The sequence below is a fragment of the Anaerolineales bacterium genome (assembly GCA_025808555.1).
Classification (GTDB): Bacteria; Chloroflexota; Anaerolineae; order Anaerolineales; family UBA11579; genus JAMCZK01.
The window spans coordinates 2040685-2096092 of the sequence record CP075526.1 but is presented as its reverse complement, the minus strand read 5'-3'; the positions used below and the strand labels follow the sequence as shown (position 1 = coordinate 2096092).

Below are 55408 nucleotides of genomic sequence, written 5' to 3'. Positions count from 1 at the left end.
GGCATTGATCACATCACGCGCGGTTACGAAGACCTGGAAGCCAGCCTGCGCAGTCTGGGCGCCCGCATTCAGGCTGTACAATAAGGTTAGGAGAGCTATGGTAAGCACTGAATTGATCGAGATCCTGCGCTGCCCTCATTGCGTGCAAAACGGCAAAGGCGAGCTTGAGTTTTACAAAGAGGCCTGGTTCGTGTGCGGCGAATGCGGGCGCAAGTACCCAGTGATCGACGACATTCCGGTCATGCTGATCGAAGTCGGCGACAAATGGGTCAGCACCTCCAAGGACAAGCTGGAAGTGCCCGCCCCCAAGACCGCGGCCGACTAGGCTTCGGCGACTGAGCGGACTGCGGGCGTGAGCACACTGGCGGCATTGCTGGCCGACCTGCAAAGTGGCAATGCGGCCCGCACCGAGCCCGCTGCAGCGGCGCTGCCCGCCCATGGCGAGGCCGGACTGGCGGCTCTCACTGCCCTGCTCCGACACTCTGACCCCGAAACCCGCTGGTGGGCCGTACGCTCGCTGGCGGGTTTTTTGCATCCCGAAGCTGGCGAACTGCTGACCGCGGCGCTCGCTGACAGCGACGGCGGCGTGCAGCAATGCGCCGCGCTTGCATTGAGCCAGCGCCCACATGCGGGCGCAGTGCCCGCGCTGGTAAGCATGCTGGCCAGCCAGGACAGCTTGCTGGCGCGCCTGGCTGGCGACGCGCTGGTGGCACACGGCGCCGCGGCGGTGGAACCGCTGGCCGCAGCGCTGCAAGACAGCCAGGCGCAGAGCGCGCGAGTGGAAGCGGCACGGGCGCTGGCGCTGATCGGCGACACGCGCGCCATCCCGGCCCTGTTCGCACTGCTGGACAGCGACTCAGCCCTGCTGGAGCACTGGGCCAGCGAAGGGCTGCAGAAGATGGGCGTTGGCATGAGCTTCTTCAAGCCCGGATAGAGCAGCTCGGCTCCCTGCGAATACCCAGCACCCACACCCGCTACAATAGTCGCATGAACACAATGCTCCCCTTAGTGGATGGCATCCAGATCCCGCAAATGGGCTTTGGCACCTGGGCGCTGAAAGATGCGCACAAGTCGACCTTGCATGCGCTACAAACCGGTTACCGTCATGTGGACACAGCCGACTACTATCACAATCACGTGGAAGTGGGCCAGGCAATGAAGGACAGCGGCCTGGCACGCGAAGACATTTTCCTGGTGACCAAGCTGTACGGCGGCACACTGGCAGAAGCCAAGGTTGGCCCGGCGGTGGACCGCTTCCTGAAGGAGCTCGGTACAGACTACATTGACCTGCTACTCATTCATTGGCTGTCCGGCATCCCTGCGGAGGAAAGCCTGGCGGCGATGGAGAAGACGCGGGCCGCCGGCAAAGTGCGTACGCTGGGCGTCTCCAACGTTGAGGTCGAGGACATGCAAGCCGCCCTGGCAACCGGGCTGCCGGTGTGCAACAACCAGATCGAATACAACCTTGAAGTGCGCCCCGACGATGTAGCCGAGTTCTGCCTGGCGAACGGCGTCACGGTGACGGCGTACAGCCCGGTCAAAGTGGGCGGCGGGGCAAAGACGCGCAAGCTTGTCGCAAGCCTGGCTGAGGCGTACGACAGCACGCCGGAGCAAGTAACCCTGGCCTGGTTGATGGCCAAGGGCTTTATCGTAATTCCGCGCTCGAACAACCCCAAGCATATCGAGAGCAATTTCGCCTCGTTGCAGCTGACACTGAAGAAGGAGGATGTGGCCGCGCTGGATGCCAGCGCATGACCCAAATCAGCATGAACAAAACTATCACCCTGACGAAAGACATTCAAATCCCGCAATTGGGGTTCGGCACCTCTGGCTTGAAGGAATTAGCGCAAGCCAGCGTACTGCACGCCTTGCGCACCGGCTACCGCCATATTGATACAGCGGATATTTACGAAACCCACACCGCGGTCGGCGCGGGACTGCGCGAGAGCGGCATCCCGCGGGATGAGGTGTTCATCACCACCAAACTGTGGCGTCATTCGGTGACGGCAGACCAGGTGGCGCCGGCCGTTGAGCGCTTCCTGAACGAGCTCGGCACCGACTACATTGACCTGCTGCTGATCCACTGGCCGCGCGAAGAAGCCGAACCGGAGGAGACTTTACCGGCGATGGAAGCTGTGCGCCAAAGCGGCAAAGTGCGCGCACTGGGCGTCTCCAACTTTGATGTAGCCCTGCTGGAACGCTCGCTCAAGACCGGGGTGCAGGTCACCAATAACCAGATCAAGTACAACCTGGAAGTGCGTCCTGATGACGTGGTCGCTTTCTGCAAAGCCAACGGCGTCACGGTCACAGCCTACAGCCCCATCCGCAGCCTCGGCAGCCCCGCGGCTCAAGCGTTACTGAGTGATCTTGGGCCTAGATACGGCGCCAGCCCGCAGCAGGTGGCGCTGGCCTGGCTGCTGGGCAAAGGTCTGATCCCGATCCCGCGCTCCACAAAGCCGGAGAACATCGAGGCGAACTACCGCGCCCAGGCCATCGAACTGAGTGCGGAGGATGCCAAGGCGCTGGAGCAGGCGGTCTAGTATGGGCCAGTCGTGGGTCTTCTGGGCCTTTCTTTCGGCGCTGTTCGCTGCGGCCACCACCCTGCTGGGCAAGCTGGGCATCAGCGGCATCAGCTCGGATGTGGGCGCGTTCGTGCGCACGCTCATCGTAGTGCCGGCCATGGCGCTGGTGCTGTGGGCTACCGGTCAGTTCGCACAAGCGCAGGAGTGGACGCCGCGCAACGTTGTGCTGCTGGCACTCTCCGGCCTGGCTACCGCGGCCTCGTGGCTGGCTTTCTACCGTGCTCTGAGCACGGGGCAAGCCGCGCAGGTGGTTTCGATTGACAAGCTCAGCGTGGTCTTCGTCGCTCTGTTCGGCGTTACGCTGCTGGGCGAAACCCTCACCCCGCTGAACTGGCTTGGCATCCTGCTGGTGGCTGGCGGCACGCTGCTAGCGGTGGTGCGCTGATGGCGAACCGCCTGGCGAATTCCAATTCCCCTTATCTGCTCCAGCACCAGGACAACCCGGTGGATTGGCACCCCTGGGGGTCGGAAGCCCTGGCGCGCGCCAAGACCGAGGACAAGCCTATCTTCCTGAGCATTGGCTACGCGGCCTGTCATTGGTGCCATGTGATGGCGCATGAGTCATTCGAAGACGAAGCCACCGCTGCGTACATGAACGAGCACTTCATAAACATCAAGGTAGACCGCGAAGAGCGGCCGGATATTGACGGCATCTATATGACCGCGGTGGTGGCTATGACTGGTTCAGGCGGATGGCCGATGAGCGTGTTCATGACGCCGGACGGCCAGCCGTTCCTTGGAGGCACCTACTTCCCGCCGGTGGCGCGCTACAACATGCCCTCGTTCATGGATGCGCTGCAGCATGTGCAGCGTTTGTGGAGCGAAGAGCGCGACAAAGTGCTGGAGAACGGCCGCATAATCACCCAACATCTGCAAGCACAGGGTACTGCGCCCGCCGGCGGCGACAGCCTGCAGCCCGAGGCGCTGAGCCAGGCGGTGATGGCGCTGGCCCAGGCGTATGACTGGCGACACGGCGGCTGGGGCCAGGCACCCAAGTTCCCGCAGCCGATGACGATCGACTTCCTGCTGGCGCGTGCCACCCAGGGCGATCAGCTGGCATTGGACATGGCGCGCCACGCCATGCAAAGCATGGCGCTCGGCGGCATGTACGATGTGGTGGGCGGCGGCTTTGCTCGCTACAGCGTGGACGACTATTGGCGCGTGCCCCACTTCGAGAAGATGCTGTATGACAATGCCCTGCTGGCGCGCGCCTACTTGCATGGCTATCTGGTCACCGAGGATGAAGCGCTACGTCAGGTGTGCGAGCGCACGCTGGATTTTGTAGCCCGCGAACTGCGCCATGCCGATGGCGGCTTCTACAGCAGCCTGGACGCCGACTCGGAAGGGGAAGAGGGCAAGTTTTATGTGTGGAGCCTGGCAGAGATCCAAGCCAGCTTGGACAAACACCTGGCCGAGCTGGTCATCGCTGCCTACGGCGTAACGGAAGCAGGCAACTTTGACGGCCACAACGTGCTGCAACGCGTCAAGGATGACGCCGCGCTGGCCACGCAGTTTGGGATCGACGCGGCCGCCGTGCGCCAGCAGCTGGAAGCGGCGCACGCCACTCTGCTGACGGTGCGGGCGGACCGTGTGCGCCCGGGTACGGACGACAAAGTGCTTACTGCTTGGAACGGGCTGATGCTGATCGCCTTCGCCGAGGCGGCCCGCTATCTTAACCGCCCGGATTATTTGCAGGTTGCTCAAACCAATGCAGACTTCTTACTGCGTGAACTGCACGATGGCAGCCGCCTGCTGCGCTCGTGGCGAGCCGGGCAGGCCGCTCACAACGGCTACCTGGAAGACTATGCCGCGCTGACGCTGGGCCTGCTGGCGCTATACCAAAGCGACGGCGATGTGCGCTGGTACGCCGCCGCCGAAAAGCTGGCGGGCGAGCTGACCCAGCATTTTGCTGACCCCGCCGGCGGATTCTTTGACACGCGCGATGACCACGAAACGCTGCTGACCCGGCCCAAGGACATGCAAGACAATGCCACCCCCAGCGGCGGCGCCTTGGCGGCGCTGGCGCTGCTGCAACTGCACGCCTATACAGGTAAAGCCGCCTGGCATGAAACGGCCTCGACCATGCTGGCTGGGATCAGTACGGCCGCGCTACGCTACCCCACTGCTTTCGCCCAGTGGCTATGCGCAGGTAGCTGGCTTTTGGCTGGCGGCCGCGAAATAGCCGTGGTTGGTGAGGCAGCGGATGCGCTGCTACATACGCTGTGGAGCAGCTGGCGGCCGTTCGACGTAGCCGCGGTCTCGCCCTACCCGCCGCCAGCGGGCAGCCCACCCTTGCTCGCCGAGCGGCCGCTCAAGGATGGCAAGGCTACCGCGTATGTGTGCCGCAACTTCGCCTGCCAGCTTCCGGTGAATAGCGCCGATGAGCTGGCCCAGCAGTTACAGACCTAACAATTACTTATTGTTTGAGCTCATTGACCAGGTTCGTAACATGGGTGAGTTCATCCAACACCTCGGCCTGCTCTTGCGTCGTGAGTTCAAGCTCATCCACCGACGCTAACGAAGCCTCCGCCAGCAGAGCGTTGTTCGTACGCACAGCCAGTTCGGCGCGATAGAGGTATGCACGCACAAGCTCCAGCGCAGGCGCATCTGGGAAGCGCGCCAGGGCGTTATCGAGGGTTCGCAGCGCATCTGCCTCACTGCCACGCGCATCACCCAGGCGCGCCGCCACCGAAACAAAATGCTCCAGACCTTCAAGCGTCTCTTCGTCTTCCTGTGTGGCATTCAGCCGGTAAATGCGCAACCAATTTCCGCCAGGGTCCACCACAGTAAATCCTGTAACGGTACCAAACTTCTTGCGCGGGCGCAGAATGCGCGGGAAACCGGCGACGGGCAGCTTGCCGTAGGCCACCCGCAACGCTGCGGCAAACTCCGCATACAGGGCATCTGGGTCAGGCACAACAATGATGACGCTGCCATACGAATCGGCAGGATTGAAGCCATCTATGCCAAATAGGTGAAAGTGAATATCCTCGTATTGCACCACCGCAGCTGGGTTCGGCCGCAACTGACGGTATGTTCTTTTGAAGCCCAGCACTTCATAGAATGCAATCGATTCATCAAGCTCTCTGCAAGGAAGTAAAGGATATGTGCGTTCGTTAGCCATGCTTGCTGCCTCCAGCGGGCGCAAAGCATACCTGATGTCTGCTATTTATAGCTAACAATCTTTGTGGATTGCCGTGCTTTGTGGTTTACTCTGGCCAATAATGGAGATCAAATTTCACCTCGCAGCATATGAGCCAGCCTACCAGGCCGCCTTGCAAACTGCAGCCAACAGCCAGTTGGTGGAGCGCGTATGGAGCAAAGACCACACCGTGTGGAACCCGCAACCCACCGAGATCAGTAACCGGCTCGGCTGGCTAGACATTGCCGAGCGCATACAACCGGAAGCGGCGGCTCTGACCCTGTACGCGCGCCAGCTGCAGGCAGAAGGCTATACGCACGCACTACTATTGGGCATGGGCGGCAGCAGCCTGGCCCCTGAGGTGTACAGCCGGCTGCTGGCGGCGGCTGGCGGGATGCAGTTGGGCGTGGTGGACAGCACCGACCCGGACTACATCCGCCAGTACGCCGAGCAGTACGACCCGGCGCGAACGCTGTACATCGTCTCGACCAAGTCCGGCGGGACGGTGGAAACGCTTTCGTTGTTCAAGTATTTTTACAACCAAGTCACCGCGTCATTGCGAGGAATGCGCTACGCAAATAGCGCAGACGAAGCAATCCCCGAGTCGGAGTTGCAAGCAGGCTTGGAGACTGCTTCACCCGCCCAAGGCGGGCTCGCAGAGACAGTCGGCCGACACTTCATTGCTATCACAGACCCCGGTAGCAGCCTGGCCGCATTGGCCGAACAGCACCAGTTCCGCAGCATCTTCCTGGCTGACCCCAACATCGGCGGGCGTTACTCGGCCCTCTCGCACTTCGGGCTGGTGCCCACCGCCCTGCTGGGCATAGATCTGGGCCAATTGCTGGCGGCCGCCGTGGCTGCGGCAACCAGTTGCCATCAACCCGCGGAGCACAACCCCGGAGTCCAGTTGGGCGTGGCGCTGGGCGTGCTGGCGCAAGCGGGCCGCGACAAGATGACCTATATTACGCCCGAACACTTGCAAGGCTTTGGAGATTGGGCCGAGCAGCTGATCGCCGAGAGCACCGGCAAACACGGCCAAGGTATTTTGCCGGTGGTAGCTGAGCCACTGGGTAATCTGGGCGATTATGGTGAAGACCGAGTGTTCATTGCGCTAGGCCCGCAAGATGGCGCTGCAGCCAGCGTGCTTGAGACTGCTCGCGCCGCAGGCCATCCGGTGATTGAAGTCAGCTGGGATGGTGAGTATGCGCTGGGCGCGCAGTACTTCGTGTGGGAGTTCGCCACTGCGGTAACGGGGCATGTGCTCGATATCCAACCATTCGACCAACCCGACGTGGAATCTGCGAAAGTGCAGGGCCGCGCCTTTGTGGACGAGTACACGCGCACGGGCTCGCTGCCCGCCGGTGAACAACGCCAACTCACCCCCGACGCACTACGGAGCACGCTAGGCCAGGCCGCGGCGGGCGATTATGTGGCCCTGCAAGCTTATGCTGCGCCCAGCCCGCAGCTAACGGCGGCGCTGCAAGAATTGCGCAGCTATATACTGCACACGCAGCATGTGGCCAGCACGCTGGGCTATGGGCCGCGCTTCCTGCACTCCACCGGGCAATTGCACAAAGGCGACGCAGGGCGCGGCATCTTCATTCAATTTGTCACCCAACCCCCGGCGGACGACCTGCTCATCCCCGACGCGGCAGGCGACTCCGCCAGCGCACTGAGCTTCGGCGTACTGAAGGCGGCCCAAGCCCTGGGCGATGCAGCCGCCTTGCGCGCCGCCGGCCGCCGTGTGACCAGCTTCGCCGTCAACGGCGACCTGGCGGCCGAGCTGCAAGCCGTATTGCGAGAGCTGCTGGCATGAACACCGAACAATTCAAGCAGGCGGCCGCCGAGGCCGCGGTGCAGCTGGTGCAAAACGGCATGGTGGTGGGGCTAGGGCACGGCAGCACCGTCAAATACGCGCTGGATGCGCTGGCCGCTCGCTTACATGCCGGCGAGCTCACCGATATCACCGGCATCCCCTGCTCCAAGCACACCCAGGCTGAAGCGACCCGTTTGGGTATCCCTCTGGAAGACATCAACCAGCATCGTCAGATCGATTTGACCTTGGACGGGGCTGACGAAGTAGACCCGCAGCTCAATCTGATCAAAGGCGGCGGCGGTGCGCTGCTGCGCGAAAAGATCGTGGCGCAGGCCAGCCAGCGCGAAGTCATCATGGTGGATGAGGGCAAGCTCTCCGCCGCGCTCGGCACGCGCTTTGACCTGCCGGTGGAAGTGCTGCCATTTGCATGGCAGCACTCGTTCGATTTCATCGCCAGCCTGGGCAGCACGCCACGCGTGCGCGAGCACAACGGCATGCCCGTGCTGAGCGACCAGGGCAATTATTTGCTGGATTGTGCTTTTGGTCCGATCGCTGACCCTGACGCGCTGGCGCGCCAACTGGAAGCACGCGCTGGCATTGTGGAACACGGCCTGTTTATCGGTCTGGCGACGGATATGTTTGTGGCTGGCCCCGAAGGGGTACGCCAGCTGACCAGGGGGTAATTGTGCAACGCAAGGTATATGCAAACGGGGGCGAATTGGCCGCGGCGGCCGCGGCGCTGATCGCCAAGCAGGCGGCTGCCGCCATCGCGGCACGCGGCCACTTCGACATTGCGCTTTCCGGCGGCACTACGCCGCTCAGTGTGTACGCGGCGCTGGCCGCACCGCCCCACCGCGAAGGGATCGATTGGGCCAAGGTACATATATTTTGGGGTGATGAGCGCTGTGTGCCCCCCGAGCATGCCGACAGCAACTACGGCGCGGCCAAGGCGGCGCTGTTGGACCAAATCAGCATTCCGGCAGCCAACGTTCATCGCTTGCATGGCGAACTTACGCCAAGTGATGCCGCCGAGGAGTATCGCGAGCAGCTGCGGGCGCATTTCGCCACGCCGGGCTTTCCGGCGTTCGATCTGATCCTGCTTGGCCTGGGCAACGATGGCCACACGGCCTCGCTCTTCCCGGGCAGCGCGGCGCTGCGCACCGGTGAAGTGCCGGTGACCGAGAACTACGTTGCGAGCCTGGAAAGCTGGCGGCTCACCTTCACTCTGCCGCTCATCAACGCCGCCCGCCAAGTGGTCTTCATCGTATCTGGCGCGGGCAAAGCTTCGATCGTGCAGGAAATCTTTGAAACCAACGGGCGCCCCCTGCCCGCAAAAGCAGTCAACCCGCACTCGGGCGGGTTGACTTGGTTGCTGGATGCTGAGGCAGCCAGTTTGCTGCCGTAGGTCGGCTACTGGTTTGGCCGGCGGCCGACAAGCGCAACCACCAAGGCGATAATCGCCAGCAGCAACGCAACGATCACGGCGATCATGATGGCGTTGTCGGTGCCCAGACCGCCGGCGCCGGATTGGCCACCATCCCCCTCACCTGTGCCAATGACGTCGATTGTGCCTTGACCGGTTTCCGGGTCCACGTTGACGTCAATGCTTGCGCCGCCGGCACACGCCGTCAGCAATGCGCCACCCAGAATCACGAAAACTAGTGTGAGCGCGATTAGTTTCTTACTCAACATGATGAACCTCCTTAAGATGAGTTCTACTCTGGCGAACGGGCGCAAAAAAGGGTCGTTATGGCGTTGGCTCTGTGAGAAGTAGGGTTAATGTGTCTCTAAGGGAGAGACAAACCGCAAGATGAACACAGATTGCGGAAGCCAATAAACACGGGATTAAATTTATTCATCCGCGTTCATCGCCTTTGTATCTGATCTGCGGATTACTTTAGCTGTGCAGCAATTAGCGAAACGGGATGCAGCGCCTCGCGGCCGGTGCCGCTGGCGATCTGCGAACGGCACGACACGCCCGCGGCGACCACATGCTGACCTTGGGCAGCCTTACGCACGGCGGGGAACACGGCCAGCTCGCCAATTTGCATTGAGAGTTCATAGTGCTCAGCCTCGTAACCGAACGAGCCGGCCATGCCGCAGCAGCCGGAGTTAACCTGCTCCACCTCGAAGCCAAGCTGGGTCAGTAAGGCAGCGGTAGCGGCAGCGCCGGCCGGCACGCCATCGTCGGCGGGCGCCTGGGCCTTCTGGTAGCAGTGCCCGTGCATCAGCACCGAGCGCGAGGCCGGCGCGGACAGCGCGGCCCGCAAGCCATCCAACCCCTGGCGCAGCAGGAACTCGTCCAACATGAAGCTGCGCCGGGCCAGCGCGCTCACTCCATCCTCGCCGGGCAATAAGTCCAGATATTCGTCCTTGAAAGTGTAGATCTCGGAAGGCTCGATGCCCACGACAGGGATGCGGCGCTCCGGGTCCCACGTTTCGATGGTTTGCACGACCCGGCGGGCATGCTCTTTGGCCTGCGACAGCAGGCCTTTGGAGATCAGCGTGCGGCCTGCGCCGTTGAAAGGCAGCACGGCGGCCTTCAACCCGGCCGCGGCCAGCACGCGGATGGCGTCTTGGGCGATCTCAGGGTAGAAGAATTCGATGAACGGGTCGGGCAGGAGGAATACATCCGCCTCGTGCGGAGCAACAGCTTGCGTTGCACGTGCCGGCACAAACTTAGGCAGGCCACGCTTGGCCGACAGGCCGAACAGCTTCTCGCCCAGTGCTTTGCCGATGCCGCTTTGCAACATCAGGTTGCTGATCGGCGCCACGGCGCGGCCCAGCTTACCCAGCACGCCGATGTAGCCAAATAAATAATCGCGCAGCGGGCGGCGGTGGGTCTTGTAATAGTCGTTCAGGAAGTCGTACTTGATCTTGGCCATGTCCACGCCTGAGGGGCATTCGGCTTTGCAGCCCTTGCACTCCAGGCACAGGTCGAGCGCGGCGTGGGCCGCCTTCTGCGCATTGGCGGCCGGTGCGCCCTGCCCCGGCATGCCGGTGGAGATCATGGCGCGCAGTAGGTTGCCGCGGCCGCGAGTGCTGTGCTCTTCTTCACGCGTGGCCTGGAACGAGGGGCACATCACGCCGCCGTCTTTGCGGCATACGCCAGCGCCGTTGCACATCTCAATGGCGCCGCCCAGGCCGCCCTGGCTCGAGAAATCGAGGATGGGTAGCCAAGGGTCAGACTTGTATTCCGCACCATAGCGCAAGTTCAGGTGCATGGGCTGCGGCTCGAGGATCTTGCCCGGGTTCAGGCGCGCCTGCGGGTCGGCAGCGCGCTTGAGCTCGCGGAAGGCATTGTTGATCTCCGGACCGAAGGTTTCTTCGAGCCATTCGCCATGCGAGAGGCCATCGCCATGCTCGCCGCTCATCGAGCCGTTGTACTGTTTGGCGGCAGCCATCACGTCCTGCGTGATGCCGCGCATCTGCTCGATACCCTTGAGCGTCTTGAGGTTGATCAGGGGGCGCACATGCAGGCAGCCGGCCGAGGCATGGGCGTAAAAATCGCCGCCGGTACCGTAGCCTTCGAGGATGCGCATGAAGGCGCGCACGAACTGGCCCAGATTCTCGACCGGCACGGCCACATCTTCGATAAAGGGCAGCGGCTTGGCATCGCCCGGGCGCGACATCAGCAGGCCGAGGCCTACCTTGCGCACGCCCCACACGTTGTCCTGCTCAGCCTGAGTGATGGCATGCACCGCGCCGGGGCCGAGGGTGGCCAGCCGCTTTTGCAGTTCGTCTTCGCTGTCACCGGCAAATTCGATGATGAGGATAGCGGCCGGGTCGCCTTTGACGAAGCCGAGGCGGTTGGCATAGGCCGGCACGCTGCGCGCCAGGTTGATCATGGCCCGCGGAATAAGCTCAATTGCAGAGGGCTCCAGTTTGAGCAAGTCCGGCGCAGCATCACAGGCTTCGGCGATGCTGGGGTATGAGAGCACGCCCAGCACCGTACGCCTGGGCTTGGGCACCAGGCGCACCAGCATGCGTTTGAGCACTACCAGCGTGCCCTCGGAGCCGACGATGGCGGGCGCCAGGTTGATGTGCCCCTGGGCGATGGGAGGATAGGCGTCGCCGGCGCCAGCCCGCGCCCACATGGGCGGGCGGCTGGGCGACCAGGGAAGCAGGTAGTTGAGGCTGTACCCCGAAGCGCGGCGCCAGGTGCGCGGCCAGCTCTGCTGGATACGCTCGCCATGCTGCTCACGGATGCTGAGCGCCTGGCGGTACAGGCTGCCTTCCAGTGTGTCGTTCTCGGCATGCTGCATCGCTTCATGCAGCGCCATTTCTTCGAGGCGTGCTCGTGAGCCGTCCGCCAGCAGCACGTCGGCGGCGATGATATTGTCGGAGGTCATGCCGTAGCTGATGGAGTGCGCGCCGGTGGAGTTGTTGCCTGCCATGCCGCCCAATGTGGCACGGTCAGACGAGGCCGGGTCAGGCCCGAACATCAGGCCATGCGCGGCGGCCACTTTGTTGAAAGCGTTGAGCACCATGCCGGGTTGTACCCAGGCGGTGCGCTGTTGCGGGTCGATCTCTAGTACCTGGTTGAGATAGCGCGTGAAATCCAGGATGATGGCAGGGCCAATGGTCTGGCCAGCCAAACTGGTGCCTGAGCCGCGCGGCAGGATCGGCAGGTTATATTGCGCGGCCAGTTCTACGATGGCTTCCAGGTCTTCTTCGTGGCGCGGCAGCGCCACGCCAAGCGGCTCGATCTGGTAGATCGAGGCGTCGGTGCTATATAGACGGCGATTGGTCGCGTCCAAGCGCAACTCGCTGACGGTGCGCTTGCTCACTTCGGCTGCAAAATCCTTCAACATTTCGTGGGCCATTACTCCGCCCCCTTCTGTGAAGCAGTGGCCGAAGCTTTGCGGCCCTTGGCAAATTCGCTGTAGCGCGCCAGCAGGCGCCCAGGCAGACGCCCGCTGAGCTTTACGCCTGTGCGGGTATGTTCGACCACGTCCACCTGGCCCTGCTCGTGGAAAAGAGCGATCAGCGCGCCTTGCTCATACGGCAATAGCACCTCGATGGGAGCCAGTGTCTCGTACAACTTGCTACTGACCGCAGCCAGCAGCTCATCAAGGCCTTGCTTGGTGAGCGCGGAGACAGCGACAGCATCATCGAACTCGGCCAGTGCCCCTTGCGCCGCGGCCGGGTCTTCGAGCCGATCAATCTTGTTGAGCACCGTCAGCATGGGGACGTGGCGCGCCTCGATCTCGTCCAGCGTTTGCATCACGGCCTCGGCATGTTCATGCACGTTGGGATGGGTGACATCCATGACGTGCAGCAGAAGGTCCGCCTCTTTGACTTCTTCCAGCGTGGCCTGAAATGCCTTGACCAGGCCATGCGGCAATTTTTGAATAAAGCCCACCGTATCGGTGAAGAGCGCTTCGCGGCCGCCTGGCAGACGCACTTTGCGCGTCGTGGGATCCAGCGTTGCGAAGAGCTTATCGGCCACGTAGACCTGCGCATCCGTCAGCGCATTCAGCAGGGTGGATTTGCCGGCGTTGGTGTAGCCGACCAGGGCAATAATGGGAATACGCGCTCGCTTGCGCTGGGCGCGGTAACGGCCGCGGTGGGCGCGCACCTTCTCCAAGTCACTGCGCAAGCGCGAGATGCGCTTGCCGATCTCACGGCGGTCAGATTCCAGCTGGGTTTCGCCGGGGCCGCGCAGACCTACGCCGCCCACCCCGCCACTGCGGCCACCGCCGCCGCCGGATTGGCGCGCAAGGTGGGTCCAGGCGCGGGTCAGGCGCGGCAGGCGGTACTCGTACTGCGCGAGTTCCACTTGCAACGCGCCTTCATGCGTGCTGGCGTGCTGGGCAAAGATATCGAGGATGAGGGCAGTGCGGTCGATCACGCGGCGCTTATCGCCGAATTCTTCTTCGAGCTCGCGCTGGTGGCGCGGCTGCAACTCGTCGTCGAAGAGGATGACCTGCGCGTCGAGCTCTTCGGCCAGCGCCTTGATCTCCTGCACCTTGCCTTTTCCGATGAAGGTCTTGGCATTGGGTCTATCGATACGCTGGTAGGTCTGGGTCACCACTTCCAGGCCGGCGGTATCCGCCAGCAGGGCCAGCTCGTCGAGCGAATCCTCCAGCGGCAGCAAGCCAGGCTCAGTGGCTAGCTGCACGCCCACCAAAACGGCGCGTTCAGGCATGCGCTCGGTGTTGTGCAGTTTGCCTTTTGCCATCTATCTCCGTGCCTGCAGCCAGTCGGCGATGCGCTGGGCGCCCTCGCGCAGGCGGGCCACATCGGTCACCAGCGAGACGCGGAAGTAGCCTTCGCCGTGCTGGCCGAAGACCACGCCGGGCGTGGTGCTGACGCCGCACTCGTTGAGCATGGCGGCGCAAAACTCCATGCTGCCCTCGCCATTGGGCACCGGCGCCCACACGTACAGCGCCGCCTGCGGCGGCGCCACGCGCACACCGGCGCGGTGCAACCCGTCCACCACGGCGTCACGCCGCTCCTGATAGATGCGGTTGCGCTCGTTGAGCCAGGTCTGGTCGCCCAGCATGGCCAGCTCGCCGGCCGCCATCAGTGGGGCAAAGATGGCCGAATCCTGCTGGCTCTTGTAGGTCTCGATGTATTTGAGGGCCTGCGGATGGCCGACGGCCATGCCCACACGCCAGCCAGCCATGTTATAGGTCTTGGACAGCGAGTTGAACTCGACCGCGACCTCTTTGGCGCCCGGCACCTGCAGAATGCTGGGGGCGTGGTAGCCGTTGAAACCCACATCGCAATACGGGTTGTCGTGCGCAACGAGAATATTGTGCTTGCGCGCGAAGGCGATCACTTTTTCAAAGAAGGCCAGGTCGGCAATCGCCCCGGTGGGATTATTGGGATAGTTGAGCCACAGGATCTTGGCGCGGCGAAGTACATCGGCGGGCACGGCGTCCAAGTCTGGCAGGAAGGCGTTCTCCTCGAGCAGTGGCATCAGGTGCACCTGGCCGCCGGCGATCTCGGTGCTCTTGGCGTACACGGCGTAGCTGGGATCTGGCACCAGGGCCACATCGCCCGGGTTGAGCACGGCCTGGCTGAGGATGAACAGACCCTCTTTGGAACCGAGCAGATCGATCGCTTCGGTGGCCGGGTCGAGCTCCACGCCGAAGCGGGCCTTGTAGTATTCGGCCACGGCCTTGCGGAACTTCTGGGTCATGCCCAGGGTGTAGCCGTGGGTGTCGGCGCGCTGGGCCGCCTCGAACATACCTTCGAGGATGAAGCCGGGCGGCGGCAAATCAGGGCTGCCAATATCCAGACGCACCACGTCAGTGCCTTTAGCACGCAGGGCGGCAATGCGCTTAGCCAAGTCTGCAAAAAAGTATGGTTTAAGTGCTGCAATGCGATGTGCGGGCTGTAGTTCCATAAGGGGGAAGTTTACCTGAAAGCAAGAGCCAGTTAGATAGCTGCAGATACAGCACTGGACAAGGCAAGAGTTTAAACACTCTTTGCCTTATCAGCGTACGTTAGACCAGCGCAACTTAGCTTTTGGCAGAAACAAGATATTCTGCATAGCTTGCGCGGTAGCCAAGCGCGTGGCCAATGCGACCGAGCAGGCCAAACAGCACCGTCTGCACGAGCGGTGGCAGCCCAGCCAGGTAACCGCCATGCTTGAGCAAGGTCTGCATGGACACGGCTAACTGCAATGGAGTAGGTTGGCCATCTGAACCAACCTTGCCATCGCGCACCAACCCATACTGTGTGGCGATAGTGTTAAGCGTGTCAATGACTGCTTCTGGGCTGGAATGTTCAAATGTATCGGTCTGGATCATATGCAATTCTTCATCCCCTGTGTTCCAGGGATGGATATGCGATTTCCTGGCAGGTAAAGTAACCGTATCGCCGGCCTTGGCAGAATACTCTTTGCCCTCAAGCACATACGTACAGGAGCCGGCCAGGATCTCGAACTTCTCTTCCCACCATGTATGAAAATGGGCAGGCAAATCCTGCCCCGAATGAGGGCGGTAGAAATATTCGATTTGAAACCCATTTCCCTGAGTTTCTTTGTGTGCTTTAAGCACCACGGCACGAACACCCGCCTGGGGGTTTTCAGCGACAAAGCCTGCCTCGATCATGTTTCGTCATTCCTTCCTGGTGTGCATTTTGTGAAGCGTGTCTGGATGGCTCATGCTACTCGTTTTTTGAGTGTCGAGCTGTGCAGACACATTTCGGCTACTTCCCCAGCACCCAGGCCAACACAACCTCCCCCACGATCCCCAAACTGTGTGCGGAGATCTTGTCCAGCGTATCTTCGCTGGTGTGCCAGTACGGGTAATCGAAGTCGATGACGTCCACGGCTGGAATCTCACGCGCCAGGAAGGGTGTATGGTCGTCCATAATGGTGAACTTGGGCTCGTTGATGAACACGTCCGCGTAACCTAGCTCGGCGGCGGTGGCCCAGATCTCGGCGGCCAGCCGCGGGTCTGAGCTGCGCTCCAGGTAAATTTGTAAATCGGCATCGCCGATCATATCGAGAATGACCACCGCATCCGGCAGCTCGGTGAGCGCGTCGGCCGCCAGGCGGCTGCCCATGATCCAATCCCAGCCGTCAATGCCGCCATTGTCCTCGGCGTCGAAGAACGCCAGGGTCACCGTGGCCGCCGGGTCGTGCTGCGGCAGCACGCGGGCCAGCTCCAGCAGCACGGCCACGCCCGAGGCCCCGTCGTTGGCGCCGGGCACCGGCTGCAGCTGCAACTCGGGATCCGGGTCATGGTCGGCGAAGAAGCGGCTGTCGTAATGGGCGCCGAGAATGATCCACGGCCCACCGTCAGCTCCCGGCCGCGTGGCCAACAGGTTGAACACCTTTTGGCCCAGCAGCTCACCCTCAGGCTGCTCTACCTGCCAGCCGTATTCGGCTAAAGTGTCAGCGATGTAGGCGCGGGTCTGCTCGTGCGCTTCGCTGCCCGGCGTGCGCGGGCCGAAGGCCATCTGCGCCGCAGCATGCGCGAACGCACGCTGGCCGTCAAAGGCGGCCGGCGTATTACGCCCAGGGAACGCCAGACTGAGAGCTACGCCAACCAGTACTAGCCCAATCCCCAGCAGCACCAACGTGCGCCGGCCACTTGCGCTCAGGTTCCACTTGCGCGCTTGCATCAGGCCGCCTGCAGTTGCCCGGCCAGGTACGCATCCAGGTCTTGTAATGCGCGCTCAGAATAGGCCTTGGCGCGGTCGCGGCGGCCCATGCGGCCGGTTATTTCCAGTGGCGGCATGATCCCGTAATTCGCCTTCATCGGCTGAAAGTCTCTCTCATCGGCATGGGTCACATAGTGGCACAGCGCGCCCAGCATCGTGGTAGGCGGTAGCTGCAGCAGCGGCTGGCCGGCGTGCAGGCGGACTGCGTTCAGCCCGGCCAGCAGGCCGGTGGCGATGTTGCCGACGTAGCCTTCCACGCCGGTGATCTGGCCGGCGAAGAACAGATCGGCCCGCGTGCGGAACTGCAGCGTGGGCTCCAGCAGCCGCGGCGACGAGATGAATGTGTTGCGGTGCATCTGGCCGTAGCGCTCGAAGACCGCATTTTGCAAACCAGGGATCATGCGGAAGACGCGCTTCTGGTCAGGAAATTTCAAGTTGGTCTGGAAGCCGACCAGGTTGTACAGCGTGCCGGCCAGATTATCCTGGCGCAACTGCAGCACCGCGTAGGGCCGCTTGCCGGTGCGTGGGTCGCGCAAGCCGACCGGGCGCATCGGGCCGAAGGCCAGCGCCCGCTCGCCACGCTCGGCGATGATCTCGACCGGCAGACAGCCCTCGAAGAATTCGTGGGCGCCCGTGCGCACGCCACCGCCGTCAGTTTGCAAGTGGCTCTCGAATTCGCGCAGCTCAATCCGCTCGGCGGCCAGCAGCGCCGCTAGGAACGCATCGTATTCTTCACGCGTCATCGGGCAGTTGATGTAATCGCCCTGCTCCTCCTCGCCGCGGTCATAACGCGAGGCACGGAAGGCGATGGTCATGTCAATCGAATCCAGGCTGACGATGGGCGAGATGGCATCGTAGAAGAACAGGTGCTGCTCACCGCTCAGCTTGGCGATGGATTGCGACAGGCTCGACGAGGTCAGCGGGCCGGAGGCGATGATGGCCAGCCCATCAGGCACAGCGGGCATCTCCTCACGCACCAGGGTGATGTTGGGGTGCGCTTCGATACGGCGGGTCACCTCGGCGGCGAAGCCCTCCCGGTCCACCGCCAGCGCGCCGCCGGCGGGCAGCGCGGTATCCTCGGCCACCTGCATCAGAAGGCTGTCCATGCGGCGGATCTCGTTCTTCAGCAGGCCGCCGGCGCGGTCAGGCAAGTCAGAGCCCAGCGAATTGGAGCACACCAGCTCGGCCAGGTGCTCGCTCACATGGGCGCCGGTGGGCATGCTGGGGCGCATCTCGTACAGCGCCACGCGCAGGCCAGCTTCGGCGGCCTGCCAGGCCGCTTCGCTGCCGGCCAGTCCGCCACCCACGACGATGAGGTCAGGTTTCAGGGACATAGAGCGCTGATTCTATCAGGGCAGAGCGGCCTAGCTAGCTAGCTTAATAATCCCGCTCTCCAGGGCTGTCGTCACGGCCGCGGTGCGGTCATCCACGCCCAGCTTGCCGTAGATATGAATTAAGTGCGTTTTAACTGTTGCTGTACTGATGTGTAGGCTCTTGCCGATTTCTTTGTTGCTGTTTCCTTTGGCCACCAACTGCAACACTTCAATCTCGCGGGCGCTCAAGCTCACTTCCGCCGGGCCACGCATGCGTGTCATGAGACGCGCCGCTACGGCCGGGGCCAGAACGGAATCTCCCCTGGCGGCGCGTATGGCGCGGAACAGTTCCTCGCGCGGCGCATCCTTCAACAAATAGCTGGTGGCCCCGGCCTCGATAGCGCGCAGGATATCAGCGTCAGTGTCGTAGGTGGTCAGGACGATGATGCGGGATGACGGCTGTTGGGCTTTGATCGCTCTAATGGCCCCCACGCCATCCAAGCCGGGCATTCGTAGATCCATCAGGGTGACATCTGGGGTAAGGGAAGCGTGCATCTTAACCGCCATGTCACCATCCGCCGCCATACCTATGACCTCAAAATCGGGCTGGCCAGCCAGCATCCCGAACAGACCCTCTCGGACAACCGGGTGGTCATCTGCAATCAAAATGCGGATCTTGTCCATAGCAATCATCAATCTGCCTCGGAGTAGCCTATGGTCTCCTTAACTATAAATCGGGATGGAAACGACAACCGTCGTGCCTTCGCCAGGTTCGCTTTCCAGGGTCACTGAGCCTCCACAACCCTCGGCCCTTTCGCGCATCGCCTGCAAGCCGAAACCGCCGGAGAACGGCGACGCGGCTGCCCCGGCAAAAGATACGCCGTTGTCCTTAACGTCCAGCACAACCGCATCATCGAAGTACGAAAGAGTGAGCTGCGCGGCTGTGGCCCGGGCATGCTTATGAATGTTAGCCAGCGCTTCCTGAGCAGCTCGCAGCAGCGTCACTTCAATGTCAGGATGCAAGGGGACAGCCTCGCCGGTGGTGGTCGTGGTCAGAGGGATGCCGGTTTCCTCGCGCCATCGGGCGGCCGTCCGTTCGATGGCATCCGGTAGTGAGCTCTGAACCAGTAGCTGTGGCCGCAAAGCATGCACCACCCGGCGCGCCTGTTCCAGACTCGCCCGCGCTGTCTCACGCGCCCGGTCGAGATGCTTTTGCAGGGAGTCCAACCCATCCGGCAGCGACTGGTCAGCCGCCTCCAGGTTCATAACGATACTGGTGAAGCCCTGGGCCAGCGTATCGTGAATATCCCGCGCCAGCCGCTGGCGTTCCTCCAGAATCCCGGCGCGACGTTCCGCCGCAGCGAGCTCGGCCCGGGTTGCTTCCAGCTGCTCAATCAGCTGCCGGCGCCGCGTACTCTGCCCAATAATGGCAGTAATCCACACACCAAGGACGATGGCGCCCAGAGCCGTAAAGACGAACACCCAGACGGTGCGATTTGTCAACGAGAAATTCGTGCCGGCATTCGCCAGCTGCTCGTAAACAATAAATCCCGTCAGAACCAGTACGGCAACCACACCATAGCGGAGCGGTAGATGGCGAAAAACCTCACCAAACAGACCGAAGAGCATGAAGTAGTAGGCAGGTGATGTTCTGAGCAACGCGAACCAGAGAACGATGACGCCAATGATAACGATGAAGCGGGGATTGCCCAAAAAGCCCGGCTTCCTGTGGGCCAGCTTCAAGCCGCCCCAATGCCAGAGCAACAAGAGCCCCGTCAGCAAGAGCGCCGCCCAGGCCGGGGCCATGCGGTCATCGTCCAGCAGCATCAGCCAGGTGGAAACGATGACCGCGGCGTAGAAAAGTGCTTTCCACAGCCAGCCCCACTTCACCCAGACGTCATTCTGTCCTTCGTGCATAATGTTCATGGTCCATGCCAGTGAAAGTCATTGCCAATGTACCATCACTCCCAGCGGAATGTAAAACGAGATACCACCAGGCCCAGCATGAGGACTACTGCGAGCACCGCCGCGGATACAAAATTCCAGGCGCCCTTCAACCAGAGATCTTCGACCAGGATGACGACATGCGTCAGCGGCAGGAATCCGGCGACCTGCTGCACCAGCTCAGGCATGATGTAGCGTGGCATCGCCGCACCGGAGAGGAACAGCATGGGGTAGAAGACAGCCATGCCCACGGCCTGTGCCGTCCTGGCGGATGGCATGACGCCGGCCAGCACGAAGCCCACAGCGAAGAAGCTAAAGGCGCCCAGCAGGATGGCTGGAACGATGGCCAGATTGCCGCTAGGGATGCGCAGGTCGAAGATCGCCAGGCCGGCGATGAAGAGGAAGAGGATGCCTGCGGCTGTCATCAAGACTTGCGCCGCCACTTGCGACCACAACACCGGGCCGGAGCCTAGGGGCGTTGCACGCAGCCTCCGCAGAATGCCGAGGTCGCGATAATTGGCCAGCTTGGTAGGAATGCTCAGCAGGCCCATGGTGCCAACAACCATGCCGATGTACCCAGGCACGGAGCGGTCTACCTGGCCGTAGCCTCCAAGCAGCTCCTCGGCTTCGTTGCCGAAGATGAAGCCGAACAGAACCATTACCATCACAGGGAAGGCAAGGGTAAAGAAGACGGCTACCGGCTCGCGGAGCTGCAGTTTCAACTCTATGTAGGTGAGCTTGAGAAATGACTTCATGATCTAACTCCTTGAATATGCGTGCTATCACCGTCACTCAGTTTCTGATCATTCGCCCGGTCAATGCGAGGAACACATCCTCCAGATTGGCTTGCTGCACGCGCAGGTCTGCCGGGGCGATGTTGTCTTGGGCCAGCGCGGCGGCCACCTTGGCCAGCAATGGCCCACTGCCGCTGACGGTGATCTGCCGGTCATGCTGGTTCACCGCGTTGACGCCGCTCAGGCTTTCCAGCCGCGCCGCTTGAAAACCGTTGGGAACTGAGAAGATAACCTTCGTCTCCTTGTCCAGGCTGGCAATCAGACTACCGGGGGTGTCCAGGGCGATGATGCGACCGTGGTCAATTACGGCCACCCGGTCTGCCAGCGCTTCAACCTCATCCATAAAATGGGTGATCAACACAACGGTCTTGCCCTGCTCGCGGATGGAGCGGATCAGGTCCCAGGTTGCCCGGCGAGCCTGAGGGTCCAGCCCTGTTGTCAACTCGTCCAGGAAGACGATTTCCGGGTCGTTGAGCAAGGCCAGCGAAATGAACAGGCGCTGCTTCTGCCCACCGGAAAGGCCGCCGAACTGAGTGTTCCGCTTCTCGGCCAGGCCCCATTGCCGTAGCAACGGTTCCCAGGCGACCGTCTTTTCGTAGAAGGAGGCGTACAAGTCCAGCGCCTCCCATACCTTCATCCGGTCGGGCAGCGCTGCTTGTTGCAGCTGAGTGCCAATGCGGTTGCCCAGCTGGTGTACTGCGGTTTGCGGGTCCAGACCGAGCACCGAGATGCTTCCTCCATCTGGTTTGCGCAGCCCGATGACTGCCTCGATCGTCGTTGTCTTGCCGGCCCCATTTGGTCCGATGATGCCAAAGATCTCGCCTTCATTCACGTCGAAGGAAACATCATCCGCCGCCGCAACTCCGTCGTAAATCTTGTGTAGATTTCGTACTTCGATAACTTTTGTCACCATATTTTCCTTTCAAGCTCCATCTCTATTTGCTTTTTACGGCAAGTTGAGGGGCAAGCTCAGTCCAGCTCATTGCGCAGGCCGGCCACACCCAGGCTGTTCGTTGTGGGCGTGTTGAAGTCCCCACCCAGGCGAACGGCCGTGCTGCGAAACCTCTCCAGCAGATCCCTGCCCCGGCCAGTCAGAGTAGAGCTCTGCAAAGCGAAGTCGGCGTTGTAGCGGCCGCTTTTCAGCTTGGCTTCCTCCAGTTGCATTTGTATGCAACTGTGCTTCTGTTTGTTCATTAACCACTCCTTCTAGAGGGCTTACCGCCCAACAAGAGGAATGAAATGCCAACGACGATGATGCCCAGAGGCCACAGGCGTGAGACGCTGTATCCCAGCGCCAGCGCGGCGATGTAGGCGAAGGGTATCAGGGCGTAAACGGCAATGCTGAGGACACGGCGGGTGAGACGACCTTCTTCCTTGTAGCTCCTGTATGCCGAGACGCCGATCCAGTAAATGGGGATCACGCCCACCAGCATCCAGGGACTGCGCCCTGCGATGGTGATGCCGGACGTCCCCAAGAGGAAGATAGCGCCCATGAGCACCATAACCACCCCCGTTAATCTTCGTTCGTGCTCCCAAATTGTTTCCTTCTTCATAACAACCTCCTGTTGTTTCTGACTTTTAGGCTGTCAACAGGATAGCGTCCGGGCCGGGAAAAGTAACCGGCAGGAAGATTGAATTTGGGTTATCGAGCGATGGACTCTTCGGTCAACCGATGGGTTGATGCGCCGTTTGGCTTTTTTGGCGGCCAACTGATAAAGACCTAGCCGAGTAGCAACGCCCACGCGTGTGGATCTCGACCGCAATTCGCCTGGCATAGAACTTGCATCTTTCAGGGCGTATCCCTATAATCCACGCCTCAGGAGCACAAAATGGCCTTCACTCCTATTCTGCGCCAGGGCCCTTCCCAGCGCCCGCAAGCCACCGCCCACCTGGCTCAAACCATGAGCCTGCTTGGGCTTAACTTGCAAGAATTGAACCAGAAGATCGAATCGGCCCTCGCCGCCAACCCGGCCCTCGAGTTGCTCGAAGGCCGCCACTGCCCAAGCTGCGGCCGCTTGCTGCGCCCCGGCGCCCGCTGCGGCGCGTGCGTCTCCATTGACAGCGCCAAGGGCGACGAGCCGGTGGTCTTCATCGCCCCGCCCGAAGATGGCTTTGGCCGCAGCGCCCGCAGCGGCGAAGAGCTGCCCGAAGATTTCAACGCCGCCCAGCCGGAAGATCTGGCTGGCTTTGTGCTACGCCAGATCGCCGGCGAGCTGACCGCCAAAGAACAAGAGATTGCCGCTCACCTGCTGACCAGCCTCGACGATGACGGCCTGCTGACTGTGCCGCTGCTAGAAGTCGCCCGTTACCACCACGTACCGGTCACGGACGTGGAAGAAGTTGCGCGCATAATCATGATGGCGGAGCCTATCGGCGTCGGCGCAAGCTCCACCAGCGAAGCCATGCTGACCCAACTGCGCGTCCTGGGCGAGCAGGTCCCCAACTTCGACCTGTGCGCCCGCGCCATCACCGAAGGCTTGGGCGCTCTGAGCAAGAAGCAATACGCCGAACTCGGCAGTCTGCTCGGTGTGAGCAAGGCCAAGGCCCAGCAAGTGGCTGAGTTCATCGCCGCCAACCTGAACCCGTTCCCCGCCCGCGCTCACTGGGGCAGCCTGCGCACGCCGACCACCGGCGCCCCGGCCGTATACCAGCGCCCCGATCTCATCATCAAGCAGCAGGAAGACGGCCGCCTGGTAGTGGAAGTCACCTGGCCGCTGCGCGGCGTGCTGCGCGTGAACCCGCTCTTTCAGCAGGCGCTGCAAGAGGCACCCGAAGACAAGTCTGACCAATGGAAGATCGATCTCGAGCAGGCCAATTTGCTCATCAAGTGCCTGGCCCAGCGCAACCAAGCCATCGTGCGCCTGATGCAGGTGCTGGCCGTGGTGCAGCGCCAGTTCATCCTGGGCGGCGACGCACACTTGCGCCCGTTCACCCGCGCCACGATCGCTGATGAGCTGGGCGTGCACGAGTCGACCGTCTCGCGGGCCGTGTCCGGCAAGTCGGTCGAGCTACCCTCGGGCAAGATCGTGCCGCTGGCGCAGTTCTTCGACCGCAGCCTGCACATCCGCACCGCCTTGAAGAAGATCGTGAAAGACGAGCGCAAGCCGCTGAGCGACACCACGCTGGCCAAGCTACTGGCAAAAGAAGGCTACGAAGTTGCGCGGCGCACCGTCGCAAAATATCGCACAATGGAGGGCATCCTGCCGGCGCATTTGCGCAAACCGCAGGCGGTTGGCTAAATGACACTCACCATTGGCGATCTCTCACCCTTCAAACGCCGCAGCGCGGGCAACGAAGAAATTCATGCCCTGCTTGATCTACTGCCGCACCCCACCCTGATCGCCAGCGCCCGCTCGGGGCGCATTTTGTTTTCTAACGGGGCCGCTACCGAGCTGACCGCCTTCACGCGCAAGGAGCTGAGCGAGCTCAACGTCAGCACCCTGCTGCCGGAGCTCAAACTGAACGAGCGCGGCAAGCAAGCCACCGCGCTCATCAAACGTAACAGCCAGAACACGCCGGTGCTGGTCACCATCAGCCCGCTTAACGGCACAGACCAGTGGCTGGCGCTCAGCTTCGAGATCGGCGCCAGCGCCCCGGCCGGCGAGGACAATCGCCAGCGCTGGGAAGCGCTGCACCTGCTCAGCCTGGCCGCCCAGCAGCCCGAACTGGCCTCGGCGTACCGCCAAATTTTGCAGGCCGGCGCGCTGCTGACTGGCGCCCGCCACCTGGTGCTCTACACGCCCGGCCCTGACGGCGCAATGCAAGTGCAGGCCGTGCACGGCAGCGGCGTTGATTTCCCCACCCAACTTGACTCCGCTGAGCAAGGCGCACTGCGCGTGCCCAAGGTCTGGCAGCCCGGCCGCAGCATTGAATCCACACTGCAACGCTCCGCCCATGCCAGCAAACTAAGCTACCTGGCCAGCACGCCGCTGGACCTGACCCAGCCGGAGGCCGGCCTGTTGGCCGCCGCCGGCGAAGACGCCCGCCCCAGCGAAGAACTGCTGACCCTGCTGCAGATCCTGGCCGCCAGCGCCGCCACTGCGGCGCTGAACGCCCAGATGAGCAGCACCTGGCGGCGGGATGCCAGCCGTCTGGCTGAGAGCGACCGGGTCAATACCGCCTTGCGCGAGCACATGCAAGACGGCGTGCTCTTCACCGATACGGCGCTGCGCCTGACCGAGCTCAATATGGCCGCCGAGGCGATGTTGGGCTATTCACAGGCCGAGGTGCTACAGCGCCCGGTGCACGAGGTGCTCATCAGCACCCGTGCCCTGCTGCCCGAACTGGAGTTGGCCCTGCAGGCCAACGAAGTGATGGAGCTGGGCAAGCGCAAGCTGCTGCGCCGCGACGGGCAGGAATTTTTGGCGCTGGTGCGCCTGGCGCCCATTGCGCCTGACGGCAAGATCACCCGCCTGGCGATCCTCATCAGCGACCTCAGCGAGCACGAGGCCTTCCACCTGCAAACCCTGCAAATGAGCGACCGCGCCTGGTTGGGCGATGTGGCCGCCATCTTTGCGCACGAAATGCAAAACCCGCTCAACAACATCAGCACTTCGCTTCAATTGATGCAGATGAGCCTGCCCGAGAACGACCCGGGGCACGAGCAGCTGCGTACCATGCTGGAGGATTGCGAGCGCCTGGCGCGCTATATGCACTCCATGCTGGGCGTGGCCCGCGGCCGCGCCCACCAGCCCGAGCCAATGGACATCGCCGAGTTCTGCCGTCAGCAGGTGGCCCGCTGGCGCGTGCGCCTGCAGCGCAAGAACATCAAAGACCATTTGCAGATCAGCGAAGACATACCGCTTATCATGGGCGATGCCCACGCGCTGGAACAGGTCTTCACCAACTTGTTCACCAACGCCATGCAGGCCATGGGTAACCAGGAAAACGGGCTGCTGGCCCTCAACGTCAGCCGCGCCGGCGATGACATGGTGGAAGTGGTGATCTCGGACAATGGCCCCGGTGTGCCGGAGGAGCTGCGCGCCCGTATCTTTGATGCCTTCTTCACCACCAAGGGCGGCGAGGGCACAGGCCTGGGCCTCTCGATCACACGCCGCATCATCATGGCCCACAAGGGCGACATCTCGCTGGAGAGCTTCCCCGGCGGCACGATGTTCAAGCTGCTCTTGCCCATCGCCCAGAACTAGAAGGAGCCCGACACTATGACCCTGACCGTGTTGGTGATCGAAGACGAGAAAACTGCCCGCGACAACGTATCCGCCTTCCTAAAGAAGAAGGACTACGAAGTGCTGGAAGCCGCCGATCTCAAGACTGGCCGCCAGCTGCTGGAGCAAAACAGCCCAGACATCGTGCTGATGGATGTCCAGTTGCCGGACGGCCTGGGCACTTCTCTGCTTGAGGAGACCGTCTCCATGCCCCTGCGCCCGTTGATGCTTGTCATCACCGGCAACGGCGACATCAACATGGCCGTTGACGCCATGAAGAACGGCGCACACGATTTTTTGCAAAAGCCGGTCGATTTCAAACGGCTGGAGAAATCTGTGCAGCGCGCTGGCGAGATCGTCGCCATGCGCCGCGAGCTGCTGCACCTGCGCGAGACCCAGTACGGCGATTTTGTGCTCGGCAACAGCCCGGAGATGAAGACGCTCCTGCAGCAGGCCGAGCGCGGCGCTCAGGCGGGCGTCTCGATCCTGATCCAGGGTGAAACGGGGGTGGGCAAAGAAGTGGTGGCCAAGCACATCCACAAGATCGGCCCGCGTCGAGACAAGCCCTTCATGGCGATCAACTGCGCCGCCTTCCAAAGCACCATGATCGAGTCCGAACTCTTCGGGCACGAAGCTGGCGCCTACACCGGCGCCGACAAGAAGAAGATCGGCCTGATGGAGCAGGCCAATGATGGCGTGCTCTTCCTCGACGAGATCTCGTCCATGGCGCCCGATATGCAAGCCAAGTTGTTGCGCGCCCTGGAAGAACGCTCCTTTCGCCGCATGGGTGGCAACGTGCTCATCAAGGTAGATGTGCAGCTTGTCTCAGCTTCCAACCGCAATCTGCCGGAGATGATCGCCAAAGGCGAGTTCCGCGAAGACTTGCTGTATCGCCTCAATACCCTCCAACTCAAGGTGCCGGCCCTGCGTGAGCGCAAGCAGGACATTCCGGAACTTGTGGGCTTCTTCGTCAACCATTTCAACTCCAGCATGGGCCTGAACGTGCAAGACGTGACCGACAAGGCAATGCAGGTGCTGATGAACTACAGCTGGCCGGGTAACATCCGCGAGTTGCGCAACGTTTTAGAGCGTGCTATGCTCTTTTGCGATGAGGCCGCCATTGATATGCCTCACCTGCCCGCTGAGCTGACAAGTCCAGTCCCCACCAGTAAGAAGAAATAGCAACACACTAAACTTCGCGGGTACATTCATGGATCAAGCTCTAGGCCCAAGTCAGGGGGGACCTGCCTCTTCACGCGTCCAGTGGCCCAAGTTCGTGCTGCCGCCCCGCTTCGAAGATCCAAACATCAACCGCCAGGCCGGCATGCTCAACTTCCTGCTCTGGGTGGGGCTGAGCATTATTGTGGTCCACATCGGCATTACTCTGGTGATGCCGAAGACGCCTTTTCTTAACATCGGTTTTGAGTTCATGGTCGTGGCTTTGCAAGCCGCCTGCCTGGCGCTGCTGCATTTACGCAAGCCGCGCCTGGCTGCCTTTCTCTACATTCTGGGCCTATGGCTGGTGGTCTCCATCTGGGCCACCGCCCTGGGCGAGGTGACCAGCACCGGCATCAGCACGCTCTACACTGTCATCCTAGTGGCTGGCGTGCTGCTGGGGCCGGCCGGCGGCCTGGGCCTGGCTGCACTCAGCACGCTTGCGGTCCTGTATATTGCCGTGGCCAACCCCGCCATCGGCGGGCAGCCTGATTGGGGCCCAACGGTCATCGTCATCCTGAACTTTGTGCTCGTGGCCGTGATGGCCATCATCGGCGAGCACGCCCTGCGCACCTCGCTGCTCAGCGCCGAGCGCAGCCACTCCCTGATGAGCCAGCGCAGCGCACAGCTGCAGGCCGCTGCCGACATTGGCATGGCGGCCACCACCAGCGGAGATGTGGACGACTTCCTGAAAGCTGTCACGCACGTCATCGCTGAGCGCTTCAATCTGCACCATGTATCCATTCTCACGCTGACCCAGGGCACCAGCGAGCTTTCGCTCAATGCCCTCAGCCAGGGTGGGCAGATCAGCGCACCCATGCCCAGCTTCAGCCTGGATAGTGTTTCACCCGGCAAGAGCATCATTGCCCACGTAGCGCGCACGCGCAAACCGTACCTGGCTGCGGATGTACGCAAAGACCCGCTGTACCTGCATCACGAAAGCCTTGGCGAGCCGCGCTCAGAGATCGCCGTACCCATCATGGAGGGTAACCGCCTGTACGGCGTGCTGGATGTGATCAGCAACAAAGACACGCTGCTGGGCACCGATGACCTGAATGCCCTGCAGATCCTTTGCAACCAGCTGGGCACCGTCATCTACAACAAGCGCTTGTTGCAGCTCTCGCGCCGTCATTTGGAAGAAACCCGCGCCCTGCATGCGATCGCCACTGCCGGCATGGGCGCCTCGAGCGAAGATGAGTTCCTGCAACAGGCCGCCCGCGTGGTGGGCCGTTCGCTCTTCTCCGAGAATTTTGGCATCCTGCTGATCGATCATGAGCGCAAGGTGCTGGAGCACAAGGCCTATCACCAGATTGGCAACCACCCCACCCCCGCCATCCCGCTCGGCCGCGGCATTTCAGGCGGCGTGGCGGTGAGCGGCAAGCCGGTCATGGTGGGTGATGTGACCCGCGATTCAGATTACTTGATGGTGGACGAGCGCGTGCGCTCTGAGATGTGCGTGCCCTTGCGCATCAACGGCGAGATCATCGGCGTGCTGGACACGGAGAACCACAAGCCGCACGCCTTCACCCAAACGGATCTGCAGCTGTTGGAAGCGTTGGCCGGTCAAGTGTCGCTGTCGCTGGAGCGCATCCGCCTGTTGGCGGATACCGAGCGTCGCGCCGACGAGCTGGCCGAAACGCTGAAGCAGCAGGAGGAACTGGCCCGCCTGCGTGATGAGTTCGTGCAGAACGTATCGCACGAGTTTCGCACGCCGCTGGCGATCGTGAGCGGCTACATCGAGATCCTCAGCAGCGGCGATCTTGGCCCGCTGCCGGAGAGCTACCACGAGCCGGTGGAGATCATTGCCCGCCGCACCCAGATGCTGACACGCATGGTGGAAGATCTCACCTCGCTGCTGAACCTCAAAGACCAACGCAACGACTTCACCACGCTGCATCTCAACGATGTGCTCAACACCACCTATCCGGGCCTGCGCGCCAAAGCATTGGCCCAGCAGCTGGAGCTTGTCTGGGACGTCGAGCCCGCGCTGCCGCCTCTGCACGGCGAAGAGACGCTGCTGCGCACGCTGGTCAGCAGCCTGGTGGACAATGCCATCAAGTTCACACCCGCCGGCCAGGTGAAGCTGCACGCCTCGCAAGAGGGCGAGCACATTTGCATTCGCATCACGGATACGGGCATTGGCATCCCGCTCGAACAGCAGGAACGCGTGTTTGACCGCTTCTACCAGATCGATGGCAGCAGCTCGCGCAGCTTTGGGGGTACAGGGCTGGGTTTGGCCTTGGTCAAAGAGATCGTGGATCTGCACGGCGGCGAGATCAGCCTGCAAAGCGCCCCGCGGCAAGGCACAAGCTTCCTTGTGCGCCTGCCGTCGCTATCCCACAATTAACTAAAAGAAAAGCGCATAGCGCTGAGGCTGAGCCTCGTGCATCATGCGATACACGCTATAGAAGATGTCTTCCGTGTTGGGCTTGGACCAGTAATTGCCGTCGCTGCCATAGGCTGGGCGGTGCGCTTTGCCGGTCAGCGTCCTGGGCGCCGAATCGAGCCACTGGTAACCGCCCTGCTTCTCCAGCACTTCCTGCATCATGAAAGCTGAAGTGCCGCCCGGCACATCCTCGTCGAGGAACAGGACGCGGTTGGTCTTCTTGAGAGACTCCACAATCCGGCCGTGCAGATCGAACGGCATAAGCGACTGCACGTCAATGATCTCCGCTTCAATGCCCTGCGCTGCCAGTGCTTCGGCGGCTTCGCCGGCGATGCGGCACAGCGGGCCATAGGTAACGATGGTGACATCCTTGCCTTCGCGTAGCACTTCGGGCACGCCCACTGGCACGGTGAACTCGCCCACATTGTCCGGTAAACGCTCTTTCAGGCGATAGCCATTGAGCACTTCCACCACTACGGCCGGCTCGTCCGCCGCCAGCAGCGTGTTGTAGAAGCCCACCGCCTGGGTCATGTTGCGCGGTACCAACACCAGCATGCCGCGCAGCAAGTGCAGCGCGCCCGCCATCAGCGACCCGGAGTGCCAGATGCCCTCCAGGCGGTGGCCGCGGGTGCGCACGATAAGCGGCGCCTTCTGGCCGCCCTTGGTGCGCCAGTGCAACGTAGCCACATCGTCCGAAAGGATCTGCAGCGCGTATAGCAAGTAGTCCAAATATTGGATCTCTGCAATTGGGCGCAGGCCGCGCAGCGCCAGGCCGATGGCCTGACCCATGATGGTCGCCTCGCGGATGCCGGTATCGGCTACACGCAAGGGGCCGTAGATCTCCTGCAGACCGGCGAAGCCCTGATTGACGTCACCCAACAAGCCGAGATCCTCGCCAAAAGCCACCACCCGCGGGTCACGCGCCAGCATGGCGTTAAAGCCCTTGTTGACGATCTCGAAGCCATTCAGCATCGGCGAGCTCTCGCTGTAGACCGGCTTGACCTCGGGTACGCGTTCGGCCGCGTGGGTATAAAGCTCCGAGGCATAGCGCTCCTCGGCGATTGTGTCCTGCTCCTGCTTCCAGCGTACCAGAAACGGTTTGCCCGGCAGCGCCTCGTCCTTGAGCAAAGTCATCGCCTTGCGATAGGCCACCAGCATGTCCTGGCGCAGCGGCGTGGCGGCCGCCTGCATGGCCGCGGTCATCTTGTTGATCTCAGCCGCGTGCGGCGATGCGCCGGCCACTTCCACCAGAATATCGGCCAGGGTCTGCATCTCCTGCAGAATCGGCGCGGTATACGCCTCCCAGGCACGCACACGGGTGGCCTCTACATCCTGGCGGTCCTGCTGCTCCCAAGCGTCGAGTTCCATCTCGCTGGCAAAGCCCTGCCCCACGATCCATTGGCGGAAGCGCGGCAAGCAGTCAAAATCCTGCTCCCACTGCAGGCGCTCGGCAGTCTTGTAGCGCTCATGGCTGCCAGAGGTCGAATGGCCTTGGGGCTGGGTCACTTCAGTAATATGCAAAATGGCCGGCGTATGGCTCTCGCGGGCAGTGGCGGCCGCTTTTGCGTAGGCTGCCACCAGCGCCTCGTAATCCCAGCCGGGCACGGTGTAAACATCAAAGCCGTCTGTGCCGCCCGGGCTGCGCTGGAAGCCTGAGAGCAGGCGCGAAAGGTCCGCAGTCAATTGGTGCTGATTGGGCACCGAGATGCCGTAGCCATCATCCCAGATGGAGAGCACAGCCGGCGCCTGCAGCACGCCAATGGCGTTGACCGCCTCCCAGAACATGCCTTCGGCGCTGCTGGCGTTGCCGATCGTGCCGAAAGCGACCTCGTTGCCTTTGCGCGAGAACTGCGTGAAGGCATGCAGCTCCTCTACTTCGCGGTACAACTTGGAGGCGTGCGCCAGCCCCACCAGGCGCGGCATCTGCGAAGCGGTGGGCGAAATATCTGATGAGGAGTTTTTTTGCTCCGCAATGTTCTTCCAGGTGCCGTCCGGGTTGAGGCTGCGCGTGGCGAAGTGGGCATTCATGGCGCGGCCGCCGGTGGCCGGCTCGGCTTTTAGATCCGTATTGGCAAACAGCTGGGCAAAGAATTCATCCAGGGTGTGCTCACCAATGGCAAGCATAAAGGTCTGATCACGATAATAACCCGAGCGAAAGTCACCCGGCTGGAAGGCCCTGGCCATGGCGATCTGGGCCAGCTCTTTGCCGTCCCCAAAGATGCCGAACTTGGCCTTGCCGCTCAGCACCTCACGGCGACCGATCAGGCTGGCCTGACGGCTACGATACGCCAAGCGATAATCGGCAAGCACGTCTTCCCGCACAAAAGATGAATTTGCTTTTTGAGCCATGTGTGAAAATTCCTCAGAACTGAGTGGACAGCGTTAGTTTATCATAGCCCCACTTGGCCTCGATTTGGCCGCACTTGGCCTGCATTTGGTCTATTAAAGCGACAAACGCCTAGGTGAGGGGGGCACCCAGACGTTTATCTATGCACAGTATATCCGGCACTCATTCTGTGTCAAGCTATTTGACTAAGAATATCGTTAGCTGCGGATTAATGGAGTGAAATTATGACCAGTGAATTTAATACATTTGCCAGCGTGGATTACTGCTACCTCACCACCATTGGCCGCATCAGCGGCAAGCCTCACGAGATCGAGATCTGGTTCGGGCTGGATGACAGCACGCTGTACCTGCTCTCCGGGGGCGGGCACTCCAGCGACTGGGTCAAGAACCTGCTGGCCCAGCCCGCTGTGCAAGTGCGCCTCGCCAAGCAAACCTTCCAGGCCAACGGACGCATTGTGGTGGATGCCGAGGAGCAACTGCTGGCCCGCCGCCTGCTAGCCGCCAAGTACTATCACTGGGAGACGGGCGCGCCATTGAATGACTGGGCCGCCACCGCCCTGCCCGTGGCGCTGGATGTAAAACTAGCTTAGCCCCGCCTTATCCTGCATGCGGATGCTGAGCCCTGTGCCGCCAAAATCCTTGCATACGAACACCGGCGTGTCCGGCGTGCTGCGCTTCTTGTCGTAGCGGTAGCCGATCTCGTCGAAGCCCGGCAGGTCAGCCGCATCCTTGATGCGGTTGACCAGCAGCCAGTGGGCGAACGCACCGCGCGCCACCTTGGCATGCACGGTCACGAACGCCGGCTCGCCGGTTTTGCGATTAATGGTCAGGAACTTGGGGCTGACGAAGCGTTCCGCATCCATGTACGGCGTCACCACATCGTAATATTCCTTGGCCGCCAGGTTAACGACGACACCCTTGGTGGGCAGCGTGTCCGCCACCATGCTGCCCCAGAACGCGTACATGTCTTTGTGCGCGAAGCCGGGCAGCTTGTAGCCCATCTCCAGCCGGTACGGCGCAATGCCATCCAGCGGGCGCAGCACGCCGTATAAGCCTGAGAGGATGCGCAGTGTCTTGTGGGCGTACTCGCGCTCCGCCATGCGGAGGCTGGGCGCCTGCATGCCGCTGTAGATATCGCCAATAAAGCTGTCGAGGGCCGCGGTCTGCTGGCCGGGCGCATCGGTCCAAGCCGCTATCAGCGCATGCGTCTTGGCCGCTAGCGGTGCTGATAGCTTCATCATGCTGGCCAGCTTGGCCGGGCTCAGCGACTTGAGATAGTTGTCAAGCTCACGTGCCTGGGGCAGTAGCTGCGGTGTATCCAGCCTGCCTACCTGCCCCGGCGCCGAGCGCATGGCCTTGGATGAATGCAAAAGGATCAGCATGTGCTGATTCTAGCAAACAAAAAGCCCTGGCAATGCCAGGGCTTTTTGTCTATTGCCATCTTAGTTGGTGTACTCAAAGGTCTGAATGACCTGGTCAAGCAATTGCAGGTCACCCATGCCGCTGATCTCCAGGTATTCATCTCCCAGCACAAAAAAGTAAGTCAGGCTTTCCTCGCCAGAGGAGATCAGGCGCATGCGTACGCCGGCTGGGCCGCCATCCGGCGTCACTTCGGTTTCCTCAGCAATAATGATTCCAGAGTTGTTGAAGGCAGTGCGGCGCATTTCAAGACGGGCGCCCAGGTCACCTTTCGGATCCCACTGGTAGACCGTGATCTGCAGCAGGCTTTCGCCTTCCGGCACCTCCGTTAGCCCAGCCGAGCCGGGATCCCACGAGGCGATTTGCACATAGTCGCCGCGTGACCCGCTCTCGCCGCCCAGGATATTCCAGCTCGCGGGGTACTGCAGGCTAAAGCGTCCTTCTGCGTCTTGGTACGTGGTTGCTTCAAAGCTGGGCGTCTCAGGCTGAGCAGTCTCGGCCTGCGCTGTGGGTTCAGCCACAGTCGGTGCTGGCTCCAGTGAAATACTCGTCGGCTGCGGCGGTGCCGCACAGGCGACCAATAGCAGAGCAAACAAAGTGAGGCAAAGTTTCTTCATAGTGGCGCTACTCCAGGGAGCGCGTACGCAACAAGGCGCATGTCTACTAACGCCGCAAAGGCCCAAATTGTTTCCGATCTGAATAAAGGCCAGATTAAGGCTTGACCTGCGCCAGCCGCTTGCGCAGCATTGGCTCCTTGACTGCCTTGGCATTGAGCTTATCCGCACCCAGAAAGCCAACAAAACTTTCGAAACCGGCGGCCAGGGCTTCGGCAAATGCTTCGTTCTTCGCCAGGCGATTGTCCTCAAGCCAGAAGCCTAGGATGACATACGTGTTGGTGGTGCGATCCAGCTTGCTGTCAAAGCGCGCCACCAACCGCTCACCCCACATCACTGGCAGCGTGTAGTAGCCATACTTGCGTTTGCTCTCAGGCTTGTAGACTTCCCACACGTACTCGAAGTCAAACAGGGTCTTGGCCCGCCCGCGGGCGCTGACCGGCTCCAGCGGTGCGAAAAAGGTGACCTCCTGCTCGGTCGTGGCGCCCAACGGCTTCCATGCCTTCGGCACGCGCCCCGCCGCCAGCTCCTTCAGCAGCTTGGCGTCGCGGGCCAGCGCGCATTGCGGCTGCTTCCAGCCCTCGACCTGCACCTCGATGATCTCCAGCTCCGTCAGCAATTGCTCACGCAAACTACCGATCCTGTTAAACGGCACGCCCCGGTAATACGCTTCTGCTGTGCGCTTGAGCCAGGTCAGCCCGTTATGGCTAATTTCTTTGCGCACCAGAAAGCGGTCGGTCTCCGCTTCACTGGCTTCATAGATCAGTTCTTTTGGCGCAACAGACTCGGTCAGCGCATAAACCCGCTCAAAATTCGAGCGGTGGTGGGTCATCACCTCGCCGATCCGCCAGAGGTAATACAAGGCCACGGCGCTGTCCTTGCGCCCGCGGTAACTATTCGTGCGCGTGCGGGCTGCCATTTCAAAGTCACGGTTGCTCACCGTGCCGCGCTCGCGCAGCACCTGGCGCATCTCCTGGATAGCGGCGGCATGCTCCTTGGCTGTTTTCACATGACCCGTGTCGCGCTCGCGCCGCATCACTACGCGCCAATACGGCAGCTCATCCATGGGGCGCACCGCCAGCCACCCACCCCAGTCAAAGAACTTGCGCTGTTTGTAGGCAACCTGCTCCCACAGGCCGGGCTTGTACCCTTGCACCCGAGCGTGCAGCTTGATGTCGTGGCTGCGGGCAATGATCTGCAGCGGGTCCAGTTGCAGGTACTCCATGGCGCGCATGGCCTTCTCGGTGCCGGCCGCACCTTTCCAGCGGCGGCCGGGCCACAGCCCCTGCTTGCCAAGGATGAAACGCCGGGCGGTCTGTTGATCGATCGTGAGCATGCGCCAATTCTAGAACAAAAAAGCCCCGAACGGCTTCGGGGCTTTTTTCTGTCAAGGGATTGATGTAGCCCTTCCGCACGGCACTGCTATGCAGACAGTCCGCGCAACATCAACCTGCCTAACAGACAAGCAATGGTGATTTAAACACGAAACCCCGAGCATGCTCGGGGTTTCGTGTGGCGAGGGTGAGATTCGAACTCACGACCAAGGGCTTATGAGTCCCCTGCTCTACCACTGAGCTACCTCGCCGAATTAAGAACGCGGGCGAGTTTACTATGTGGGTAATCGTATGTCAACGCTGCAGTCGCTTACGGAATCTGCGGGAACAAGGCCAGCACCGCGCTGATCAGCTCGGGCTCATCCGGCAGCAGCAGCCATACCACTTCGGCGCCGTTGCCAAGCAGGCAGGCGGCCTGGCCGCCGGCCTGCCAGCAGCGCCCGCGGCCCAGCTCGCCCGGCGCGCCGCCAAAGCGCAGCGAGAGATACTGCTGCACGCCGGCATGCAACTCCTGGCCGTTGGCGGCATCATCGGCCAACCAGTGCTGCACCATCGCCACCTGGCCATCGCTGGCGCGCCAGTACACTTGCAGGCTATCTCCGCCCCAGCCGGCCGCGGCGGTGATGGCGCTCTCTTCCGGAATGCGCGCCGCGCTATCCGCGCCGGCGGCCAGCACCAGGCGCGTCAGCCATTCGCCCAGGCTGCCATTCGCCTGCTGCTCCCAGCCCGCGCCCAGTGCAGTCGCCAGGTCCACAGCTTGCACATTCAGCGCAGCTTCATCGGCGGCAAATTTATCCGGATGCAGGATCTGCTCAGTGGTGCTGGGCGGGTTCGTATACGCCGCATTCACCTGCTCCCAGCCGCCTTCTGTGTGCAAGCTGCGCACAAAAGCCAGCCCGGTTTCGGCGGCGAAGCGCACATCCAGCACAGCGAAGTCTGATGGGGTGCCGGATTGCAGGCGCGCATAGTTGGGCGCAGGCAGGCTGGCCGGGTCAAACGCGGCCGAGCCGTGTGCGCTCAACCATTCTTCGCCGGTCAAATTCGCATCGCCCTGCAGCATCGCCTGCGCAGCGCGGCAGGCGTCATCGAACACGGTGCAGCGCTGGGCGTCGGTGAACAGCGCTGCATGCGCATCCGCCGCCAGCGCCAAACCAAAGGTGCGCGCATAGGCATAAGCCAGCCCATCGCTGAGCTGGCTGCCCACAAGATACACGCGGCGTTGGGCGGCGTTGTAGGCCGCGCCATACCCGTCAAGTTGCTTATTGATTGCGTAGTCTTGCAATGAGCCGGCTTGTGACAGCAAGCCCAAAGCGCGCAAGGCGCGCTCGCTGCGCTGGGTCTCGGCCGGGTTGCTGGGAATAAAGGTCGAGAGTTGTTCGCGGGCGGAGCTGTCCTGCACCAATACCGCCTGTACCGGCCGCGTGGTCGCCAGGCCGCGCAGTTGGCTGGCCTGCTCGCCGATCGTGTCCAGCAAGGCTTGCGCCTCCGGCTGCAAAGTTGCCACGGGGCCAGGCTCCGGCGTGTCGGTGGCCTCCGTCGGCAGCACGCCGCCGGTGGGCGTCCACACGGCTGGCAGGGTGCGGAAGGGCTGATTGGTGGCGGTGGGCAACGCGCCCTGGCCACCGCCCAGCAGATCGCCGCCAAAGAACCAGGCCAGCGCCAAGAGCGCCAGCAGCAGCAACCCGATCAGGATGCCGCGCAGAGGTGATTTTCCCTTTGGGTGTGGCTCAGGCTCCTGAGGGCGCAGCTCCTGTTCCAGGTCACTGGTCGGCGCAAACGCCGGCGTGATGGGCGGCGCAGGGGCCTCGAAGGCGGGCTTGGGTTTCGGCGGCGGGGGCGCCTCGCCGCGCAAGGTGCGCAAGCGGTCTCGGGCGCGCACGAAGTCAGGCTGGGCTTTGAGGGCCTGCATCAGCGCATACTGCTTGCGCTGCGGGTCATCCACCACAAAACTGAGCAGGTACCATGCCTGGGCATTATCGGGCTGGGTGCGCAGCAGTTCCACCAGCTGGGCACGCGCAGTCTCGCCCTTGCCGGCGCGGATCAAGTCTGCGATTTTCTTGAGGTTAGGCAGCGCGTTGGCGCTCATGCGGGCATTATATACGCGCTAGCGCCCACGGCGAATAGGCGGGTCTATTCGTCGTCGAGGTCTTCTTCGTCTTCCTCTTCTTCTTCGGAGTCGTCGTCTTCGTCCTCGTCATCTTCGTCGGGGGCGAAGCCGGCCTCTTCCCACTCCTCTTCGAGGGCCTCGTTATCCTCCCAGGCATCCTCCGCCGAGACTTCGCCGGCGGCGGCGTAGGTAAGACAACCCTCCTCCGCATCCAGCTCTACAGCCGCGGCGGCACAGTAGCCTTCGTCGAGAAAAACGCAATCAGCATAATGACAGCGAATTCGTGGCATGGCGACCTTCTAGGCAGTTTGCATGTCGTTGCGCAGGCGCATGATCGAGATGATGAGCATGGCAACCAGGATGACGGCCGAGATCACGCAGAACGGGCAAATGGCGTGAATGACGTAGAGCTCAAGATAGGTGAGATAAGCGGAGTACAGCACGCCAATCAGCGAGAGGCCGAACACGATCAGGCTGCCATTGATGGCGAAGAAATCGCTGCGCTCTTCCAGCAGCAGGATGATGAGCATCACCAGGTAGGCGCCGCCGCCGATGGCGGCGATGGGAATGCCCCACAAGGAGGCGTACGGACTGGTGTTGACGATGGCGCAACCGCCGCCCACGGCGCACACTCCATCTTCCACCAGCTTGACGTATGTGAGGTAGATCGAATCCAACAAGCCCAGGATACTGAGGGCGATCAAGATCTTTCTAAGCAAGCGGCGCCTCCACTATAGCGGCCAAACTTCTACAAGAGACTTTGCACGAATTTTCTTTACGCCCGCCGGCACATGCAACAATGCGTGGGCCTGAACGAGCGAATAAAGATTACCTGAACCCTGATGGCCTGTCAAATAAACCTGCCACTCGCGCGGGTGAGAGTGAATTAAGACGCGCAAGTAGCTTTCGCGGCCGTCTGACTCCACTGTTTCCATTAACCGAGCCCGCACGGCCTGGCGCTGCCAGCCCCGTACCCCGCCCAGCTTGTGCAGCGCGGCGCGCAGGAACACCTCGAAGCCGACGAAGGCCGAGGCGGGGTTGCCGGGCAACCCGACGAACGGAACGTTCTTGTATTGGCCAAAGGTGAACGGCTTACCCGGGCGCATGTTGACCTTCCAGGCATCGATGCTGCCGTCACTCTCCACCGCGGCGCGCACAAAATCAAATGAGCCCACGCTCACGCCGGCCGAAGAGACGATGAGGTCCGCCCCGGCCTCAACGGCGCGCTCCAGATGGGCTTTGACATCCGCCAGCGTGTCCTTGGCGGTTCCCAGCAGCAGCGGCTCGGCGCCGGCGCCCTGCACCAAACCCTGCAGCGTGAACGAGTTGGTTTCATAAATCTTGCCGGCTTGCAATTTCTCGCCCGGCGCCAGCAGCTCATCGCCTGAGGAGAAGATGGCCACGCGCGGCCTGCGGTGGACTTGTAGCTCGCCCTGCCCCAGCATGGCGCACAGCGCCAGTTCCTGCGGGCGCAGGCGCGTGCCAGCGGCCAGCAACTGCTGGCCGTTGGCAAAGTCCTGCCCGGCCGGGCGCACATATGCGCCGGTGTCCACCGGCGCATACACCTGCACCACGGCCGGCAGCGCATTGTCTGCCTGATTGTGCGCATCGGTGTCTTCCACCGGCACCACGGCATCGGCGCCGGCGGGCATCGCCGCGCCGGTCATGATGCGCATGCTGTGCCCGGGCTGCAGCGTGGTGCTGGCCGATTTGCCAGCCGGGATGTCGCCCGCCACCAATAGACCCTTGGGTTTCTGGCGGCTGGCGCCCTGCACATCATCCGAGCGGACGGCAAAGCCATCCATGCTGGAGTTATCAAAGCGCGGCGAAGCGAAGGGCGCGGCTATGTCCTCGGCCAGCACGCGGCCGTTGGCCTCAGCCAACGGCACGCTTTGCGTGCCGGTCACCGGCAGGCCGTCGAGCAATTTTTGCAGAGCTTCGTCCACGGAGAGCATGATCACCCGGGGCGCACGCGGCGCGCCTCCAGCACATTCGGTAACGTTTCCACCCTGGTTAACACACGGCTCAGCTGGGCAATGTTGTCGACGTTCAAGACCAGATCGAACGTGGCCTGGTTACGGTCCACATCCACTTTGACCTGGCTCATGCTCACGCCTTCGTCGGCGATCAGGGTTGAGACATCCCGCATCAGGCCGTCACGGTCGTACGCCAGAATGCGCACCGCGACCGGGTAGGTGCTCTTGGGCGCGCCCCACGAGACTTGCACCAGGCGCTCACGGTCACGCACGCGCAAAATGTTGGGGCAATCCCTACGATGGATGGTGGCGCCGCGGCCACGGGTGATGTAGCCCACAATGGGGTCACCCGGCACCGGCTTGCAGCATTTGGCCATCGCAGTCAGCAGACCCTGCAGGCCCAGCACGGTGACGGTGTCGCCGCTGGTGAAAGGCGTCTGCCGCCCAGGCGGCAGCGGCTCTACTTTCTGCTCGCGCTCGCCCAGATTCAGCTTGGCGATCAGCCGCCCGACGGAAAGGTCGCCCGTGCCCAGCGCCTCGTACAGGTCATCGGCTTCTTTATAACCAGCCTCTTTTACCAGGCGGTCGATGTCCAGCTCTGCCAGGCTCAGGCGGCGCAGCTCGCGCTCCAGTTGGCCGCGCCCCACGCTGATGTTGAGCTCGCGGTCCTGACGCTTGAACCAGTGGCGCACCTTGGAACGCGCCCGCTCGGTGTTGAGCAGGCGCAAATTGGGGTTCAGCCAGTCACGGCTGGGGCCGCCGCGCTTGGTGGTGAGGATCTCGACCTGGTCGCCCGTACGCAGGGTGCTGTCCAGCGCCACCAGCTTGCCGTTCACCTTGGCCCCGCGGCAGCGGTGGCCCACGTCTGTGTGCACATGGTAGGCAAAGTCCAGCGGCGTGGCGCCGCTGGGCATATCAATGATGTCGCCGCGCGGCGTGAAGGCGTACACACGATCGCTGAAGACATCCGTCTTCATGGTGTCGACGAACTGGCCGGCGTCGTCCACCTCGTGCATCCAGTCCATCAACGAGCGCAGCCAGACCACACGGCGCTCGTAGTCCTTATCCTGGGGCGTGCCCTCTTTGTAACGCCAGTGGGCGGCAATGCCCAGTTCGGCGTTCTCATGCATCTGAATGGTGCGGATCTGGATCTCGAGGGGGCGGCCGTCTTCATAAATGACCGCAGTATGCAGGGATTGGTAGAAGTTGTCCTTGGGAGCGGCGATGTAGTCGTCAAATTCGCCCGGGACTGGGCGAAACTTGGAATGAATGATGCCCAATGCCTGATAACAGGTGGCCACATCATTGACAATGATGCGGGCGGCGCGCACATCGGTCAGCGCCTCAAAGGGCACGCCTTTGCGGCGCATCTTGTTGTATATGGAGTAAATATGCTTGGGGCGGCCGGAAACCTCAGCCTGGATACCCTCTTGCAGCAACATGCTCTTGAGCCGCTTCTCGATGTCATGCAGGGTCTTCTCGCGCTCCGAGCGGCGTTCAGCAATATTGGCGGCGATCTGTTTGTAGGTGCTGGGCTCAGAATGGCGGAACGCCAGGTCTTCCAGCTCCCACTTGAGCTGCCAAATACCGAGGCGGTTGGCCAGCGGGGCAAAGATGTCCAAAGTCTGCCTGGCGATGCGCTGGCGTTTTTCCTCGGGCAGGTAGCCGAGGGTGCGCATGTTGTGCAGGCGGTCGGCTAGCTTGATCAGCACCACGCGCACATCCTCGCCCATGGCCAGGAAGGTCTTGCGCAGCGTTTCCGAGGCCATGTCGGCACCGCGGCTGCGGTCCTCCTCCGGCGCTTCTTCGCTCTCTGCGGCGCGTCCGTTGCGCTTGCCCTTATTCGGGCCGCCGGTGATGCGCGAGACCCGCGGCAGCTGGCTTAGCTTGGTGACCCCCGCCACCAGCTTGGCCACTTCTTCGCCAAATTCTTTTTCGAGGTCTTTGAGGGTTACGTCAGTATCTTCTACGGTGTCGTGCAGCAGGCCGGCGGCCACCAGCACAGCCGGCACTTCCAGCTCGGCCAGGATCGTGGCGACGGCGATGCAATGATTGATGTAGGGCTCGCCGGAGGCGCGCTTTTGGCCCTCGTGGGCGCGCGCCGCAAAGCGATACGCCCGCTGGATGAGTTCATGCTCAACGGGAGTGTAGCGGCTGGGCAATTGTTCGACTAACGAGTTGATCTCCATACCGTGTCACTCAGTATAACCACCCGACTGCCGAAAGCAATATGCTGGCGCTGCTGCGCAAAGTCCACCTGCAGACAGTTTGGCAGAGATGTTGTTCGTTTTAGTGTGGGGGTACCCCGTGCAACTGAAAAGATATCTGGCCTCCCTACGTCATTGCGAGCTACAGAGCGCAAGCGCTCTGTGAGCGTGGCAAACTGGGGTTAAGAATAGGCGCAAAAAACCAGATTGCTTCAGTCGGCCGCATTGGCATGCGGCCTCTTTCGCAATGACGAGTCGGAATATGCCATGCTTTAGTCGAAGCGAGCGCCAGACGAGTATCTTGTCAAGCAAGTGAGCCCAAACGGCTTGTGTATAATCCTGTTTCTAGAGGAGCCGCATCCCCATGCCAGTCAACCCCACCCCCCTCAAAGATAAGGTCGCCGTTGTCACCGGCGGCTCACGCGGCATTGGCCGCGCCATCGCCATTGAGCTGGCCGCCCGCGGCGCCTCGGTGGTGGTCAACTACAACAGCAACGGCAAAGCGGCCCAGGATGTAGTGATGGAAGTCGTCAAGGCCGGCGGCAGCGCGGCAGCCTTCCCCGGCGACGTAGCCAAAGTAGAAGATGCCAACAACCTCATCAAAGCCGCCGTCGAGAAGTATGGCAAGATCGACATTCTGGTCAATAACGCCGGCATCACCCGTGACATGCTGATCATGATGATGAGCGAAGAATCGTGGGACGCGGTGATGGACACCAACCTCAAGGGCACTTTCAACTGCTCCAAGGCCGCGGTGCGCTACATGATGAAGGCCCGCACTGGGCGCATCATCAACATCTCCTCTATTTCCGGCCAGATCGGCAATGCCGGCCAGACCAACTATTCGGCCTCGAAAGCCGGCCAGATCGGCTTCACCAAAGCCCTGGCCCGCGAAGTCGCCTCCCGTAACATCACGGTAAACGCGGTAGCCGCCGGCTACGTGGAAACCGAGATCTGGGCCGGCGTGCCAGAAGAGGCTCGCACTGCCCTGCTGAACATGATCCCCCTCGGCCGCAAGGGCGATACCCAAGACATCGCCACCGCGGTCGCCTTCCTCGCCTCCGATGAAGCCAGCTACATCACCGGCCAGACCCTGGCCGTGGATGGCGGCATGGCGATGGCCTAAGCATGAGCGAACTGCGCCCGCCCGGCCTCACCACCGTTGCCCCTGAAGTGCTGCTCTCCATCGCACGCCTGACCGCCCTGCAGGTGCCGGGCGTGTACGCCATGGCCAAGACGCCGCGCCGCGGCAAAGATGAGCACGGGACTGAGGGCGTGCTGGCCACCATCACCGGCAACGAGGTGGACCTGGAGCTGCACCTGGTGCTGGAAAAGGACACCAACCTGCGCCAGGTGGCCCGCGATGTGCAGGACCAGGTGCACCGCGCCATTGCTGAGATGGTTGGCATGCAGCCTGGCAGCATCAACGTCCACATCGAAGACATTTACTTCCCCGAAGCCTAGCGATGAAACCGCGCACTCGGGCACGCAGCCTGGCCCTACAAGCGCTGTACGAACTGGACCTCACCGCCCACCCCCAGGGCACTGTATTCGAAGCACGCGCCGCCGACTATGGGCTGGACGAAGAGCTGGAGAGCTTTGCCCGCCGCCTGGTGCTGGGCGTGCTGCCCATCCGCAAAGAGCTTGACGTCTACATTGCCGAACATGCCCCCGAATGGCCGATCGACCAGATCTCGGTCATTGACCGCAACCTGATCCGCATGGCCACCTGGGAGTTCGCCGTCAGCGGCGAAACTCCGGTCAAGGTGGCCATCAACGAAGCCGTCGAGCTGGCCAAGCGTTACGGCTCCGACAGCTCGCCGCGCTTCGTCAACGGCGTGCTGGGCAGCCTGGCCGAGCGCAGCGATGAGATCAAGCAGGCGCTGGGGCAAGTCAATCAGAATTAAGGCATTATTGTCTGTATGCAATTCCTTGGCATCAGTCCCACTGAACTGATCTTCATCATCATCATTCTGTTCGTCGTGCTTGGCCCGCAAGATCTTGTAAAGGTGGGCAGCACGCTGGGCCGCTCGATGCGCAAGCTGCGCGAATCGGGCGCGTGGAAGACGATGACCGACGCCACCCGCCAGCTGCGCGAGCTGCCGCAGACCCTGGCGCGCCAGGCCGGCGTGGACGAGCTGGAGCTGCTGAGCCGCGAGATCGGCGCCGAGCTCAAAGAGCAGCGCGAGAAGATCCAAGAGCTGGACCGCCAGTTCGTGGCCTGGACCCGTACGCCTGATAAGCCCGCTGCGGATGCGCCCAAAGCGCCCCCGCCGCTCGAATCCGAAACCAAACCACGCGAGGACGCGTGATACGCCGCTTCTTTGGGCGCGTGTGGCGCATCCTCACCGCCCCGCTGCGCTGGCTGTTCCGCCCGCTGCAGCCCTTCTTTGCGCCTGATCCGCAGGACACCCCGCTGGGCGAGACGGTGCAAAAGGCCATCGCCAACCCCGGCGATGTGCTGGCCCACCTGGCCGCGCTGCGCGGCCACCTGATGCGCTCGGTGCTGGTGCTTGTCCTCGCATCCTTCGTCACCTTCCAGTTTGCGCCGGTCATCCTGGATTGGCTGGCTGCGCCGATCGGGGGCATCGCCGCTCTCGAAGCCGTGGATGTCACCGAGCCGGTAGGCGTAGTGATGCGGGTGACCTTCTTCACCGCCTTCGCGATCAGTCTTCCCTATATCGCCTTCGAGCTGTTGCAGTTCATTGCGCCCGGGCTTACCCGCCGTTCGCGCCTGATTGGCCTGTTTGCCATCCCGCTGGTGTTGGTGCTCTTCGCCGCCGGCCTGATATTCACCTATTACGTTTTGCTGCCGCCCGCCGTTACCTTTCTTGTGAATTTCATGGATATTCCCACCCAGGTGCGCCCGGCCTCTTATGTGGCCTTTGCCACCGGGCTCATGTTCTGGATCGGGATCGCCTTCGAGTTCCCGCTGTTGTCGTTCGTGCTGGCCGCGATGGGCCTGCTGCCCGCCCGCTGGCTGAGCGCCAACTGGCGCATCGCCGTGGTGGTACTGGCCGTGCTGGCGGCGGCCATTACCCCCACGGTAGACCCGATCAATATGCTGCTGGTGTGGGCACCCCTTGTTGCTCTATACTTTATAAGCGTCGGCACGGCCTCGCTGGCCCAACGCCAGCGGGCGCGCCGCCTGGCCAAATAATGAAACGAACCCTGCTACTCGCTTTGTGCTTCCTGCTGCTGGTCGGCTGCGCCGGCCAGCCTCAGACCGCGCCCGCCACCGAGTTCAAGCTGCCCGCCTCGGTGCAAGTGGTGCTCAACGTGCTCACGCCGCAAGGCTCGCCCACCGGCGAGCCAGTACAGCTGAACATTGTGGATACGGTGACCGGCATCAGTTTCAACAGCGAGACCATCAATATGCAGCCCAGCGGCACGGGCAGTTTCGCCGCCACGCTCTCGGTGCCCCCCGGCACCTTGTTGACCTATCGCTTTACCCGCCTCAGCGTAAGCGGCAGCGTTGACGAAGTGAGCGCCAGTGGCCAGCCGCTGCTGTATCGCACCTTCCTGGTGACCGGCGCCGGGCATGTGGTGCATGACCTCATCGCCGCCTGGGCCGACCAGCCCAGCCAGCTAACCACCGGCCAGGTGGCGGGCCAGGTGACTGCCACCAGCGGCGAGCCGCTGGCGGGCATCCTCCTGCGCGCGTCTGGCCTGCAAGCCGTCACGGATGCGGAGGGTAACTTTTTCTTCGACGGGCTGACCCAGGGCCTGCACAACATCGTGGTGACCGACCCGACTGGGCGGCACCAAAGCTTCCAGCAAGGCGCCCTGGTGGCAGCCAACTCGCAAACGCCGGCCAGCATCCAGCTGCAGGCAGCCGAGATGGCCCAAGTGACCTTTATCGTGCTCCCGCATGCCAGCAACCCCAGCGGCGTGCCGGTGTACCTGCTGGGCAACCTGGGCGCCATGGCCGGCCAGCCAGTGTTGAGCGCCCATGATGGCGGCTATTCCCTGACGCTGGAGCTGCCCACCGGCACCGACCTGCGCTACAAGTACACCCTGGGCGATGGCTTGTGGAATGCTGAGCATTACACCGACGGTAATTTTGTGCTGCGCCAGCTCATCATTCCCGCCGGCACTACCCAGCTAACCGTACGTGACAATTTGCAAGAATGGAGCGCCGGCGGCGGCAGCGGCCCGATCTGGTTCGACCTGACCGCGCCGGATGATGGCAGCCCGGTCTATCTGCAGTTCAAGCTGCTGGACTGGGCCACGGCGCTGCCGATGTGGAACCTGGGCGGCGGCCGCCATGCCTACGTGCTGTACAGCCCCACCAACTTTGCCGAGCCGCTCGAATATCGTTACTGCCGAGACGCGGCCTGCACCCAGCCTGAGGTGCAGACCGGCACGCGCAGCGTGGTTGGCAATCAGCCAAACACGCAGCAAGTGCAAGACAGCGTCACTGAGTGGCAAAGCCAACCCTAACACCCCACACAACACTCACGCAGCGTTAAACAAATCAAATAAAACGCTAACGCCTGGGCGGTATAATCGCCTTTGGGTAGGACAAATGACAGACGAATTCTCGACTGAAAGCTACACTGGGGAGGCTGCCGGCCCGTCCAAGGGATTGCTTATTGGCTTAGGGGTGCTGGCAGTGTTATTTATCGGTGCCCTGGCTGCGGCGGTCTACTTCCTGCTGCAACCTGGCGCCCCCACCGAGACCATTCGAGACATCGTCATCATTCTTGTGGCATTTGAGTTCATGATCATTGGCCTGGCGCTGGTGATCCTGCTGTTCCAGCTGGCGCAGCTGCTCAACCTGCTGCAAAACGAGGTCCGTCCCATCATTGACTCCGCCAGCGAGGCAGCCAACACGCTGCGCGGAACCGCTCGTTTCCTGAGCGACAATTTGGTGGAGCCTGTCGTTAAGGTTAATGCGGGTTTGGCGGCAGCCCGCCGGGCATTGGATATGTTGAACTTTGGCCGCCGCAAGTGATATCTAAAGGAGATTAATTATGTCTGATCGAAGTGGTAGTGAATTTAGCAGCTTCTTGTCCGGCCTGCTGGTAGGCGGCCTGGTGGGTGCGGCTGTGGCCCTGCTCACCGCCCCCCACTCCGGCGAGGAGACCCGTCGCATCATCCGCGACCGCAGCATTGAGCTGCGCGACCAGGCCAGCGAAAGCCTGGAGCAGGCCGCGGCTGACGCCCGTGCCCGCGCCGATGAGCTGACCAAGATGGCCAAAGAGCGCGCTGACGAGGTGACCAAGTACGCCAAGGAGCGCACGGCTGGCCTGCGCAACCAGGCAGAGGACTTGAAGGCACGTGGCGAAGCCGCCATCGAGGCCGCCAAGAAGTCTCCCAAGAGCGCAGCCAACTAAGCACAACGCAGCAAATAAAAAGACCCGGCAAGGCCGGGTCTTTTTTGTTCTCGTTTTCGTCATTGTGAGGAGTGCGGCGGCGTAGCCGCCAAGCAACGAAGCAATCCCCAATTTGGATTTGCTAACTAGCCTGGCGATTGCTTCGTCGGCGCTACTTCGTAGCGCACTCCCCGCAATGACGGAAGATGTAGGGGCGCAGCATGCTGCGCCCGCCTAGGCCAAATTGGTACAGCAAGCTCTAGATCCCTGAGGTGCAATCCACTTCCTTGACAGCCATCCCCAAACCATAGCTCCGCGCCCAAACTCTGCTACATTCGCGCGCCGAAGCATGGGATGCAAAAAAGTTTTAACCAATTCGTCGGGAAGTTAAAAGTGCAAACTTTACGGGGAAAAGTTTTAACCTTACGGGTAAAAGTTTTAACCCAGCCCGTCCATCACTGGCAGGTGCTCAAGCAGGTCGCTGGCCAGCACAGCCGCCGTGCCCCGCTGGGCGGCGGCACGCAGGCCGGCCTGGCCGTGCAGCCACACCCCCGCGCAGGCCGCCTCGAACGCGCGGCCCGCATGGACAGCGCTCTGGGCGCGCAGGCCGGCGATCAGGCCCGCAAGTACATCGCCAGTGCCAGCCCGCGCCAAGGCGGGCGTAGCCAGCGGCAGCGTGGCGCTGCGCCCATCCGGCGCGGCCACCACGGTGAATGCGCCCTTGAGCACCACCACCTGGTGCCAGGCCTTGGCATATTGCTCGGCGATCTCAATGCGATTGCGCTGGATCTCGGCCACCGTCAGCCCAGTGAGGATGGCCATCTCGCCGGGGTGCGGGGTCAGTACCGCATCCAGCGAAAAGCGGCGGTGCCAATCTTTGTAGGCCGCCAGCAGCTTCAAACCGTCAGCATCTACAACCAGCGGCGGCAGTGTCTCTTTGAGCAGCTTGCCTACGAATTCGCCCGTGCCTTCGGTGAGACCCAGACCGGGGCCGAGCAGCAGCGCGCTCATGTTCTCCAACGCGGCGGAGATGGGCTTAGTGGCCGTGGGGCCAAAGCTGCCATCTTGCGAGGGCAGCGGCAGCCAGGTGGCTTCCGGCAGGTGCCCGGCCAGCAAAGGCTGCACCTGCTTCGACACCGCCATCTGCACCAGCCCGACCCCGCTTCGGTACGCTGCCCGCCCAGCCAGCAAGGCCGCACCGGGGTATTGCAGCGAGCCGGCCACAACCAGCAGGCTGCCGAAGGTGCCCTTATGGGCGCCCAGCGGCCGCGCCGGCAGGAAGCCGCGCACGGCCGCTTCATCAATGATCTGGCGTTTGATATCCGCCCATTGGCGAATGCGGTTGGTGATGCCAATATCGGCCAGTTCAAGTTCGCCCAGGTAGCCAAAAGCGGGCAGCGTCAGCATGCCGGCCTTGATGGCGCCCATGCAGACGGTCAGGTCGGCTTGCAAGGTCTGCAGCGCCACCTCGCCGGTGTCGCAATCCATGCCAGACGGGCAATCCACCGCCACGATGTACGGCGCGGGCTGCATGATCTCAAAGTTGGCTTTGATGGCGGCCATCAGGCGCGCAAGCCCCTCGCGCACGGGGGCGCGCACACCGGTGCCCAGAATGCCGTCCAGCACGACCGCATAGCTGCGCAGCCACTCGGCATGCTCATCAAGCTTTTCGTGATTGTCGTGGTCCAGGGTGCGGATGACCGCGCCGGCCTTGCGGGCGCGCTTGACGTACTCGTCATGGCTGAAACGTTTGCCGATCAGCAGCGCGCCCGTTTTCCAACCCGCGGCGCCCAAAGCAGCCAGCGCAACCAAAGCGTCGCTACCGTTGTTGCCGGTGCCCACCAGGGCAACTGCCGTATGTTCACGGTTGTGGCTATGCGCAAGGACCGCGTTGGCCAGCTCGCGGCCTGCATTTTCAAGCATTTGCGCATAGCTCAAGCCCAGCTCATCGGCGGCCTGCTCGATGGCGCGCATTTCTGCAACACTAACTAACTTGGACATGTCGAAGGACTTTTCCCCTAGCAGCAGGTTAGGCACAGCTGAACAATGCCTGTGCCCCAATGGATGGCTGCATGATGGTCATGTGCGTATCTTATCAAGGCTTTGGCTGCCCGGCGGCCGGGAATGATGGATGGGTGAACAGCGTGACGGCAAAGCCGATCGCCATGGCGGTATACAACGCGCCCAGCACCCACAAAAAGGGAAGCTCGGCATCACCACCCAGCAGCTTGAGCATCGCCAGGCCAGCGATCGTGAAGTGGGTCAGGTTAGCGACTACCACCGGGCGGTTGTAGATGCCTCCGGTTGGGTTGTCTCTGGTCATCCAATTCAGCATGGCGAAGGCGAAATACAGCGCGCCCACCACCTGGGCCAGCAGCAAAGTGGCCGGGCTTGGGCTGATGCCCAGTGCGGCCAGGCCAAGCTCCGGGGCAAACGAAAGCAGCACGCCGGCCGCCCCCAGCAGCCCGGCGCTGAAGAACATCAATATGCGCGCCATGCTATTTCTTCTTGGCCTTCAGGGTGGCCACGATCTTGTCAATGCGGCGCTGGCGGGTGTCGGCGGCTTTGGCGCTCTCCACCTGGCGCACGAACTCCTTCTTGGCCGAAGGCGCGCTGGCGTCATAGGCGGCTTGCAGGCCAGCCTTCTTGAGCGCGGCGGCCAGATCCTTGGGCACTTCTACGGTGCGCGGCGCGGTGTCGAGCACCAGAGCGACCTCGACCTTGTCGCCGCCTTTGAGACCGCTGGCCTCGCGGTGAGCGGCGCTGAACGGGATCAGGCTCTGCCCGTCCATGGCGCCGACGGTGCTCTGGTATTTATAGCCATTGATGGTGATCTTGACCGCCGGGCGTTTGCCGCCGCCCAGCGCCTCAAGCACCTCGGGCGGCACGGGGATGCCGGTGTTGTTGCCGGTCTGCCAAATGGTGGTCTTGTACTTCATGATCCCGCCAATCCGTAGCGCTTGGCGGCTCGCTCACGGGCGCGCTGGGCGATCACATCGCGGTCACGTGGCGGTGCGCTGGTCTCCAGCCCCTCGAGCAGCTTGTGGGTAGCCTTGGCCACCTCACGCACGGCGCGCTCGAACGCAGCCTCGTTGACCTTGGAAGGCTTTGTGTAGCCAGACACCTTGCGCACAAACTGCAAGGCGGCGGCATGCACTTCATCTTCAGTAGTGGGAGGTTCAAAATTGTAGAGGACACGAATGTTTCGGCACATGGGGAACTCCGATCAGGTGTATATGACAATTCTATCCATAATCCACTCGATCGCGACGAAGACCCGCTATCCGGCCTTGGTAAAAAGCAAAAAGGAGTTTCGTTGCTCGGCGAAGCCAGGCAGAAAATCCTAAAAAGCAAACGGCGTAAGCAGCCGAGCATGGAAACAAAAAGGAGTTTCATTGCTCGGCGGAGCCGAGTAGAAACTCCTAAAGTTCTCGCCGCTAGGCGAGACGTAGTGCGCTGGGTGGGAATCGAACCCACACGCCTTGCGGCACATGGCCCTCAACCATGCCTGTCTACCAGTTCCAGCACCAGCGCGGGACGCAGTATTATAATGCGCCGAACCTGCGCGTCAAGCAGGGCAAAAATTCCGGGCATTCGCCCTTCCCCATTCTCAGAGGAGATGCATGCGTATTGTTTTAGACGCCATGGGCAGCGATACCAACCCTGCCCCCGAAGTTGAGGCTGCGGTTGAATACGCCCGCCAATACGGCGATGGTCTCTACCTGGTAGGCGACGAGCCGCGCCTTCGCGAACTCCTGGCTGGCCGCACAGCCGGCATTGAGATCGTGCATGCCCCGGATGTCTTTGAAATGACCGACCACATCTCGCCTGGCTCGCTGCGCAAGATGCAGAACAGCATGGGCGTGGGCATGGACCTGGTGAAAGAGGGCAAGGCGCACGCCTTTGTGTCCGCCGGCAACACTGGCGGCCAGATGGCGATCGCTCTGGCGCGCCTGGGCCGCCTGCGCGGCGTCAAACGCCCGGCGCTGACGGCGCTGTTCCCGGTCAGCGGTGGCCGCTGTGCCGTGCTGGACGTAGGCGCCAATGCCGAATGCAAGCCAGAATACTTGGTGCAATTTGCGCTGCTCGGTTCGGTCTATGTTGAAAAGATGCTTGGCGTCAAGAACCCGCGTATCGGCCTGCTATCCAACGGTGAAGAGGCTGGCAAAGGCAACGAGCTGGTCAAAGCCACCTACCCCCTGCTGGAGAAAGCTGGCCTGAACTTTCGCGGCAACATGGAAGGCAAGGAGCTCTTCGGCGGCGAGGCGGACGTGATGGTCACCGACGGATTCACCGGCAACGTGCTGATGAAATCGGCCGAAGCGGTGGCCAAGCTGATCACCGAACGCCTGCGCGAAGAGATCATGTCTTCGTTCATCACTAAAATTGGCGGCCTGCTGGCACGGCCAGCGTTCCGCGGCCTGCGCAAAGACCTGGACCCGGCCGAAGTGGGTGCGGTGCCGCTGCTGGGCCTGAACGGTCTGGTGTTCGTGGCGCATGGCCGCTCTGATTCGCGCGCCCTGCTGAGCGCGCTGCGCCTGGCGCGGCAGTCTGTTGAAGTCAACCTATTGAGCTCGCTGGGCCAGGCCATCGAAAGCGGCCTGGCTGCCCTGCCTGCGGAGAGTGCCTGATGCGTTTGATCACTAATGAAAGCCTATATAAGCGCAATGCCCGTGTGGCGTTGGTGGCAAATTTGCTGGGTATGTTCCTGCTGGTGATCTCGGTTTATATGCTGTTCAACAGTTCGATGGATTTTGGGCTGTACCTGCTGTTCCTCACGGGCGGCATGATCTTCACCCAGGTCGGCACGTATTTCAACCGCTGGAACCGCCGCCCTGACCGCCAGCTGGCCCAGGCGCTCAAGTCGCTGGATAACAACTACACGCTCTACAACTACACCAGCCCGGCCTCGCATTTGCTTGTGGGGCCAAGCGGCCTGTGGATCCTGCTGCCGCGCCAAACCACCGGCACCATCACCTATGAGCCGCAACGCAAACGCTGGAAGGTGAGCAACGTGCCCTTCCTCAAGCGCCTGACGCAGGAAGGCGTGGGCAAACCTGTGAGCGAAGCCACGATCGAGGCCGAGATCCTGGACCGCTGGCTTTCGAAGCATCTGAAGGATGAGACCGTGATGGTATCCGCCGCGCTGGTGTTTCTCGACCCGGCCGCGGACGTGCAAGTGGGCACGGCCGCGCTGCCGACGGTGACGGCCAAGAAGCTCAAGCAGCTTGTGATCAAGCCAGCCCAGGGGCCGGGCATTGGCGTGCAGCGGGCCAAGCAGCTGAGCTTTTTGTTCGAGAATGCCAAACAAAAAGCCCGCTAACCGCGGTTTTCCGCAAAGATTTTCTCTGGCAACAAAGATGGCTAACTGTTACAGTTAGCCATCTTTTGCAATCCTGAGGAGGATTCATGGCTACAACCAAAAAGAGCCGCAAGACGGCTAAGAAGGCTGGCAGCAGCGTAGATCTCGCTACTGTGGGCCGCTACGTGTTCCTGGGCGGCATCGTGCTCTCCCTACTAGCAGGCCTGTTCTTTGCCTTCCCCAGCTTCACCGTGCAGCGCTTCCAGATGCCGATCGTGTATCTGCTGATCGTGCTGGCCCTGGTGGGCGGTTACCTGCACATCAGCAAAGAGGGCGAGAAGAACTTCCTGCTGACCGCTTTTGCAGTGTACTTCTTCTCTGACCGCCTGAGCTACGTGCCGAGCATTGGCAATTACCTCACTTCCATCCTTGGCGTGCTAGGCGTGTTCCTCTCCCTGGCTGCGCTGGCCGTGGCGGCCCGCAGCATTGTGAGCTGGTTCCGCGCCTAATTTGCATTCGTGCACTAATTGCAAACGCCCAGCCGGATCGGCTGGGCGTTTTGCTATTAATCTTTGTCTGGATAACACAAAGCGGTTCATTGGCGTTCTATTTGTAACGCCCACGCCAGGGCTGGCAGAAACCGATGGAAACCCTTCTAATCATCATCCTCATATTGATCGTGCTGGGAGTCATTCCCATTGGCCGCAGGCGACGCAGCTTCACCGTCGTTCAAGTGGTGCTGCTGCTTTTGCTGGTGTGGCTCATCTTGCGCTTGTTCTAGTGAAAGGAAATCTCGATGGATCGTTCTGAAATGGCACGTTGGGCGTTCATTGCCGGCCTGGTGTTGGCGGTGATTATTGCCCTGGTGACCCCTCTGCATTCTGCATTCTTGTGGATCATGATCCTGCTTGGCCTGTTTGCTGGCTACGTCTTCATCACCGAGGATATGGAGCATCATTTCTTCCTGGTGGCGATCGGTCTGGTGTTCTTCAGCCAGACCCTATCTGAGCTGCCCAGTGTTGGTGAGCCGCTAACCGCCCTACTGGTGAGCTTGTCCACCTTCTTTGGCGTGATGATCGTGGCCCTGGTGGTTCGCAATATTGTGGGCTGGATCACCGCCACCCCGCGCGGCAGCAAGCGCGTATAGTTTCGTGGTTTCCTGGCGCTCCGGCGAGCACCAGCAACAAAAAAACGCCCAGCCAATGGCTGGGCGTTTTTTATTTTTGGCATGTACGCAGGCTACAACAGGCCGAACAGCTCCCAGCGACCCCAGGCCACAAACGCGGCCAGCAACAACAGCGGTGTATTGACCGCCAGGTTCGCAAACTCCTTGCGCGCCAGGTGGAAGATGATCGCTAGTGCCATGACCACTGCCAATAGCGCGGCCGCCAGCGGTGTGAGCCAGGGCAGGATGCCGGTGAGCATCGGCAAGATCACGCCCAGTCCTCCCGCCATCTCCGCCAGGCCAATGAACCTGCGCAGGCCCGGGGAGATGGCCTGCATCCAGGCCATCTCTGGCCGGCCCTTGGCCTCCTCCGCCTTGAAGGCATGGAAGAAGCCTGCGGCGATAAAGGCAACCGCCAGCAGCGCTTGTGCGATCCAGAGTACAGTTTGCATAGATTACCAGCCGAGGCCGGCGTCCATCGAGAGGGCGCCGGCGCCAGTGAACACCAGCGCCAGGGCTGCTACGCCGAGAATGAATTCAAGTTCCCAGCCGCCCTGCGCGGCGAAGCCGACCTTGGCCATGCGAATCTTGACCACCACAGTGGCGACGAGCATGCTGATGGCCCAGCCCAACGCGACAAAGCGGGTCCCCAGGCCGATGACTGCCAGTACGGGGCCAACTGTTTCCAGCAGGGTCACGATCCAGGCCGAAAGACCAGCCAGCGGAATCCCCGCCTGCTTGAAGAAGCCGGCGACCTGGCCTACGCTCTTGATCTTGGGCAGGCCGTGAGCAAAGAAAACGATCGCCAGCCCGATGCGCAGTAGTAGCGAACCCCAATCGGGGGACAGCAATGAAACAAAAGCTTGCATCCTAAAATTTCTCCTTGTCTAAACTACAAATGTAAGGTATCCTACAGATGATAATAAGATGTTCAGTTACGTCAACCAACAATCAGCACGGACTGTTACCTAAACAACAAAAGAAGGAAAATGTTAATTACACAAGAAAAACCCAAGAATCCAGATGACCCGCGCGTCATCCGCACCCGCCGCCTTCTGGTGGACGCCCTGAACGAGCTGATGGGCGAAAAAAGCTTTGACGCCATCACCGTCAGCGAGATCGCCACGCGGGCCACGCTGAACCGCGTCACCTTCTACGCCCACTTTCAGGACAAGTATGCTCTGCTGGAATACGACATGAGCAGCCGCATCCAAGCCGAAATGCAGGCCAAGCTGGGCGCCAACCCGCGCCTCAACGAAGACATGCTGATGAACTTGCTCAGCTTCGTTTGCAATTTTCTCGAGGGAACGCAGCGCCACTGCCCGCCCCCGCGCGGCCAGATGCAAAGCCTGGTGGAGAAGCAGCTGAAGGCCCACATCTATGACGCCTTGTTGCTGGGTCTTGAAAAGCAGGCCAAGTTCAGAGCACAGGGACCCAGCGCCGAGCAAACCGCCATGGTGGCCGCCTGGGCCGTATACGGGGCGGCCTTCCAGTGGAGCCAGCAGGACGAGCGCCAGGCGGTGGCACAGTTCGTGCGCCAGGTGCTGCCGCTCATCACTACCAATTTGAGCCCTTACCTTGAAAGCGCGGCGATCAAGCCCAGCGTACAACGCGTATCTGCAGGCCGCGGCCCGGCTGCTCTGCTTGGCCCGCTGCGCCTGGGGATGCACTTTGCTTCATAATTCATCGAGGAGATACACATGGAGAACAAGCTTAAGGAACTAAAGACGCGTCTTGCCGAAGTTGCTGACCTGGGCGCCGCCGGCGCGGTGCTGGGTTGGGACCAGGCCACCTACATGCCCGCCGGCGGTGCATCGGCCCGCGGCCGCCAGATGGCCACCCTGGGCAGCATTGCCCAAGCCAAGTTCACAGACCCGGCCATTGGCCACTTGCTGGACGAGCTGGAGCCATGGGCGGCGCAGCAGGGGCCGGATTCGGACGATGCCGCGCTAATCCGCAAGACGCGCAAGGACTACAACAAGCAGGTCAAAGTATCGGCTGACTGGGTCTCACGCGCCAACCTGCACATCGCCGAGACCTACCAGGCCTGGACAGAAGCCCGCCCGGCCAATGACTTCAAATCGGTACAGGATGCGCTCAAGGTGACGCTGGACCTCAGCCGCGAGTATGCTGACTTCT

General features: G+C 61.9%; 59 protein-coding genes and 2 tRNA genes (2 of these 61 running past the window's edge). 30 read left to right on the top strand and 31 right to left on the bottom strand.

The window, feature by feature from the left end; all coding sequences use genetic code 11:
* The 7 genes in view from murA to KIT08_10455 are tightly spaced (at most 53 nt apart) and all read left to right on the top strand, a layout consistent with a single transcriptional unit that may run on beyond the window.
* Positions 1 to 84: the 3' portion of a UDP-N-acetylglucosamine 1-carboxyvinyltransferase gene (gene murA, locus KIT08_10485; GenBank protein UYN89510.1), read on the top strand. It extends 1215 nt beyond the left edge of the window; 84 of the gene's 1299 nt are visible here — the last part of the coding sequence; the start codon falls outside the window, past its left edge; its stop codon occupies positions 82 to 84.
* Between the two features lie 13 nt (positions 85 to 97).
* Positions 98 to 325, top strand: coding sequence for a hypothetical protein (locus tag KIT08_10480; protein ID UYN89509.1), 228 nt, complete (start codon positions 98 to 100; stop codon positions 323 to 325).
* A gap of 27 nt (positions 326 to 352) precedes the next feature.
* Positions 353 to 934, top strand: coding sequence for a HEAT repeat domain-containing protein (locus tag KIT08_10475; protein ID UYN89508.1), 582 nt, complete (start codon positions 353 to 355; stop codon positions 932 to 934).
* 53 nt (positions 935 to 987) lie between these two features.
* Entirely contained in the window at positions 988 to 1755 is a 768-nt protein-coding gene (locus tag KIT08_10470) for an aldo/keto reductase (GenBank protein ID UYN89507.1), read from the top strand.
* On the top strand, positions 1752 to 2540 hold the full coding sequence (locus KIT08_10465) for an aldo/keto reductase (protein UYN89506.1): 789 nt from the start codon (positions 1752 to 1754) through the stop codon (positions 2538 to 2540). The genes KIT08_10470 and KIT08_10465 overlap by 4 nt, the downstream gene beginning before the upstream one ends.
* Position 2541: 1 nt before the next feature.
* Positions 2542 to 2967, top strand: a complete 426-nt coding sequence (locus KIT08_10460) for an EamA family transporter (GenBank protein UYN89505.1) — start codon at positions 2542 to 2544, stop codon at positions 2965 to 2967.
* Positions 2967 to 4991, top strand: a complete 2025-nt coding sequence (locus KIT08_10455) for a thioredoxin domain-containing protein (GenBank protein ID UYN89504.1) — start codon at positions 2967 to 2969, stop codon at positions 4989 to 4991. Before KIT08_10460 ends, KIT08_10455 begins: the two co-directional genes overlap by 1 nt.
* A gap of 7 nt (positions 4992 to 4998) precedes the next feature.
* Here KIT08_10455 and KIT08_10450 read toward each other — a convergent pair whose 3' ends face one another.
* Positions 4999 to 5706, bottom strand: coding sequence for a VOC family protein (locus tag KIT08_10450; GenBank protein ID UYN89503.1), 708 nt, complete (start codon positions 5704 to 5706; stop codon positions 4999 to 5001).
* 100 nt (positions 5707 to 5806) lie between these two features.
* Between KIT08_10450 and KIT08_10445 the strand changes: the two genes are divergently transcribed.
* Genes KIT08_10445 through pgl form a run of 3 tightly spaced genes read left to right on the top strand, consistent with a single transcriptional unit; the run spans position 5807 to position 8945 of the window.
* Positions 5807 to 7540 carry a hypothetical protein gene (locus KIT08_10445; protein ID UYN89502.1) on the top strand — a complete coding sequence of 578 codons (1734 nt, stop codon included), beginning with the start codon at positions 5807 to 5809 and terminating at the stop codon, positions 7538 to 7540.
* A complete protein-coding gene (rpiA, locus tag KIT08_10440) occupies positions 7537 to 8223 on the top strand; it encodes a ribose-5-phosphate isomerase RpiA (protein UYN89501.1) in 687 nt (228 codons plus the stop codon). Before KIT08_10445 ends, rpiA begins: the two co-directional genes overlap by 4 nt.
* Positions 8224 to 8225: 2 nt before the next feature.
* Positions 8226 to 8945, top strand: coding sequence for a 6-phosphogluconolactonase (pgl, locus tag KIT08_10435; protein ID UYN89500.1), 720 nt, complete (start codon positions 8226 to 8228; stop codon positions 8943 to 8945).
* 5 nt (positions 8946 to 8950) lie between these two features.
* Here pgl and KIT08_10430 read toward each other — a convergent pair whose 3' ends face one another.
* The 13 genes from KIT08_10430 to KIT08_10370 form a co-directional block, all read right to left on the bottom strand.
* Entirely contained in the window at positions 8951 to 9232 is a 282-nt protein-coding gene (locus KIT08_10430; protein ID UYN89499.1) for a hypothetical protein, read from the bottom strand.
* 200 nt (positions 9233 to 9432) lie between these two features.
* A complete protein-coding gene (locus KIT08_10425) occupies positions 9433 to 12366 on the bottom strand; it encodes an FAD-binding protein (GenBank protein ID UYN89498.1) in 2934 nt (977 codons plus the stop codon).
* On the bottom strand, positions 12366 to 13724 hold the full coding sequence (gene hflX / locus KIT08_10420; protein ID UYN89497.1) for a GTPase HflX: 1359 nt from the start codon (positions 13722 to 13724) through the stop codon (positions 12366 to 12368). Before hflX ends, KIT08_10425 begins: the two co-directional genes overlap by 1 nt.
* A complete protein-coding gene (locus KIT08_10415) occupies positions 13725 to 14897 on the bottom strand; it encodes an aminotransferase class I/II-fold pyridoxal phosphate-dependent enzyme (GenBank protein ID UYN89496.1) in 1173 nt (390 codons plus the stop codon).
* A gap of 115 nt (positions 14898 to 15012) precedes the next feature.
* Positions 15013 to 15606, bottom strand: a complete 594-nt coding sequence (locus KIT08_10410; GenBank protein UYN89495.1) for a cupin domain-containing protein — start codon at positions 15604 to 15606, stop codon at positions 15013 to 15015.
* A gap of 97 nt (positions 15607 to 15703) precedes the next feature.
* On the bottom strand, positions 15704 to 16624 hold the full coding sequence (locus KIT08_10405; protein UYN89494.1) for a M28 family peptidase: 921 nt from the start codon (positions 16622 to 16624) through the stop codon (positions 15704 to 15706).
* Positions 16624 to 17997 (bottom strand): methylenetetrahydrofolate--tRNA-(uracil(54)-C(5))-methyltransferase (FADH(2)-oxidizing) TrmFO, encoded by a 1374-nt coding sequence (gene trmFO, locus KIT08_10400; GenBank protein ID UYN89493.1) that lies wholly within the window; start codon positions 17995 to 17997, stop codon positions 16624 to 16626. The genes KIT08_10405 and trmFO overlap by 1 nt, the downstream gene beginning before the upstream one ends.
* 30 nt (positions 17998 to 18027) lie before the next feature.
* Positions 18028 to 18660 (bottom strand): response regulator transcription factor, encoded by a 633-nt coding sequence (locus KIT08_10395; GenBank protein ID UYN90809.1) that lies wholly within the window; start codon positions 18658 to 18660, stop codon positions 18028 to 18030.
* A gap of 39 nt (positions 18661 to 18699) precedes the next feature.
* A complete protein-coding gene (locus KIT08_10390; protein UYN89492.1) occupies positions 18700 to 19902 on the bottom strand; it encodes a sensor histidine kinase in 1203 nt (400 codons plus the stop codon).
* Positions 19903 to 19937: 35 nt separating this feature from the next.
* Positions 19938 to 20675 carry an ABC transporter permease gene (locus KIT08_10385; GenBank protein UYN89491.1) on the bottom strand — a complete coding sequence of 246 codons (738 nt, stop codon included), beginning with the start codon at positions 20673 to 20675 and terminating at the stop codon, positions 19938 to 19940.
* A 37-nt stretch (positions 20676 to 20712) separates the two neighbouring features.
* On the bottom strand, positions 20713 to 21624 hold the full coding sequence (locus tag KIT08_10380) for an ABC transporter ATP-binding protein (GenBank protein UYN89490.1): 912 nt from the start codon (positions 21622 to 21624) through the stop codon (positions 20713 to 20715).
* A 59-nt stretch (positions 21625 to 21683) separates the two neighbouring features.
* Positions 21684 to 21908, bottom strand: coding sequence for a hypothetical protein (locus KIT08_10375; protein UYN89489.1), 225 nt, complete (start codon positions 21906 to 21908; stop codon positions 21684 to 21686).
* On the bottom strand, positions 21908 to 22267 hold the full coding sequence (locus KIT08_10370) for a hypothetical protein (GenBank protein ID UYN89488.1): 360 nt from the start codon (positions 22265 to 22267) through the stop codon (positions 21908 to 21910). The genes KIT08_10375 and KIT08_10370 overlap by 1 nt, the downstream gene beginning before the upstream one ends.
* Before the next feature lie 276 nt (positions 22268 to 22543).
* Between KIT08_10370 and KIT08_10365 the strand changes: the two genes are divergently transcribed.
* Genes KIT08_10365 through KIT08_10350 form a run of 4 tightly spaced genes read left to right on the top strand, consistent with a single transcriptional unit; the run spans position 22544 to position 29441 of the window.
* Positions 22544 to 23953 carry a hypothetical protein gene (locus KIT08_10365; GenBank protein ID UYN89487.1) on the top strand — a complete coding sequence of 470 codons (1410 nt, stop codon included), beginning with the start codon at positions 22544 to 22546 and terminating at the stop codon, positions 23951 to 23953.
* Positions 23954 to 25861 (top strand): PAS domain-containing protein, encoded by a 1908-nt coding sequence (locus KIT08_10360; protein UYN89486.1) that lies wholly within the window; start codon positions 23954 to 23956, stop codon positions 25859 to 25861.
* A 15-nt stretch (positions 25862 to 25876) separates the two neighbouring features.
* Complete coding sequence (locus KIT08_10355; GenBank protein UYN89485.1) at positions 25877 to 27061, top strand: sigma-54-dependent Fis family transcriptional regulator; 1185 nt, start codon at positions 25877 to 25879, stop codon at positions 27059 to 27061.
* Between the two features lie 28 nt (positions 27062 to 27089).
* Positions 27090 to 29441 carry a GAF domain-containing protein gene (locus KIT08_10350; GenBank protein ID UYN89484.1) on the top strand — a complete coding sequence of 784 codons (2352 nt, stop codon included), beginning with the start codon at positions 27090 to 27092 and terminating at the stop codon, positions 29439 to 29441.
* Here KIT08_10350 and KIT08_10345 read toward each other — a convergent pair whose 3' ends face one another.
* Entirely contained in the window at positions 29442 to 31829 is a 2388-nt protein-coding gene (locus KIT08_10345; protein ID UYN89483.1) for a hypothetical protein, read from the bottom strand.
* 222 nt (positions 31830 to 32051) lie between these two features.
* Between KIT08_10345 and KIT08_10340 the strand changes: the two genes are divergently transcribed.
* Positions 32052 to 32417 carry a nitroreductase family deazaflavin-dependent oxidoreductase gene (locus KIT08_10340; protein UYN89482.1) on the top strand — a complete coding sequence of 122 codons (366 nt, stop codon included), beginning with the start codon at positions 32052 to 32054 and terminating at the stop codon, positions 32415 to 32417.
* Here the strand turns inward: KIT08_10340 and KIT08_10335 are convergent.
* The 9 genes from KIT08_10335 to KIT08_10295 form a co-directional block, all read right to left on the bottom strand.
* Positions 32409 to 33209: a YaaA family protein gene (locus KIT08_10335; GenBank protein ID UYN89481.1), complete on the bottom strand. Its 801-nt coding sequence runs from the start codon at positions 33207 to 33209 to the stop codon at positions 32409 to 32411. The two genes, KIT08_10340 and KIT08_10335, sit on opposite strands and share 9 nt — an antisense overlap.
* Positions 33210 to 33269: 60 nt before the next feature.
* The gene (locus KIT08_10330; protein UYN89480.1) at positions 33270 to 33767 is read right to left on the bottom strand and encodes a hypothetical protein; all 498 of its coding nucleotides are present in this window, start codon (positions 33765 to 33767) and stop codon (positions 33270 to 33272) included.
* Positions 33768 to 33957: 190 nt separating this feature from the next.
* Positions 33958 to 35196, bottom strand: a complete 1239-nt coding sequence (locus tag KIT08_10325; protein UYN89479.1) for a YcaQ family DNA glycosylase — start codon at positions 35194 to 35196, stop codon at positions 33958 to 33960.
* 177 nt (positions 35197 to 35373) lie between these two features.
* A tRNA-Met gene (locus KIT08_10320) sits at positions 35374 to 35445 on the bottom strand.
* A gap of 59 nt (positions 35446 to 35504) precedes the next feature.
* Positions 35505 to 37280, bottom strand: a complete 1776-nt coding sequence (locus tag KIT08_10315) for a hypothetical protein (GenBank protein ID UYN89478.1) — start codon at positions 37278 to 37280, stop codon at positions 35505 to 35507.
* A 44-nt stretch (positions 37281 to 37324) separates the two neighbouring features.
* Entirely contained in the window at positions 37325 to 37591 is a 267-nt protein-coding gene (locus KIT08_10310) for a hypothetical protein (protein ID UYN89477.1), read from the bottom strand.
* Between the two features lie 9 nt (positions 37592 to 37600).
* On the bottom strand, positions 37601 to 38020 hold the full coding sequence (locus tag KIT08_10305) for a vitamin K epoxide reductase family protein (GenBank protein UYN89476.1): 420 nt from the start codon (positions 38018 to 38020) through the stop codon (positions 37601 to 37603).
* Between the two features lie 12 nt (positions 38021 to 38032).
* On the bottom strand, positions 38033 to 39247 hold the full coding sequence (locus tag KIT08_10300; protein UYN89475.1) for a molybdopterin molybdotransferase MoeA: 1215 nt from the start codon (positions 39245 to 39247) through the stop codon (positions 38033 to 38035).
* An 11-nt stretch (positions 39248 to 39258) separates the two neighbouring features.
* Positions 39259 to 41466 carry a bifunctional (p)ppGpp synthetase/guanosine-3',5'-bis(diphosphate) 3'-pyrophosphohydrolase gene (locus tag KIT08_10295; protein ID UYN89474.1) on the bottom strand — a complete coding sequence of 736 codons (2208 nt, stop codon included), beginning with the start codon at positions 41464 to 41466 and terminating at the stop codon, positions 39259 to 39261.
* Positions 41467 to 41848: 382 nt separating this feature from the next.
* Here KIT08_10295 and fabG point away from each other — a divergent pair, with 382 nt between their 5' ends.
* The 8 genes from fabG (at position 41849) to KIT08_10255 (ending at position 46823) form a co-directional block, all read left to right on the top strand.
* The gene (gene fabG, locus KIT08_10290; GenBank protein ID UYN89473.1) at positions 41849 to 42610 is read left to right on the top strand and encodes a 3-oxoacyl-[acyl-carrier-protein] reductase; all 762 of its coding nucleotides are present in this window, start codon (positions 41849 to 41851) and stop codon (positions 42608 to 42610) included.
* Positions 42611 to 42612: 2 nt separating this feature from the next.
* Positions 42613 to 42948, top strand: a complete 336-nt coding sequence (locus KIT08_10285) for an Asp23/Gls24 family envelope stress response protein (GenBank protein ID UYN89472.1) — start codon at positions 42613 to 42615, stop codon at positions 42946 to 42948.
* A 2-nt stretch (positions 42949 to 42950) separates the two neighbouring features.
* Entirely contained in the window at positions 42951 to 43391 is a 441-nt protein-coding gene (nusB, locus tag KIT08_10280; GenBank protein ID UYN89471.1) for a transcription antitermination factor NusB, read from the top strand.
* A 15-nt stretch (positions 43392 to 43406) separates the two neighbouring features.
* Positions 43407 to 43796, top strand: a complete 390-nt coding sequence (locus KIT08_10275; protein UYN89470.1) for a twin-arginine translocase TatA/TatE family subunit — start codon at positions 43407 to 43409, stop codon at positions 43794 to 43796.
* Positions 43793 to 44644 (top strand): twin-arginine translocase subunit TatC, encoded by an 852-nt coding sequence (tatC, locus tag KIT08_10270; GenBank protein ID UYN89469.1) that lies wholly within the window; start codon positions 43793 to 43795, stop codon positions 44642 to 44644. The genes KIT08_10275 and tatC overlap by 4 nt, the downstream gene beginning before the upstream one ends.
* Positions 44644 to 45927: a hypothetical protein gene (locus KIT08_10265; GenBank protein ID UYN89468.1), complete on the top strand. Its 1284-nt coding sequence runs from the start codon at positions 44644 to 44646 to the stop codon at positions 45925 to 45927. The genes tatC and KIT08_10265 overlap by 1 nt, the downstream gene beginning before the upstream one ends.
* An 85-nt stretch (positions 45928 to 46012) precedes the next feature.
* Complete coding sequence (locus KIT08_10260) at positions 46013 to 46441, top strand: hypothetical protein (GenBank protein ID UYN89467.1); 429 nt, start codon at positions 46013 to 46015, stop codon at positions 46439 to 46441.
* A 19-nt stretch (positions 46442 to 46460) separates the two neighbouring features.
* Positions 46461 to 46823 carry a YtxH domain-containing protein gene (locus KIT08_10255; GenBank protein ID UYN89466.1) on the top strand — a complete coding sequence of 121 codons (363 nt, stop codon included), beginning with the start codon at positions 46461 to 46463 and terminating at the stop codon, positions 46821 to 46823.
* 417 nt (positions 46824 to 47240) lie between these two features.
* Here the strand turns inward: KIT08_10255 and KIT08_10250 are convergent, their stop codons facing one another.
* The 5 genes from KIT08_10250 to KIT08_10230 all read right to left on the bottom strand — a co-directional run bounded on the left by KIT08_10250 (position 47241) and on the right by KIT08_10230 (position 50336).
* Positions 47241 to 48803, bottom strand: coding sequence for an NAD(P)H-hydrate dehydratase (locus KIT08_10250; GenBank protein UYN89465.1), 1563 nt, complete (start codon positions 48801 to 48803; stop codon positions 47241 to 47243).
* 94 nt (positions 48804 to 48897) lie between these two features.
* A complete protein-coding gene (locus tag KIT08_10245; protein UYN89464.1) occupies positions 48898 to 49299 on the bottom strand; it encodes a hypothetical protein in 402 nt (133 codons plus the stop codon).
* Position 49300: 1 nt separating this feature from the next.
* Positions 49301 to 49741, bottom strand: a complete 441-nt coding sequence (locus tag KIT08_10240; protein UYN89463.1) for a DUF1905 domain-containing protein — start codon at positions 49739 to 49741, stop codon at positions 49301 to 49303.
* Complete coding sequence (locus KIT08_10235) at positions 49738 to 50016, bottom strand: DUF2277 domain-containing protein (protein UYN89462.1); 279 nt, start codon at positions 50014 to 50016, stop codon at positions 49738 to 49740. The genes KIT08_10240 and KIT08_10235 overlap by 4 nt, the downstream gene beginning before the upstream one ends.
* A gap of 238 nt (positions 50017 to 50254) precedes the next feature.
* Positions 50255 to 50336 (bottom strand) — tRNA-Leu (locus KIT08_10230).
* A gap of 89 nt (positions 50337 to 50425) precedes the next feature.
* Here KIT08_10230 and plsX point away from each other — a divergent pair.
* The 5 genes from plsX (at position 50426) to KIT08_10205 (ending at position 53251) form a co-directional block, all read left to right on the top strand.
* Positions 50426 to 51433 carry a phosphate acyltransferase PlsX gene (gene plsX, locus KIT08_10225; GenBank protein ID UYN89461.1) on the top strand — a complete coding sequence of 336 codons (1008 nt, stop codon included), beginning with the start codon at positions 50426 to 50428 and terminating at the stop codon, positions 51431 to 51433.
* Positions 51433 to 52125: a hypothetical protein gene (locus KIT08_10220; protein ID UYN89460.1), complete on the top strand. Its 693-nt coding sequence runs from the start codon at positions 51433 to 51435 to the stop codon at positions 52123 to 52125. Before plsX ends, KIT08_10220 begins: the two co-directional genes overlap by 1 nt.
* Before the next feature lie 86 nt (positions 52126 to 52211).
* On the top strand, positions 52212 to 52613 hold the full coding sequence (locus KIT08_10215; protein UYN89459.1) for a hypothetical protein: 402 nt from the start codon (positions 52212 to 52214) through the stop codon (positions 52611 to 52613).
* Between the two features lie 134 nt (positions 52614 to 52747).
* On the top strand, positions 52748 to 52885 hold the full coding sequence (locus tag KIT08_10210) for a hypothetical protein (protein UYN89458.1): 138 nt from the start codon (positions 52748 to 52750) through the stop codon (positions 52883 to 52885).
* A 15-nt stretch (positions 52886 to 52900) separates the two neighbouring features.
* The gene (locus KIT08_10205; protein UYN89457.1) at positions 52901 to 53251 is read left to right on the top strand and encodes a hypothetical protein; all 351 of its coding nucleotides are present in this window, start codon (positions 52901 to 52903) and stop codon (positions 53249 to 53251) included.
* Between the two features lie 92 nt (positions 53252 to 53343).
* Here the strand turns inward: KIT08_10205 and KIT08_10200 are convergent, their stop codons facing one another.
* The gene (locus KIT08_10200) at positions 53344 to 53721 is read right to left on the bottom strand and encodes a DoxX family protein (GenBank protein UYN89456.1); all 378 of its coding nucleotides are present in this window, start codon (positions 53719 to 53721) and stop codon (positions 53344 to 53346) included.
* A 3-nt stretch (positions 53722 to 53724) separates the two neighbouring features.
* Positions 53725 to 54138, bottom strand: coding sequence for a DoxX family protein (locus tag KIT08_10195; protein UYN89455.1), 414 nt, complete (start codon positions 54136 to 54138; stop codon positions 53725 to 53727).
* 120 nt (positions 54139 to 54258) lie between these two features.
* Between KIT08_10195 and KIT08_10190 the strand changes: the two genes are divergently transcribed.
* Both KIT08_10190 and KIT08_10185 read left to right on the top strand, forming a co-directional pair.
* A complete protein-coding gene (locus KIT08_10190; protein ID UYN89454.1) occupies positions 54259 to 54951 on the top strand; it encodes a TetR family transcriptional regulator in 693 nt (230 codons plus the stop codon).
* Between the two features lie 18 nt (positions 54952 to 54969).
* Positions 54970 to 55408, top strand: partial view of a carboxypeptidase M32 gene (locus tag KIT08_10185; GenBank protein ID UYN89453.1) — the 5' end (the start) only. It continues 1067 nt past the right edge of the window; only the first 439 of its 1506 coding nucleotides appear in the window; it begins with the start codon at positions 54970 to 54972; the stop codon falls past the right edge of the window.

Excerpts from the sequence above, each read along its gene's own strand:
- hflX (UYN89497.1), bottom strand. The coding sequence starts at position 13,724 with ATGGCAAAAGGCAAACTGCACAACACCGAGCGCATGCCTGAACGCGCC.
- KIT08_10415 (UYN89496.1), bottom strand. The coding sequence starts at position 14,897 with ATGGAACTACAGCCCGCACATCGCATTGCAGCACTTAAACCATACTTT.
- KIT08_10245 (UYN89464.1), bottom strand. The coding sequence starts at position 49,299 with ATGGCGCGCATATTGATGTTCTTCAGCGCCGGGCTGCTGGGGGCGGCC.
- KIT08_10200 (UYN89456.1), bottom strand. The coding sequence starts at position 53,721 with ATGCAAACTGTACTCTGGATCGCACAAGCGCTGCTGGCGGTTGCCTTT.
- trmFO (UYN89493.1), bottom strand. The coding sequence starts at position 17,997 with ATGTCCCTGAAACCTGACCTCATCGTCGTGGGTGGCGGACTGGCCGGC.
- KIT08_10210 (UYN89458.1), top strand. The coding sequence starts at position 52,748 with ATGGAAACCCTTCTAATCATCATCCTCATATTGATCGTGCTGGGAGTC.
- KIT08_10375 (UYN89489.1), bottom strand. The coding sequence starts at position 21,908 with ATGAACAAACAGAAGCACAGTTGCATACAAATGCAACTGGAGGAAGCC.
- KIT08_10250 (UYN89465.1), bottom strand. The coding sequence starts at position 48,803 with ATGTCCAAGTTAGTTAGTGTTGCAGAAATGCGCGCCATCGAGCAGGCC.
- KIT08_10410 (UYN89495.1), bottom strand. The coding sequence starts at position 15,606 with ATGATCGAGGCAGGCTTTGTCGCTGAAAACCCCCAGGCGGGTGTTCGT.
- KIT08_10395 (UYN90809.1), bottom strand. The coding sequence starts at position 18,660 with ATGGACAAGATCCGCATTTTGATTGCAGATGACCACCCGGTTGTCCGA.
- KIT08_10480 (UYN89509.1), top strand. The coding sequence starts at position 98 with ATGGTAAGCACTGAATTGATCGAGATCCTGCGCTGCCCTCATTGCGTG.
- rpiA (UYN89501.1), top strand. The coding sequence starts at position 7,537 with ATGAACACCGAACAATTCAAGCAGGCGGCCGCCGAGGCCGCGGTGCAG.
- KIT08_10220 (UYN89460.1), top strand. The coding sequence starts at position 51,433 with ATGCGTTTGATCACTAATGAAAGCCTATATAAGCGCAATGCCCGTGTG.
- KIT08_10325 (UYN89479.1), bottom strand. The coding sequence starts at position 35,196 with ATGCTCACGATCGATCAACAGACCGCCCGGCGTTTCATCCTTGGCAAG.
- KIT08_10350 (UYN89484.1), top strand. The coding sequence starts at position 27,090 with ATGGATCAAGCTCTAGGCCCAAGTCAGGGGGGACCTGCCTCTTCACGC.
- KIT08_10340 (UYN89482.1), top strand. The coding sequence starts at position 32,052 with ATGACCAGTGAATTTAATACATTTGCCAGCGTGGATTACTGCTACCTC.
- KIT08_10190 (UYN89454.1), top strand. The coding sequence starts at position 54,259 with ATGTTAATTACACAAGAAAAACCCAAGAATCCAGATGACCCGCGCGTC.
- KIT08_10385 (UYN89491.1), bottom strand. The coding sequence starts at position 20,675 with ATGAAGTCATTTCTCAAGCTCACCTACATAGAGTTGAAACTGCAGCTC.
- KIT08_10430 (UYN89499.1), bottom strand. The coding sequence starts at position 9,232 with ATGTTGAGTAAGAAACTAATCGCGCTCACACTAGTTTTCGTGATTCTG.
- KIT08_10275 (UYN89470.1), top strand. The coding sequence starts at position 43,407 with ATGCAATTCCTTGGCATCAGTCCCACTGAACTGATCTTCATCATCATC.
- KIT08_10240 (UYN89463.1), bottom strand. The coding sequence starts at position 49,741 with ATGAAGTACAAGACCACCATTTGGCAGACCGGCAACAACACCGGCATC.
- KIT08_10425 (UYN89498.1), bottom strand. The coding sequence starts at position 12,366 with ATGGCCCACGAAATGTTGAAGGATTTTGCAGCCGAAGTGAGCAAGCGC.
- KIT08_10405 (UYN89494.1), bottom strand. The coding sequence starts at position 16,624 with ATGCAAGCGCGCAAGTGGAACCTGAGCGCAAGTGGCCGGCGCACGTTG.
- KIT08_10345 (UYN89483.1), bottom strand. The coding sequence starts at position 31,829 with ATGGCTCAAAAAGCAAATTCATCTTTTGTGCGGGAAGACGTGCTTGCC.
- fabG (UYN89473.1), top strand. The coding sequence starts at position 41,849 with ATGCCAGTCAACCCCACCCCCCTCAAAGATAAGGTCGCCGTTGTCACC.
- KIT08_10445 (UYN89502.1), top strand. The coding sequence starts at position 5,807 with ATGGAGATCAAATTTCACCTCGCAGCATATGAGCCAGCCTACCAGGCC.
- KIT08_10235 (UYN89462.1), bottom strand. The coding sequence starts at position 50,016 with ATGTGCCGAAACATTCGTGTCCTCTACAATTTTGAACCTCCCACTACT.
- KIT08_10460 (UYN89505.1), top strand. The coding sequence starts at position 2,542 with ATGGGCCAGTCGTGGGTCTTCTGGGCCTTTCTTTCGGCGCTGTTCGCT.
- KIT08_10195 (UYN89455.1), bottom strand. The coding sequence starts at position 54,138 with ATGCAAGCTTTTGTTTCATTGCTGTCCCCCGATTGGGGTTCGCTACTA.
- KIT08_10215 (UYN89459.1), top strand. The coding sequence starts at position 52,212 with ATGGCTACAACCAAAAAGAGCCGCAAGACGGCTAAGAAGGCTGGCAGC.
- KIT08_10355 (UYN89485.1), top strand. The coding sequence starts at position 25,877 with ATGACCCTGACCGTGTTGGTGATCGAAGACGAGAAAACTGCCCGCGAC.
- KIT08_10315 (UYN89478.1), bottom strand. The coding sequence starts at position 37,280 with ATGAGCGCCAACGCGCTGCCTAACCTCAAGAAAATCGCAGACTTGATC.
- KIT08_10265 (UYN89468.1), top strand. The coding sequence starts at position 44,644 with ATGAAACGAACCCTGCTACTCGCTTTGTGCTTCCTGCTGCTGGTCGGC.
- KIT08_10295 (UYN89474.1), bottom strand. The coding sequence starts at position 41,466 with ATGGAGATCAACTCGTTAGTCGAACAATTGCCCAGCCGCTACACTCCC.
- KIT08_10465 (UYN89506.1), top strand. The coding sequence starts at position 1,752 with ATGACCCAAATCAGCATGAACAAAACTATCACCCTGACGAAAGACATT.
- KIT08_10450 (UYN89503.1), bottom strand. The coding sequence starts at position 5,706 with ATGGCTAACGAACGCACATATCCTTTACTTCCTTGCAGAGAGCTTGAT.
- KIT08_10390 (UYN89492.1), bottom strand. The coding sequence starts at position 19,902 with ATGAACATTATGCACGAAGGACAGAATGACGTCTGGGTGAAGTGGGGC.
- KIT08_10365 (UYN89487.1), top strand. The coding sequence starts at position 22,544 with ATGGCCTTCACTCCTATTCTGCGCCAGGGCCCTTCCCAGCGCCCGCAA.
- KIT08_10335 (UYN89481.1), bottom strand. The coding sequence starts at position 33,209 with ATGCTGATCCTTTTGCATTCATCCAAGGCCATGCGCTCGGCGCCGGGG.
- KIT08_10360 (UYN89486.1), top strand. The coding sequence starts at position 23,954 with ATGACACTCACCATTGGCGATCTCTCACCCTTCAAACGCCGCAGCGCG.
- KIT08_10370 (UYN89488.1), bottom strand. The coding sequence starts at position 22,267 with ATGAAGAAGGAAACAATTTGGGAGCACGAACGAAGATTAACGGGGGTG.
- nusB (UYN89471.1), top strand. The coding sequence starts at position 42,951 with ATGAAACCGCGCACTCGGGCACGCAGCCTGGCCCTACAAGCGCTGTAC.
- KIT08_10310 (UYN89477.1), bottom strand. The coding sequence starts at position 37,591 with ATGCCACGAATTCGCTGTCATTATGCTGATTGCGTTTTTCTCGACGAA.
- KIT08_10285 (UYN89472.1), top strand. The coding sequence starts at position 42,613 with ATGAGCGAACTGCGCCCGCCCGGCCTCACCACCGTTGCCCCTGAAGTG.
- plsX (UYN89461.1), top strand. The coding sequence starts at position 50,426 with ATGCGTATTGTTTTAGACGCCATGGGCAGCGATACCAACCCTGCCCCC.
- KIT08_10260 (UYN89467.1), top strand. The coding sequence starts at position 46,013 with ATGACAGACGAATTCTCGACTGAAAGCTACACTGGGGAGGCTGCCGGC.
- KIT08_10470 (UYN89507.1), top strand. The coding sequence starts at position 988 with ATGAACACAATGCTCCCCTTAGTGGATGGCATCCAGATCCCGCAAATG.
- KIT08_10205 (UYN89457.1), top strand. The coding sequence starts at position 52,901 with ATGGATCGTTCTGAAATGGCACGTTGGGCGTTCATTGCCGGCCTGGTG.
- KIT08_10455 (UYN89504.1), top strand. The coding sequence starts at position 2,967 with ATGGCGAACCGCCTGGCGAATTCCAATTCCCCTTATCTGCTCCAGCAC.
- KIT08_10255 (UYN89466.1), top strand. The coding sequence starts at position 46,461 with ATGTCTGATCGAAGTGGTAGTGAATTTAGCAGCTTCTTGTCCGGCCTG.